General features: G+C 53.1%; 62 protein-coding genes and 2 tRNA genes (1 of these 64 cut by a window edge). 45 read left to right on the top strand and 19 right to left on the bottom strand.

Annotated elements, in window-relative coordinates; translation table 11 throughout:
* The 5 genes from cysD to B5G09_RS02600 form a co-directional block, all read left to right on the top strand.
* On the top strand, positions 1–694 hold the 3' portion of the coding sequence (cysD, locus tag B5G09_RS02620; RefSeq protein WP_087312170.1) for a sulfate adenylyltransferase subunit CysD. Its footprint begins 215 nt before the window's first position; the window shows 694 of its 909 coding nt (coding positions 216–909); its start codon lies off the left edge, out of view; the stop codon is at positions 692–694.
* 12 nt (positions 695–706) lie between these two features.
* Entirely contained in the window at positions 707–2,140 is a 1,434-nt protein-coding gene (cysN, locus tag B5G09_RS02615; RefSeq protein WP_087403934.1) for a sulfate adenylyltransferase subunit CysN, read from the top strand.
* Positions 2,141–2,147: 7 nt separating this feature from the next.
* Positions 2,148–3,257, top strand: coding sequence for a sulfotransferase (locus B5G09_RS02610; protein ID WP_087403933.1), 1,110 nt, complete (start codon positions 2,148–2,150; stop codon positions 3,255–3,257).
* Between the two features lie 203 nt (positions 3,258–3,460).
* Positions 3,461–4,996: a bifunctional GNAT family N-acetyltransferase/carbon-nitrogen hydrolase family protein gene (locus B5G09_RS02605; protein ID WP_087403932.1), complete on the top strand. Its 1,536-nt coding sequence runs from the start codon at positions 3,461–3,463 to the stop codon at positions 4,994–4,996.
* A gap of 275 nt (positions 4,997–5,271) precedes the next feature.
* A tRNA-Asp gene (locus B5G09_RS02600) sits at positions 5,272–5,348 on the top strand.
* A 345-nt stretch (positions 5,349–5,693) separates the two neighbouring features.
* Here B5G09_RS02600 and B5G09_RS02595 read toward each other — a convergent pair.
* Both B5G09_RS02595 and B5G09_RS02590 read right to left on the bottom strand, forming a co-directional pair.
* Entirely contained in the window at positions 5,694–7,007 is a 1,314-nt protein-coding gene (locus B5G09_RS02595) for an ATP-binding protein (protein ID WP_087403931.1), read from the bottom strand.
* On the bottom strand, positions 7,004–8,371 hold the full coding sequence (locus B5G09_RS02590) for a sigma-54 dependent transcriptional regulator (protein ID WP_087403930.1): 1,368 nt from the start codon (positions 8,369–8,371) through the stop codon (positions 7,004–7,006). The genes B5G09_RS02595 and B5G09_RS02590 overlap by 4 nt, the downstream gene beginning before the upstream one ends.
* 270 nt (positions 8,372–8,641) lie before the next feature.
* Here B5G09_RS02590 and B5G09_RS02585 point away from each other — a divergent pair, with 270 nt between their 5' ends.
* The 5 genes from B5G09_RS02585 to B5G09_RS02565 are packed head-to-tail and all read left to right on the top strand — an operon-like array spanning position 8,642 to position 16,917.
* Entirely contained in the window at positions 8,642–10,069 is a 1,428-nt protein-coding gene (locus B5G09_RS02585; RefSeq protein ID WP_241147541.1) for a TolC family protein, read from the top strand.
* Positions 10,070–10,091: 22 nt separating this feature from the next.
* On the top strand, positions 10,092–11,354 hold the full coding sequence (locus B5G09_RS02580) for an efflux RND transporter periplasmic adaptor subunit (RefSeq protein WP_087403929.1): 1,263 nt from the start codon (positions 10,092–10,094) through the stop codon (positions 11,352–11,354).
* 4 nt (positions 11,355–11,358) lie between these two features.
* The gene (locus B5G09_RS02575) at positions 11,359–13,761 is read left to right on the top strand and encodes an ABC transporter permease (RefSeq protein ID WP_087403928.1); all 2,403 of its coding nucleotides are present in this window, start codon (positions 11,359–11,361) and stop codon (positions 13,759–13,761) included.
* Between the two features lie 18 nt (positions 13,762–13,779).
* A complete protein-coding gene (locus B5G09_RS02570) occupies positions 13,780–16,185 on the top strand; it encodes an FtsX-like permease family protein (protein WP_087403927.1) in 2,406 nt (801 codons plus the stop codon).
* Between the two features lie 51 nt (positions 16,186–16,236).
* Entirely contained in the window at positions 16,237–16,917 is a 681-nt protein-coding gene (locus B5G09_RS02565) for an ABC transporter ATP-binding protein (RefSeq protein ID WP_087311808.1), read from the top strand.
* A 199-nt stretch (positions 16,918–17,116) separates the two neighbouring features.
* Here the strand turns inward: B5G09_RS02565 and B5G09_RS02560 are convergent, their stop codons facing one another.
* The gene (locus B5G09_RS02560) at positions 17,117–17,782 is read right to left on the bottom strand and encodes a DUF1349 domain-containing protein (RefSeq protein WP_087311806.1); all 666 of its coding nucleotides are present in this window, start codon (positions 17,780–17,782) and stop codon (positions 17,117–17,119) included.
* Positions 17,783–17,969: 187 nt separating this feature from the next.
* Between B5G09_RS02560 and B5G09_RS02555 the strand changes: the two genes are divergently transcribed.
* The 12 genes from B5G09_RS02555 (at position 17,970) to B5G09_RS02500 (ending at position 27,607) form a co-directional block, all read left to right on the top strand.
* Positions 17,970–18,725, top strand: coding sequence for a LuxR C-terminal-related transcriptional regulator (locus tag B5G09_RS02555; RefSeq protein WP_087403926.1), 756 nt, complete (start codon positions 17,970–17,972; stop codon positions 18,723–18,725).
* 290 nt (positions 18,726–19,015) lie between these two features.
* Complete coding sequence (locus tag B5G09_RS02550) at positions 19,016–20,008, top strand: acyl-CoA reductase (RefSeq protein ID WP_087403925.1); 993 nt, start codon at positions 19,016–19,018, stop codon at positions 20,006–20,008.
* Positions 20,009–20,048: 40 nt separating this feature from the next.
* Positions 20,049–20,558: a hypothetical protein gene (locus B5G09_RS02545; protein WP_087311802.1), complete on the top strand. Its 510-nt coding sequence runs from the start codon at positions 20,049–20,051 to the stop codon at positions 20,556–20,558.
* Positions 20,548–21,453, top strand: a complete 906-nt coding sequence (miaA, locus tag B5G09_RS02540; RefSeq protein ID WP_087403924.1) for a tRNA (adenosine(37)-N6)-dimethylallyltransferase MiaA — start codon at positions 20,548–20,550, stop codon at positions 21,451–21,453. The genes B5G09_RS02545 and miaA overlap by 11 nt, the downstream gene beginning before the upstream one ends.
* Before the next feature lie 69 nt (positions 21,454–21,522).
* Positions 21,523–21,608, top strand: a tRNA-Leu gene (locus B5G09_RS02535).
* A gap of 239 nt (positions 21,609–21,847) precedes the next feature.
* Positions 21,848–22,753 carry a hypothetical protein gene (locus tag B5G09_RS02530; protein ID WP_087404076.1) on the top strand — a complete coding sequence of 302 codons (906 nt, stop codon included), beginning with the start codon at positions 21,848–21,850 and terminating at the stop codon, positions 22,751–22,753.
* 232 nt (positions 22,754–22,985) lie between these two features.
* Positions 22,986–23,273, top strand: a complete 288-nt coding sequence (locus tag B5G09_RS02525) for a helix-turn-helix domain-containing protein (protein ID WP_087403923.1) — start codon at positions 22,986–22,988, stop codon at positions 23,271–23,273.
* A gap of 6 nt (positions 23,274–23,279) precedes the next feature.
* On the top strand, positions 23,280–24,353 hold the full coding sequence (locus tag B5G09_RS02520) for an AAA family ATPase (protein WP_087403922.1): 1,074 nt from the start codon (positions 23,280–23,282) through the stop codon (positions 24,351–24,353).
* A gap of 163 nt (positions 24,354–24,516) precedes the next feature.
* On the top strand, positions 24,517–25,446 hold the full coding sequence (locus B5G09_RS02515; RefSeq protein ID WP_087403921.1) for a toprim domain-containing protein: 930 nt from the start codon (positions 24,517–24,519) through the stop codon (positions 25,444–25,446).
* Between the two features lie 156 nt (positions 25,447–25,602).
* Positions 25,603–25,986 (top strand): MobC family plasmid mobilization relaxosome protein, encoded by a 384-nt coding sequence (locus B5G09_RS02510; RefSeq protein ID WP_087403920.1) that lies wholly within the window; start codon positions 25,603–25,605, stop codon positions 25,984–25,986.
* Positions 25,952–26,881, top strand: coding sequence for a relaxase/mobilization nuclease domain-containing protein (locus tag B5G09_RS02505; RefSeq protein ID WP_087403919.1), 930 nt, complete (start codon positions 25,952–25,954; stop codon positions 26,879–26,881). The genes B5G09_RS02510 and B5G09_RS02505 overlap by 35 nt, the downstream gene beginning before the upstream one ends.
* 6 nt (positions 26,882–26,887) lie before the next feature.
* Positions 26,888–27,607, top strand: a complete 720-nt coding sequence (locus tag B5G09_RS02500) for a hypothetical protein (RefSeq protein ID WP_087403918.1) — start codon at positions 26,888–26,890, stop codon at positions 27,605–27,607.
* A gap of 107 nt (positions 27,608–27,714) precedes the next feature.
* Here the strand turns inward: B5G09_RS02500 and B5G09_RS02495 are convergent, their stop codons facing one another.
* From B5G09_RS02495 to B5G09_RS02475, 5 genes are all read right to left on the bottom strand, one after another.
* Entirely contained in the window at positions 27,715–28,470 is a 756-nt protein-coding gene (locus B5G09_RS02495) for an IS5 family transposase (RefSeq protein ID WP_087403917.1), read from the bottom strand.
* Positions 28,471–28,550: 80 nt separating this feature from the next.
* Positions 28,551–29,498, bottom strand: a complete 948-nt coding sequence (locus B5G09_RS02490) for an alpha/beta hydrolase (RefSeq protein ID WP_087403916.1) — start codon at positions 29,496–29,498, stop codon at positions 28,551–28,553.
* Positions 29,499–29,510: 12 nt separating this feature from the next.
* Positions 29,511–29,840: a Dabb family protein gene (locus tag B5G09_RS02485; protein WP_162608231.1), complete on the bottom strand. Its 330-nt coding sequence runs from the start codon at positions 29,838–29,840 to the stop codon at positions 29,511–29,513.
* Positions 29,833–30,681, bottom strand: coding sequence for an aldo/keto reductase (locus B5G09_RS02480; protein WP_087403914.1), 849 nt, complete (start codon positions 30,679–30,681; stop codon positions 29,833–29,835). Before B5G09_RS02480 ends, B5G09_RS02485 begins: the two co-directional genes overlap by 8 nt.
* A gap of 13 nt (positions 30,682–30,694) precedes the next feature.
* The gene (locus B5G09_RS02475; RefSeq protein WP_087403913.1) at positions 30,695–31,708 is read right to left on the bottom strand and encodes an aldo/keto reductase; all 1,014 of its coding nucleotides are present in this window, start codon (positions 31,706–31,708) and stop codon (positions 30,695–30,697) included.
* A gap of 135 nt (positions 31,709–31,843) precedes the next feature.
* On the opposite strand from B5G09_RS02475, the gene B5G09_RS02470 reads away from it, so the two are divergent.
* On the top strand, positions 31,844–32,662 hold the full coding sequence (locus B5G09_RS02470; protein ID WP_087403912.1) for a helix-turn-helix domain-containing protein: 819 nt from the start codon (positions 31,844–31,846) through the stop codon (positions 32,660–32,662).
* Between the two features lie 170 nt (positions 32,663–32,832).
* Here B5G09_RS02470 and B5G09_RS02465 read toward each other — a convergent pair whose 3' ends face one another.
* Both B5G09_RS02465 and B5G09_RS02460 read right to left on the bottom strand, forming a co-directional pair.
* Positions 32,833–33,969, bottom strand: coding sequence for a PDDEXK nuclease domain-containing protein (locus B5G09_RS02465; RefSeq protein WP_087403911.1), 1,137 nt, complete (start codon positions 33,967–33,969; stop codon positions 32,833–32,835).
* A gap of 25 nt (positions 33,970–33,994) precedes the next feature.
* Positions 33,995–35,224, bottom strand: coding sequence for a site-specific integrase (locus tag B5G09_RS02460; protein WP_087403910.1), 1,230 nt, complete (start codon positions 35,222–35,224; stop codon positions 33,995–33,997).
* Positions 35,225–35,275: 51 nt separating this feature from the next.
* Here B5G09_RS02460 and B5G09_RS14170 point away from each other — a divergent pair, with 51 nt between their 5' ends.
* On the top strand, positions 35,276–35,506 hold the full coding sequence (locus B5G09_RS14170) for a hypothetical protein (RefSeq protein ID WP_162608230.1): 231 nt from the start codon (positions 35,276–35,278) through the stop codon (positions 35,504–35,506).
* Positions 35,507–35,617: 111 nt separating this feature from the next.
* Here B5G09_RS14170 and B5G09_RS02450 read toward each other — a convergent pair whose 3' ends face one another.
* From B5G09_RS02450 to B5G09_RS02410, 9 genes are all read right to left on the bottom strand, one after another.
* Complete coding sequence (locus tag B5G09_RS02450; protein ID WP_087403909.1) at positions 35,618–38,104, bottom strand: hypothetical protein; 2,487 nt, start codon at positions 38,102–38,104, stop codon at positions 35,618–35,620.
* Entirely contained in the window at positions 38,101–38,415 is a 315-nt protein-coding gene (locus B5G09_RS02445; protein WP_087403908.1) for a hypothetical protein, read from the bottom strand. Before B5G09_RS02445 ends, B5G09_RS02450 begins: the two co-directional genes overlap by 4 nt.
* 83 nt (positions 38,416–38,498) lie before the next feature.
* Entirely contained in the window at positions 38,499–39,059 is a 561-nt protein-coding gene (locus tag B5G09_RS02440) for a hypothetical protein (protein WP_087403907.1), read from the bottom strand.
* A 1-nt stretch (position 39,060) separates the two neighbouring features.
* Entirely contained in the window at positions 39,061–39,246 is a 186-nt protein-coding gene (locus B5G09_RS02435; RefSeq protein ID WP_087403906.1) for a hypothetical protein, read from the bottom strand.
* Positions 39,247–39,464: 218 nt separating this feature from the next.
* Entirely contained in the window at positions 39,465–40,742 is a 1,278-nt protein-coding gene (locus B5G09_RS02430) for a phage integrase SAM-like domain-containing protein (RefSeq protein ID WP_143256459.1), read from the bottom strand.
* A complete protein-coding gene (locus B5G09_RS02425; protein ID WP_143256458.1) occupies positions 40,742–41,032 on the bottom strand; it encodes a hypothetical protein in 291 nt (96 codons plus the stop codon). Before B5G09_RS02425 ends, B5G09_RS02430 begins: the two co-directional genes overlap by 1 nt.
* Entirely contained in the window at positions 41,029–41,658 is a 630-nt protein-coding gene (locus tag B5G09_RS02420; RefSeq protein ID WP_143256457.1) for a hypothetical protein, read from the bottom strand. The genes B5G09_RS02425 and B5G09_RS02420 overlap by 4 nt, the downstream gene beginning before the upstream one ends.
* Entirely contained in the window at positions 41,637–41,837 is a 201-nt protein-coding gene (locus tag B5G09_RS02415; RefSeq protein WP_087403903.1) for a hypothetical protein, read from the bottom strand. Before B5G09_RS02415 ends, B5G09_RS02420 begins: the two co-directional genes overlap by 22 nt.
* A 1-nt stretch (position 41,838) precedes the next feature.
* Positions 41,839–42,195, bottom strand: coding sequence for a transcriptional regulator (locus B5G09_RS02410; RefSeq protein ID WP_087403902.1), 357 nt, complete (start codon positions 42,193–42,195; stop codon positions 41,839–41,841).
* A 223-nt stretch (positions 42,196–42,418) separates the two neighbouring features.
* On the opposite strand from B5G09_RS02410, the gene B5G09_RS02405 reads away from it, so the two are divergent.
* The 21 genes from B5G09_RS02405 to B5G09_RS14165 form a co-directional block, all read left to right on the top strand.
* Positions 42,419–42,637 (top strand): hypothetical protein, encoded by a 219-nt coding sequence (locus tag B5G09_RS02405; protein WP_087403901.1) that lies wholly within the window; start codon positions 42,419–42,421, stop codon positions 42,635–42,637.
* 1 nt (position 42,638) lies between these two features.
* Positions 42,639–43,025, top strand: coding sequence for a helix-turn-helix transcriptional regulator (locus B5G09_RS02400; protein WP_087403900.1), 387 nt, complete (start codon positions 42,639–42,641; stop codon positions 43,023–43,025).
* A 24-nt stretch (positions 43,026–43,049) separates the two neighbouring features.
* A complete protein-coding gene (locus B5G09_RS02395; RefSeq protein ID WP_087403899.1) occupies positions 43,050–43,271 on the top strand; it encodes a hypothetical protein in 222 nt (73 codons plus the stop codon).
* On the top strand, positions 43,268–43,555 hold the full coding sequence (locus B5G09_RS02390; RefSeq protein ID WP_087403898.1) for a DUF3853 family protein: 288 nt from the start codon (positions 43,268–43,270) through the stop codon (positions 43,553–43,555). Before B5G09_RS02395 ends, B5G09_RS02390 begins: the two co-directional genes overlap by 4 nt.
* 9 nt (positions 43,556–43,564) lie before the next feature.
* Positions 43,565–45,526 (top strand): AAA family ATPase, encoded by a 1,962-nt coding sequence (locus B5G09_RS02385; RefSeq protein WP_087403897.1) that lies wholly within the window; start codon positions 43,565–43,567, stop codon positions 45,524–45,526.
* 11 nt (positions 45,527–45,537) lie between these two features.
* Positions 45,538–45,858: a hypothetical protein gene (locus B5G09_RS02380; RefSeq protein ID WP_087403896.1), complete on the top strand. Its 321-nt coding sequence runs from the start codon at positions 45,538–45,540 to the stop codon at positions 45,856–45,858.
* An 11-nt stretch (positions 45,859–45,869) separates the two neighbouring features.
* Complete coding sequence (locus B5G09_RS02375; protein ID WP_087403895.1) at positions 45,870–46,814, top strand: hypothetical protein; 945 nt, start codon at positions 45,870–45,872, stop codon at positions 46,812–46,814.
* Between the two features lie 20 nt (positions 46,815–46,834).
* The gene (locus B5G09_RS02370; protein WP_087403894.1) at positions 46,835–47,578 is read left to right on the top strand and encodes an MBL fold metallo-hydrolase; all 744 of its coding nucleotides are present in this window, start codon (positions 46,835–46,837) and stop codon (positions 47,576–47,578) included.
* A 10-nt stretch (positions 47,579–47,588) separates the two neighbouring features.
* The gene (locus B5G09_RS02365; RefSeq protein ID WP_087403893.1) at positions 47,589–48,209 is read left to right on the top strand and encodes a hypothetical protein; all 621 of its coding nucleotides are present in this window, start codon (positions 47,589–47,591) and stop codon (positions 48,207–48,209) included.
* Positions 48,210–48,238: 29 nt separating this feature from the next.
* Positions 48,239–48,682 (top strand): hypothetical protein, encoded by a 444-nt coding sequence (locus B5G09_RS02360; protein ID WP_087403892.1) that lies wholly within the window; start codon positions 48,239–48,241, stop codon positions 48,680–48,682.
* Between the two features lie 18 nt (positions 48,683–48,700).
* Complete coding sequence (locus B5G09_RS02355; protein ID WP_206384403.1) at positions 48,701–49,441, top strand: hypothetical protein; 741 nt, start codon at positions 48,701–48,703, stop codon at positions 49,439–49,441.
* A 52-nt stretch (positions 49,442–49,493) separates the two neighbouring features.
* Positions 49,494–50,273 (top strand): TIGR02757 family protein, encoded by a 780-nt coding sequence (locus B5G09_RS02350; protein WP_087404074.1) that lies wholly within the window; start codon positions 49,494–49,496, stop codon positions 50,271–50,273.
* Positions 50,270–50,968: a Lin1244/Lin1753 domain-containing protein gene (locus B5G09_RS02345; protein WP_087403890.1), complete on the top strand. Its 699-nt coding sequence runs from the start codon at positions 50,270–50,272 to the stop codon at positions 50,966–50,968. Before B5G09_RS02350 ends, B5G09_RS02345 begins: the two co-directional genes overlap by 4 nt.
* Entirely contained in the window at positions 50,959–51,735 is a 777-nt protein-coding gene (locus tag B5G09_RS02340; protein WP_087403889.1) for a hypothetical protein, read from the top strand. The genes B5G09_RS02345 and B5G09_RS02340 overlap by 10 nt, the downstream gene beginning before the upstream one ends.
* A 5-nt stretch (positions 51,736–51,740) precedes the next feature.
* A complete protein-coding gene (locus B5G09_RS02335) occupies positions 51,741–52,079 on the top strand; it encodes a hypothetical protein (protein ID WP_087403888.1) in 339 nt (112 codons plus the stop codon).
* Entirely contained in the window at positions 52,069–52,245 is a 177-nt protein-coding gene (locus B5G09_RS14150) for a hypothetical protein (protein ID WP_164496857.1), read from the top strand. Before B5G09_RS02335 ends, B5G09_RS14150 begins: the two co-directional genes overlap by 11 nt.
* 21 nt (positions 52,246–52,266) lie before the next feature.
* Positions 52,267–53,049 carry a phage antirepressor KilAC domain-containing protein gene (locus B5G09_RS02330; RefSeq protein WP_087403887.1) on the top strand — a complete coding sequence of 261 codons (783 nt, stop codon included), beginning with the start codon at positions 52,267–52,269 and terminating at the stop codon, positions 53,047–53,049.
* Positions 53,046–53,654, top strand: a complete 609-nt coding sequence (locus B5G09_RS02325) for a DUF4406 domain-containing protein (protein WP_087403886.1) — start codon at positions 53,046–53,048, stop codon at positions 53,652–53,654. The genes B5G09_RS02330 and B5G09_RS02325 overlap by 4 nt, the downstream gene beginning before the upstream one ends.
* Positions 53,655–53,717: 63 nt before the next feature.
* Positions 53,718–54,710: a DNA (cytosine-5-)-methyltransferase gene (gene dcm / locus B5G09_RS02320; RefSeq protein ID WP_087403885.1), complete on the top strand. Its 993-nt coding sequence runs from the start codon at positions 53,718–53,720 to the stop codon at positions 54,708–54,710.
* Between the two features lie 34 nt (positions 54,711–54,744).
* Positions 54,745–55,314: a 3'-5' exonuclease gene (locus B5G09_RS02315; RefSeq protein ID WP_087403884.1), complete on the top strand. Its 570-nt coding sequence runs from the start codon at positions 54,745–54,747 to the stop codon at positions 55,312–55,314.
* On the top strand, positions 55,311–55,519 hold a 209-nt coding region (locus B5G09_RS14165), incomplete at its 3' end, for a hypothetical protein (protein ID WP_206384402.1). The genes B5G09_RS02315 and B5G09_RS14165, both read left to right, overlap by 4 nt.

The following is a 55,519-nucleotide window of genomic DNA, read 5'->3' as shown; positions in this document are numbered from 1 at the left end:
GATCGAGTTCCGCGACGCCTATGCGAAGAAATACAACTGGAATCTGATTGTCGAGTACAACAGAAAGGCTTACGAGGCGGGTGTAGGGCCCTTTACGCACGGCAGCCGCGTACATACCGATCTGATGAAGACGCAGGCGCTGCTCATGGCGCTGAAGAAGTACGGCTTTGATGCGGCGTTCGGCGGAGCGCGGCGCGACGAGGAGAAGAGCCGGGCCAAGGAGCGGATCTTCTCGTTCCGCAACGAGTTCCAGCAGTGGGACCCGAAGAACCAGCGTCCCGAGTTGTGGGACATCTACAACACGCGGGTCCACGAGGGGGAGAGCATCCGGGTCTTTCCGCTGTCGAACTGGACGGAGCTCGACGTGTGGCAGTACATCCGCCAGGAGCGGATTCCGATCGTACCGCTCTACTTTGCCAAGGAGCGTCCGGTGGTCGAGGTGAACGGCAACCTGATCATGGTTGACGACGACCGCATGCCCGAGGAGTTGCGGCGCAGGGCCGAGATGCGCAAGGTTCGCTTCCGCACGCTGGGGTGCTACCCGCTGACGGGGGCCATCGAGAGCGAGGCCGACACGATCGAGAAGATCATCGAGGAGATGATGACCACGACCCGCTCCGAGCGCACGACGCGTGTGATCGACTTCGACCAGGAGGGAAGCATGGAGCAGAAGAAACGCGAAGGATACTTTTAAAGAGAGACGAACATGGCACTCAGCATAGAGGAATTTCTGGCACAGGACGAACGCAAGGACCTGTTGCGTTTTTTGACGGCCGGGTCGGTCGACGACGGCAAGTCGACGCTCATCGGGCGGCTGTTGTACGACAGCAAGCGGCTCTACGAGGACCAGCTCGACGCCCTTGAGCGGGACAGCAAGCGGTGCGGCAACGCCGGCGACCATATCGACTACGCCCTGCTGTGCGACGGACTGAAGGCCGAGCGCGAACAGGGCATCACCATCGACGTGGCCTACCGCTACTTCGCCACCAACCGCCGCAAGTTCATCATCGCCGACACGCCGGGTCACGAGCAGTATACGCGCAACATGATCACCGGCGGATCGACGGCCAATCTGGCCATCATTCTGGTCGATGCCCGCACGGGCGTCATTACCCAGACACGCCGTCACAGCTATCTGGTCTGGCTGCTCGGCATCCGGCATATTGTTTTGGCGGTCAACAAGATGGATCTGGTGGACTACTCTGAGGTGCGTTTCCGCGAGATTGTCGACGAATACAAGACGTGGCTTTCGTCGCAGGGACTCGACATTCCGGATCTGCAATGCATCCCGCTCTCGGCGCTCGAGGGCGACAACGTCGTCGACCCGAGTCCGCGCACGCCCTGGTACAAGGGTCCGTCGCTGCTGAACTTTCTGGAGACGGTCGAGATCGACCTGGACATCAACATGCACGATTTTCGTTTTCCGGTCCAGTATGTGCTGCGTCCCGACGCCGATTTCCGCGGCTACAGCGGTAAGATCGCCTCGGGCATCGTGCGGCGTGGCGACCGGGTCGTGGCGCTGCCGTCGGGCCATACGTCGCGTATTGCGCGCATCGTCACCTACGACGGTGATCTGGAGGAGGCCTTTGCCCCGCAGTCGGTGACGCTGACTCTGGAGAACGAGATCGACCTTTCGCGCGGCGAGATGCTCGTCCATCCGGATGATCTTCCCCACGTCGGCCACCGCTTCCGGGCCATGATGGTTTGGATGGACGAGGAGCCGCTGGACCGTTCGAAGGCCTTCTACCTGAAGCATACGACCCGCACGACGCGGGCTCATGTCGGGACGATCCACCACCGCGTGGAGATCAACGTCGGCGAGCAGGTCGAGGCCGACGGCATGAAACTCAACGAGATCGCGCTGGTGTCGCTCGTTACGGACTCGCCGCTGATCTACGACGGTTACCGCGAGAACCGCCAGACGGGGGCCTTCATCCTGATCGATCCGGTGACGAACTTCACCTCGGCCGTCGGCATGATCGTGGCGCCGGACGAGGAGACGTCGGCCGGGGATTCCGACCGCATCGTCATCGACCTTGCGGCGTGCGGCATTGCTCCGGAACACGACGAGGCGATTGCCGAATTCTGCCGGGCCTTGCGCCGCCAGACCGGCATCGAGGTGGAATGTACCCGAAAATAGTGTGACGATGAGCCTTTTCCGACTGAATTTCGATACGCTGCCGGTCAATACGCTGGTGGGCGCCGACCGGAGAACCTTCCGCGAGGTGACGCGCGGGGCGGAGATCGACCCGTCGTGCCGCGGCAAGTACCGGCTGACGCGTCTGGTGCGGGGCATGCTCGACCCCTTCTACCTGCTCAACGAACGCCGCTACGATCGGCTGCCCGAGCGGACGGATCTCGAACCGCCGGTCTTTATCATCGGCCATTGGCGCAGCGGCACGACCTATGCGCACAACCTGCTTTCGTGCGACGACCATTTCGGCTGCTGCACGACCTACCAGACGGTCTTTCCGCATCTGATGCTGTGGGGGCGCCCCTTCTTCGAGCGTTGCATGGCGGCGGTGATGCCCTCGTCGCGCCCGACCGATTCGATGCGTCTCGGGGTGGAGCTCCCGCAGGAGGAGGAGTTCGCGCTGAGCAACATGACCCCCTGCTCGCATTACCATTTCTGGATGTTTCCCCACCGCATGGCCGAATACCGCGAACGCTTTCTGACCTTTGAACGGGCGACCGACCGGGAGCGCGAGGAGTTCCTTGCGGCCGAGGACAAGGTGATGCGTATCGCACTGCAGGTCTCTGGCCGGCGGCAGTTCCTGAGCAAGAATCCGCCCCATACGGGTCGTGTGGCGATGCTGCTCGAACGCTATCCGCAGGCGCGGTTCATCTATCTGGTCCGCAACCCCTACGTGGTCTACGAATCGACGCACAACTTCTTCCGCCAGACGATCAATGCCGTGGGAATGCAGCGCATTACGGACGAGGCGCTCGACCGCGAAATCCTGCTCAACTACCGGGCGCTGTACGAGAGCTACGAGTCGGCGCGGGGGACGATCCCCGAAGGACAGCTCTTCGAGGTGCGCTTCGAGGATCTGCAGGAGTCGCCGCTTGAGATCGTCGAACTGATCTACGACCGGCTCTCGCTGGGTGATTTCCAACAGGTCCGGCCCGCCATGGAGCGTTATCTGGCCACCTTGCGCGGTTACCGCAAGAAGCGCTACGAATTCGACTCGCGGACGATCGAACGGGTCGAGAGTCACTGGGGCGATGCCCTTCGCGAGTGGGATTATCAGCTCTAACCTCTTCGGGTCGGCCCCATCCGCTGTTCCTGATCGGGACCCTTCCCTTGCTCTGATTGGGCCCCCGGCTTGATTCCACACAATCGGATCCGACCTTTGAGGACGGGTTCGATTTTTTATTCCTGCCGGAGCACCGCAGGGAACAATCTGTCGGGAAAATCGGTATCTTTGTGGCCGTAACAGAGCCCAAAAGAGCCAAAAAGATGGATATTTCGAAAATCAACAAGGTGGAGATCCGCAACCTTCAGCGGGAGGACTACGACCAGCTGGCCTCCTCTTTCACACGGGTCTATGCCGACGGGAGCGACGTATTCTGGACCCCGGCCCAGATCGACAAACTGATCCGCATCTTCCCCGAGGGGCAGATCGTGGTGGTGGTGGATGACAAGATCGTGGGTTGCGCCCTCTCGATCATCGTGAATTACGACCTGGTGAAGGGCGACCACACCTACGCCCAGGTAACCGGCAACGAGACCTTCGACACCCATACGCGCAAGGGCAACATCCTCTACGGCATCGAGGTCTTCATCCACCCCGACTACCGCGGACTGCGCCTCGGCCGCCGCATGTACGAATACCGCAAGGAGCTGTGCGAGAAGCTCAACCTGAAGGCGATCATGTTCGGCGGTCGCCTGCCCAACTACCACAAGTATGCCGACCGGATGCGTCCGAAGGAGTATATCGACAAGGTTCGCAAGCGCGAGATCTACGATCCGGTGCTGCTGTTCCAGTTGTCGAACGACTTCCACGTGCGCAAGGTGATGCGCAATTACCTGCCCAACGACGAGGAGTCGCGCCACTACGCCTGCCTGCTGCAGTGGGACAACATCTACTACCAGGCCCCCACCGAAGAGTACGTGCAGCCGAAGACCACGGTGCGTGTGGGGCTGGTCCAGTGGCAGATGCGTACCTATACGACCCTGGACGACCTGTTCGAACAGGTGGAGTTCTTCGTCGACTCGGTGAGCCGCTACCAGAGCGACTTCGTCCTCTTCCCCGAGTATTTCAACGCCCCGCTCATGGCTCGCTTCAACAACGACGGCGAGTCGCAGGCTATCCGCGGACTGGCCGGCTATACGGACGATATCCGCGAGCGGTTCGTGGGGCTGGCCATCAAGTACAACATCAACATCATTACGGGCAGCATGCCCTATATCCGCGAGGACGGACTGCTCTACAACGTCGGATTTCTCTGCCGGCGCGACGGTTCGTACGAGATGTACGAGAAGCTGCACGTGACGCCCGACGAGATGAAGTGCTGGGGTTTGAGCGGCGGCAAGGCGATCCGGACCTTCGAGACCGACTGTGCGCGGATCGGCGTGCTGATCTGCTACGACGTGGAGTTCCCGGAGCTGTCGCGCATCATGGCCGACGAGGGAATGCAGATTCTCTTCGTGCCGTTCCTCACCGATACGCAGAATGCCTATTCGCGGGTTCGGGTCTGCGCCCAGGCGCGCGCCATCGAAAACGAGTGCTTTGTGGCCATTGCGGGCAGTGTGGGCAACCTGCCGCGGGTCCACAACATGGACATCCAGTATGCGCAGTCGGGGGTCTTCACGCCGTGTGACTTTGCCTTTCCGACGGACGGCCGCCGGGCCGAGGCGACACCCAATACGGAGATGATCCTTATTTCGGATGTGGACCTCGATCTGCTGAACGAGCTGCACACCTACGGCAGTGTCCGCAATCTGAAGGACCGCCGTCACGATCTGTACGAATTGCGCGTGCGGAATCGGTAGCCGGGAGCGTGCTGCATCGATGGTTGAGCGCTGGAGCCGCTGTTCTACCCTACGACTGATGTAAGCCTCCGCGACGAAGAGCCGCGGGGGCTTGTTTTTTTGCGGAAGCCGCTCTGGAGATGTGAAAGCACTGGTTGGTAGAATGTTATCCACCATGCAGCTTTCGGGGGCAGGATCTCCTCGTCGGACGAATCTGAAAAAAGGCGGAAAAATATGGGGAAAAAGTTTGTGGAATCGGAAAATAGCGTTATCTTTGCACTCGCAATACCGAAAGGGGTGCGTTAGTTCAGCTGGTTAGAATACGTGCCTGTCACGCACGGGGTCAGGGGTTCGAGTCCCCTACGCACCGCCAAAAAGGGTGTAAATCAAGTAGTTACGAGATTTACACCTTTTTTTTACACCCAAAAATCAAGCAACTATATTATTTTTCTTGATGTAATCTCGAGTCCGGCTATGTAGATCTCTACAATCTGGAGATGATTGCCGCCTTGTCATTCCGTGTGGGCAGTATGGAATCCGAAGCCTTCCGAAAATGGCTGCTTTACCGACCACAGCAGAAAATGATCGTCATGCAAGTCGACGCAGACGATCGACAAAAGGTAAGTTAACTCCTCACGCTACCGTTAAAAAAGAGCAATTCCATGATGGAATTGCTCTTTTGTTTGAGGCCGGGAAACAGGAATCTATCGGCTCTCTCCTATCCGATCTGCAGGGTGAAGGTCACCCTGTGATCGGTATTGCTTGTCAGGCGCAGCGAACCGCCGTGGAGCTGCATGATCCGCCGCGAGAGGCTCAGCCCGATACCCGAACCGTCGGGTTTGGTCGTGTAGAAGGGGGTGAAGATATTCTCGGCAACCTCCGCCGGGATGGCTCCGCCGTTGTTGCTGAACTCGATGATGACGTGTTCGGCCGCGTCGATGCGCGAGCGGATCCGGATCTCACCGGCAGGCCGTCCGGCCGTCGCCTCTCGGGCGTTCTTGAGCAGATTGACGGCCACCTGTCCCAGCTGGGCCTTGTCGGCGTAGATCATCGTGTCGGCCGGTTCGATGTCGACATGGATCTGCGGGGCGTCGCCTGCGGCCGCCGTCAGCGCCACGGCCTGCCGGATGAGTTCGCGCACCTCGAAGGGTTCGCGCTGTGGTGCCGGGATCCGCGTAAAGCGCCGGTAGCTGTCGACAAAGGAGACCAGGCGGCGGCTCGTTGCCGAGATGGTCTCCAGACCGCGTCGAACATCGGGATCCAGCGGGCGGTCGATATGAAGCAGCGTGTCGCTGAGCGAGGTGACCGGCGCCAGCGAATTCATGATCTCGTGGGTCAGGATGCGCGAGAGTTTGCTCCACGACTCGATCTGGATCTCGCTCACCTCGCTGTTGATATCGCTCACGGAGATCACCCGCCGGTGACGGTCTTCGAGCGTGATCTCCGAACATCCCAGCGTCAGGGCCATCTCGCCCGTCTCGGTCGAGCACGTGACGCGGAGCTTCTCTCCGGGGCGGATGGCCGCCAAGGCCCGTGCCGCTTCGGGTACAGTCCCCTCCAGCTGTCGGATGTGGGTCAGCTGCTGCAGACCGAAGATGCGCAGCGCCTCGCTGTTGGCCTGGTAGACGCTTCCCGTGTCGTTGACGGTAATCAGCCCCGTCTGTGCACTCTCCATGATGAGCTGGTAGTAGCGCTCGCGCTCTTCGGCCCGCAGTTTGGTCCGCGTGAGGATCTCCTTGATGCGGTTGAGCGCGGCGTTGAGCATGGTGTTATCGACCTTTGAGGGGTCTTCGTTGAAGCGGAACGAGAGGTCGTCGCTGTCAATGGCGTTGAACATGAAGGTGATGCGCCGCACGGAATCGCCGTATTGGTGCAAAATCCGGTAGAACTCCAGCACCATGAGCGGGATGGTGATCAGCAGCAGCGGATAGAGCTGTCGGGCCACCAGCCATCCGCTGGCAAGAGCCGCGACGGCCAGCACCACAGCATGGGCGATCATGGGCCGGTATGCAATGCCTGTGGGGAGTTTCATAGTCCGTAGCGTTTGATCTTGTTGTAGAGGGTCTGGCGCGTGATGCCCAGCTGGCGGGCCACCTCGGTCATGTTGCCGCCGCAGCGCTCCATGGCCCGGGCGATCATCGAACGCTCCATCTCGTCGAGGGTTGTGACGTCGGAGTCGGCTGCGGGGGCCGGAGCAGCTGCCGGGCGCAGCAGCAGCGTCGCGGGGGTGATCACGGGGCCGTCGCAGAGGATGACGGCCTTTTCCACGGTATGCTGCAACTCGCGGATGTTGCCCGCCCAGGGATAGGTCTCCATCTCACGGAGAGCCTCCGCGTCGAAACCTTCGATCGCCTTGCCGTATTTCGCGGCATAGCGGCGCAGAAAACCCTCGGCCAGCGGGTGAATGTCCTCGCGGCGCTGGCGCAGGGGCGGCAGGTCGATATGAATGGTGTTGATACGGTACAGGAGGTCTTCGCGGAACGCACCCTGCTCGACCATCTTGTAGAGGTCGCGGTTCGTGGCCGAGATCAGGCGGATGTCGACCGTGACGGGGGTGTTGCACCCCACGCGGACGATGCGGCCGCTCTGGAGCGCCGTGAGCAGTTTCGACTGGAGGTGCGGCGGCAGGTTGCCGATTTCGTCGAGGAAGAGCGTGCCGTGGTTGGCCACCTCGAACTTGCCGGCGCGATCCGCCCGGGCATCGGTGAAGGCCCCCTTGACGTGGCCGAAGAGCTCGCTCTCGAAGAGCGTCTCGGGCAGGGCTCCCATGTCGACGGGGACCATCAGCTCGTTGTGGCGGGCCGAGCGGCGGTGGATCTCGCGGGCGAGCATCTCCTTGCCCGTTCCGTTCTCGCCCGTGATAAGGATGTTGGCGTCCGTTGCGGCCACCTTTTCGACCAGTTCGCGGATACGTGCCATCGCCGGGCTCGAGCCCCAGAACATCGGCTCTTCGTTGGTCAGCTCGCGCTTGATCTCCTTCAGCTGCTTCACCTCGCGCTGCGAACGCGAGAGGTTATAGGCCCCCTGCAGGGCGGCGACCAGCCGTTCGTTGTCCCACGGCTTGACGACGAAGTCGACCGCTCCGTCGCGCATGGCCCTCACCGCAAGGTCGATGTCGGCATAGGCCGTGAAGAGCACCACCTGGATGTCCGGATAGTTACGGTGAATCTCCTGCAGCCAGTAGAAGCCCTCGTTGCCGGTGTTGATGCCGGCCGAGAAGTTCATGTCGAGCAGGATGACGTCGACCGGCTCGCGGCGCAGCGTCGTCATCAGCTGGTTGGGCGTCGGGAGCGTCAGCACGCGGGCGAAGTAGTTACCCATGAGCAGCTGGACGGCTGCCAGAATGCTGCGGTTGTCGTCGACGACAAGCAGCGTACCCTCCTTTTCTTTGGCCATGTTGCGGATCTTTGCGGGAGCCGGCAGGAAGCGGATCGCTCGACGGCTCCCGCATCTCCGGCGAAACGGCTCCGGGGTTTCGGTGGGATAAAAGTAGTGTTTTCAAGGGAAAAACGGGGCCTGCCGTCCAGATTTTTTACGCGGGTGTAAAAATATTTTACGATTTTCACACAACGCCTGAATCGCTATTTTCTGTATATCAATCGTTTAATCATTTTGGCACACGGATGGCAGCATTTCGGGTGAAAATCAAGAAAGTCTGAAATCCGTATGAAAAGAGCGGTTTTGATTGCATGGATGTCCATTTTTTGGACACTCTTCCAGATAGATGCACTGGTTGCGGCCCCCGGGCTGACGGGCGTGGCAACCGATTCGACGGCCGTGGCTGCGGCAAATCCGGATTCCGAAGGAGAAGATTCCCTCGCCGAAGAGCCCGCTCCGATGTCGCTCGAGGCGTGCATGCGCTATGCCGTCGAGCACAGCCCCGCCGTACGGCGTCAGGCCTACACCAATCGCAACTATCGTCAGGATTATATCGAATCCGTCGCCGCGTTGGTCCCCTCGGTGAGCGGCGCGGTCGGCGCCTCGACCAGCTTCGGCCGTTCGGTCGACCCCGAGACGAACACCTATACCGATGTCTCGAACTTCGACAACTCCTACTCCCTGTCGGGGCAGCTGCCTCTGTTTGCGGGGCTGACCGGCATCAACACCGTACGTGCCGCCCGCGTCATGCGCCTGCAGGGGGTCGAGGAGTTGCAGCTGGCCCGCGACGAGATCGCCCTGAAGACCATGCAGGCCTATTTCGACGTGGTCTACTACACCGAGAGCGTGCGGCTGGCACGCGAGCAGCTCAAGACCAGCACGGCCGAACTCGAGAAGAGCCGCAAACTCTTCGAACTGGGGTTGAAGAGTGCTGCCGACGTGGCGGAGGTCGAGTCGCAGCAGGCTTCGGACGACTACCTCCTGACGCAGCAGGAGAACAACCTCGCGCTGGCCGAAATCACCCTCTCCGAGGCGATGAACTACCCGGCCGACCGGCCGCTGCGCATCGACACGGCGGTGGAGATTGAGACCCCGGCCGGCGTCGCCCCCTTCGACGAGGTGCTCGGCAATGCGCTGGAGACCAATCCCAAGGCCGTGGCGGCACGGCACGACGTGCGCCATTCGAAGCTGCAGTTCTCCATCGCCAAGGGCAATCTCTATCCGTCGGTCTACGTCGGGGGCGGCTACTCGACCAACTTCTTCATGAGCCTCGACAACCGTTCGCTCTACGCCTCGTTCCCCAACCAGTTCCGCGACAACCGCGGCTTCTACGTCTCGGCGCAGCTGTCGGTCCCGATCTTCGGGGGGCTTGCGCGCCGCACCTCGATGAACCGCGCCCGCAACAACTGGCGCATCGCCGAGCAGACCCGCACGGAGACCCTCCGCACGCTCCAGAGCGAGGTGGCGCAGGCCTATCAGCAGATGCTGGGCTACGGCAAGGAGTTCGTCCAGGCCTCGAAGAAGAGCGACGCCGCGCGGCTGGCCTACGAGGCCGTCTCGGGCAAGTACGAGCGCGGCATGGTCTCGGCCATCGACTTGCAGACGGCGGCCGACAAGCTGCTCCAGGCCCGCTCCGAGCGGCTGCGCGCCCGGCTGCAATATATCATCAAGGTGCGGCTGGTGGCCTACTACAACGGCGAACCGCTGATTCGTTAAACCCGGACAAAACAACACAACCATGGATATTCGCATCGAAAAGAAAAAGGGGCTGCGCGCCCTCTTCACCCGGCGGGGCATTCCCTATCTCGCAGGAGCCGTGCTCCTCGTCTTCATTGTGTGGCTGCTCGTGCGCGGCAACTCCTCGACGCTGCGTGTCGATGCCCGCACGATCTCCGTCGGGACAGTCGCCCGCGGCGAGTTCAACGACTACATCCGCGTCACGGGGCAGGTGCAGCCCATCACGACCGTGCAGCTGAGTCCGTTGGAGGCGGGCATCGTCGAGCGGCTCGTGGTCGAGGAGGGTGCCTCGGTCCACAAGGGCGACGTGCTCGTGGAGCTGAGCAACACGTCGCTGACGCTCGAGATTCTGAACAGCGAGGCCGAGCTGGCCGAGAAGCAGAACATCCTGCGCAACACGCTCATTTCGATGGAGCAGCAGAAGCTCGACCTGCGGCTCGACAAGGTGCAGCTGGACCTCGACGTCGAGCGCAAGCACCGCACCTGGCAGCAGAACGAGGAGCTCTACCGCAGCAATCTCATAGCGCGCGAGGATTGGCTCCAGTCGAAGGAGGATTACGAACTGGCTGCCAAGAAGCGCGAGCTGAACATCGAGCGGCAGATGCAGGATTCGCTCTACCGCACGGTGCAGATCGAGCAGATGGAGGAGAACCTCGCCAACATGAAGCGCAACATGGAGCTCATCCGCCAGCGCATCGGCAACCTGCAGGTCAAGTCGCCGATCGACGGCGAGGTGGGGCTGCTGGACGTCGTGCTGGGACAGTCGGTCTCGTCGGGACAGAAGATCGGCCAGGTGAACGACCTGTCGGACTACAAGGTCGAGGCCCAGATCGACGAGAGCTATATCGACCGTGTGCGGGCGGGGCTCGACGCCACCTTCGAGCGGCAGGACACCGCCTTCACGATGCGTCTGCGGAAGGTCTACCCCGAGGTGCGCAACGGGCAGTTCCGCGCCGACTTCACCTTCGTGGGGGCCCATCCGCGCAACATCCGCAGCGGCCAGACCTACTACCTCCATCTCGAACTGGGGCAGCCGACCGATGCGGTGATCATCCCCCGCGGCTCGTTCTACCAGTCGACGGGCGGCGCCTGGATCTATGTCCTCGCGCCCGAGGGCGACCGCGCCTACAGGCGCCAGATCCGCATCGGACGCCAGAACCCGCAGTACTACGAGGTGCTCGAGGGGCTGGAGCCGGGCGAGCGCGTCATCGTCTCGGGATACGAGAACTACGGCGCCAACGACGTGCTGATTCTCAACAAATAGAGCCATGAAGATTGCCTTCCATAACTTTCTCACCACGCTGCGGCGCTACAAGACCTCGTCGCTGCTCAACATCGTCGGGCTGACGATGGCCTTCACGGCCTTCTACGTCATTCTGGTGCAGGTGCGCTGGGAGATGACCTTCAACCGCGCCATCCCCGATGCCGGCCGCATCTACCTCGTCGCTCCCCTCTCGCCGTTCGACGAGACGGAGTACTCGATCAATTCGCCGCGCCCCGAAGGGGAACAGCTTATCGCTCAATCGCCCGAAATCGTGGCCGGCGGCTGCATCCGCCCCTGGCACTGGGAGCAACCCGTATGGGTGCGTCGGGGCGGCGACCTGCTCCGTCTTCAGGGGTCGTTCAACGAGGTATCGGCCGGGTTTGTCGAAACCATGGGGCTGCAGGCCCTCGAAGGAGAGCTGAAGGCTCTCAAACAACCCAACAGCGTTGCCCTTGCGCGTTCGCAGGCCGAGCGGCTCGGCCTGCGTGTCGGCGACGTCCTCTGGTTCGGCGACGAGGAGAACCGTCGTCCCGAAGTGCAGAAGGAGGTCGTAGCCGTCTATGAGGATTTCCCGGCGAACAGCACCTTTGCCGACGTCGTCGGACTGCAGGATGTCGGAGATCAGGATCTTGACGCTCCGAACAACTGGAACGACTGCTATTTCGTCCGTCTGCGCGCCGGGGCCGACCCCGAGGTGCTGGCCCGGCGCTGGGAGCAGATTCACGCGGAGAACTACCGCGCCTACATGGAGCGAATGGCCCCCATCTGGGGCGAGGAGCTGACCGAGGAGGAGATGAACGATCCGCGCGCCTGTACGCTGATCCCGCTTGACGAGCTCTATTTCGATCGTCGGGTTGCCGACAGCATGGGCGCCTTCTCCAGCGGCTCCACGACGTTGACCTATTCGCTGCTGAGTGTGGCGGTGCTTGTCATCCTCATTGCCCTGATCAACTTTGTCAACTTCTTCTTTGCGCTGGTGCCCGTGCGGCTGAGGTCGGTCAACATCCTCAAGGTATTCGGCGCGCCGAACGCCTCGCTGCGGTTCAGCTTCCTGTTCGAGGCCTTCGGATTCATGCTCCTGGCACAACTTTGTGCCTGGTATGTGGCCATCGCGCTGAAGGGCACCGAATTCGCCTCGTATGTCAGCAGTTCGCTCGCGCTGGGCGACAACCTCCCCGTGCTGGGTATCTCGCTCGGCGTTTCGCTCGTCGCGGCGCTCGTCGCCGGAAGCTTCCCGGCATGGTACATCACCTCGTTCAACCCGGCGATGGCCGCCAAGGGGTCGTTTGTCGGTTCGGCGGCCGGACGCCGCTTCCGCGTGGCGTTGCTCGGCGTGCAGTTCGTCATCTCGATTGGACTGATCATCTTCTCGATCAGCTCGCTGCTGCAACAGCGCTACGTCCGTCGCTACGACCTGGGGTTCAATCACGAACGGGTGTTGACCTTCCGGACCGCTTCGCAGCGGATCTCCAGTGCCGACCGGTTCGCAGCGTTCGCCTCGGCCCTCGAGCAGGATCCGCAGATCGTCGGCGTCACCGCGGGGCAGGGGCCGCTCGTCGCCGGAAACTTCTCGATCTGGGGACGGAAGGTCGCCGACGAGGAGGTGATGATCCACGTGCGTCCGGTGCGCAGCAACTTCCTCGACGTGCTGGGTATTCCGGTCCTTGCCGGCGAAGACTTCAAGCCCGGATACGACCGTGACACGACGCTGCACTACATCGTCAACGACCTGCTCGCCCGCAAGGGGGCCGGGCTTGGCTGCCGGCTCGACGACGGCAATGTGGTCGGCATCTGTCCCGACTTCCACTTCCGACCGTTGCAGTATCCCGTCGCACCGTTTGCCTTCGTGACCATCCCGGGCGACATGGAGTATTTCTTCGTGCGCATGGCCGCCGGGGCCGATTCCGACGCCGTCTGTGACCATATCCGGAGAACAGTCGAACGCCTCGACCCCGACTGCGAACCGGTCGAGATCCGTTTCATGGACGAGGAGATCAACGCCCAGTATGCCCGCGAGCGGCGCATCACGACCATCGTCGGGCTCTTCACGGTGCTGGCCGTCGTCATCGCCCTGATGGGGGTCTTCGGCATTGTCCTCTTCGAGACGCAGCACCGCCGCCGCGAGGTGGCCATCCGCAAGGTCATGGGCGCCACCTCACAGGAGGTGCTCCGCCTCTTCAACCGCCGCTATGTCCTGCTCGTTACGGTCTGCTTCCTCCTCGCCGCGCCGGTGGGCTACTGGGTCGTTGACCGCTGGCTGGGCGCGTTTGCCTACCGCGTGCCGATCCGCTGGTGGATCTTTGCGGCGGCCTTCGCCGTGGTGCTCCTCGTCACGGTCGCTACGGTCACCTTCTGCTCGTGGCGCACGGCCAACGAGAACCCCGCCGACTGCGTGAAATCCGAATAATCGAAACAAATTCCGCATATGAAAATCGCACTGCGAAACTTCCTCACCACGCTGCGGCGCTACAAGGCCTCGTCGCTGCTCAATATCGTGGGGCTGACGCTCGCCTTTACGGCCTGCTACATCATCCTGGTGCAGGTGCGCTGGGAGATGACCTACAACCGCACGCTCCGCGATTCGGAGCGCATCTATCTGGTCGAGTCCACCGACTGGTACACGCCCGGCGCCTGGCAGTCGTGGCTCTGCCGGCCCATGGTCGAGCGGTTCATCTCATCGACCTCGGCCGTCGAAGCCGGCGGCTGCACCTGGGGCGGCTTCGGCCCCACGGTCGTACTGCGCGAGAATGCCACGAAAATGGGGTACGACCGCTTCAACAACATCTATGCAGGCTCCATTTCGCTACCGCTGCTCGACGTCTTCGAGTTCCGGAGTGTGGCAGGGGATGTCCATGACCTCAAACGCGCGCAGAGCGTCATTGTCTCGTGCTCGACGGCCGAACGGCTCGGCGTCGGTGTCGGCGACATGATCTGGAGCGACACCGACCAGCCCTCGGCCGAGAATGCCCGCGAGGTGGTGGCCGTCTTCGAGGATTTTCCCGCAAACTCGCTCATGGCCAGGTGCCAGATGGCCGTGGATCTGGGCGACCGGAGCATCGACGACCCCTCGGAATGGAGCTACAATTACTACGTACGGTTCCAGCCCGGGACCGATCTCCGGACGGTCATCGAGGCGTGGAAGCGGCTCTTCGCGGAGATGTACCCCGGCGAGGCCAACGAAGAGGGGCAGCTCGAAACGGAACCCTTCCGCCTGTCGTGTATCCGCGATCTCTACTTCGAGAGCGACAGCCGCGTGCCGTGCGCCCAAGGGTCGCTCGTGACGACCTACACGCTGCTGGGCATCGCGCTGTTGGTCATTGCGCTGGCATTCATCAACTTCGTCAACTTCTTCTTCGCGCTGGTGCCCGTGCGCATCCGCACGGTCAACACCTTCAAGGTCTTCGGCGCACCGAATGCCTCGCTGCGCTTCGGCTTCGTCTTCGAGGCCGTGGGACTGGTCCTCATCGCCCTGCTGCTGGCCTGGTACCTCTCCTTCGCCATCCAGGGCACCGAGCTGGCCAGCTACATCTCCGCACCGCTCAACGTCATGCAGAATCTCCCGGTCATCGGCATCCTGCTCGCCGTGGCGGTGGTCATGGCCCTCGTGGCCAGTCTCTATCCGGCGTGGTACATCACCTCGTTTCCGCCCGCCCTGGTGGTCAAGGGGGCGTTCTCCGGGACGGCCGGCGGCCGGCTGCTGCGCACGCTGCTGCTCGGCTTCCAGTTCACCATCTCGATGGGACTCATTATCGCCACGGGATTCATCCTCCGCCAGCACGACTTCATGCTGCGGCAGGAGATGGGCTTCGACCGCCGCAATCTGATGGCTGCCCCACTCTCCGGAAAGGCCGCACTGGGCTACGACGCCCTGCGCGACCGGCTGCTGGCCGACCCGCGCGTGGTTGACGTCACGGGGGCCGAGGGACAACTGGTGAACGTAAGCCGCATGAGCTGGGCTCGCGACTACAAGGGACGGCGGGTCAGCATGCAGGCCTACATCGTGCGGTGGAACTTCCTCCGGATGATGGGTATTCCCGTTACGGACGGCCGTGACTTCCTCGAATCGGACGAACATAAGGAGACCGGCATGCTGATCTGCAACGAGGCGGCCCGCCGCGAATACGGCTTCGAGCCGGGCGACGAGATCGGCGGATTCTGCGGCGCCGATCCGCTCGTGGGCGTCTGCGCCGACTTCAACTTCCGTCCGATGCAGTACGGTGTCACCCCTTTCGTCTTCTATGTCATTCCCGAGGAGATGTCGCAACGTTCGGGCGGCCGCGCCTCGCAGCTGCTCTACCTGCGCTACCGACCCGAGGCCGACGTCAACGAAGTGGCCGACTACCTGCGGCAATGCATCGCCGAGGCGGACCCGCACCTGACGCCGGGCGAGATCCAGATCCGTACCTTCGAGGAGGAGCTGGGCTTCGAGTATACGAAGGAGCGGCGGCTGGCCACGGTCGTCGGGCTCTTTACGGTGCTGGCCGTCGTCATTGCCCTGATGGGGGTCTTCGGCATCGTCCTCTTCGAGACGCAGTACCGCCGCCGCGAGGTGGCCGTGCGCAAGGTCCTGGGCGCCACGACTCCGGAGGTGCTCCGCCTCTTCAACCGCCGCTACCTGTGGATGGTGGTCGTCTGCTTCGTCATTGCCGCGCCGCTGAGCCTCTGGATCGTCCACCGCTGGATGGCCTCGTTCGCCTACCGCGCTCCCTTCACGGTGTGGATCCCTCTGGCGGCGCTCGCCGCAGTGCTCCTCGTCACGGCCGCCACGGTGACCTTCTGCTCGTGGCGCACGGCCAACGAAAACCCGGCCGACTCGGTCAAGTCCGAATAAGTCGACCCGAAAAACGAAATTGTCAAATTCTAAAAGATACCTGTTATGGCTATGTTGAAAGTAGAAAACCTCCGCAAGGTTTTCCGAACAGAAGAGATCGAAACCATCGCCCTGAATGGCGTATCGTTCGACGTGAACGAGGGCGAATTTGTCGCCATCATGGGCCCCTCGGGCTGCGGCAAATCGACGCTGCTCAACATTCTGGGACTGCTGGACAATCCCACCTCGGGAAACTACCAGTTGCTCGACCGCGAGGTGGCCACATTGCGCGAAAAGGAGCGCACGCGCTTCCGCAAGGGAAACATCGGATTCGTCTTCCAGTCATTCAACCTGATCGACGAGCTGAATGTCTTCGAGAATGTCGAGCTGCCGCTGATCTATCTGGGCGTGAAGGCCTCGGAGCGCAAGCGCCGCGTGAACGAGCTCCTTGCCCGCATGAACATCTCCCACCGCGCGGAACACTTCCCGCAGCAGCTCTCCGGAGGTCAGCAGCAGCGTGTGGCCATTGCCCGCGCCGTGGTGTCCAACCCGAAACTGATTCTGGCCGACGAGCCCACCGGCAACCTCGATTCGAAAAACGGCCGCGAGGTGATGGATCTCCTTTCGGAGTTGAACCGCGAGGGAACGACCGTCATCATGGTGACCCACTCGCAGTACGACTCGACCTTTGCCCACCGCGTGCTGCACCTCTTCGACGGTGAGCTGGTCAAGGATCTCACCAACCGGATGTAGACGTCAATATCTTTGTCTGCTGACCGACAGGAGCACTGAGAGACAAGACCTGAACACGTTTCGGCAGCTATGCGTCTCCCCGCAGATACTTACCGATCGAATTGAAATTTTTTCCCATAAGACGGCTACAGAAACGGAAAGGGCGCACCGGCCATTCAGGGGATCGGTGCGCCTTTTGAGGTTTAGCGCGTGCGCGGAATCAGCTGTTCTGCGGGGCCTGATTTTTCTCGAGCCACTGCAGACGCCGCTGATCGGGCAGGTGCTTGATCGAGAACTGCTCGAAACGGGCCGTGAAGCCGTCTCCATCGGGGCATGCACCCATGATTCCGACCATGACGGGATGGTTGTCCTGCAACCAGGCGTTGCGCATGAGCGTATACTCCTGGTCGTCGAACGAGTAGAAGATCTCGACGGCATCCAGCCGGCGTACGGCCTTGATCCAGACGTGTTCCACGGGTTTGTCGAGCGAGATGATGCTCCAGTCGCTGGTGTGGTGCGTGACTACGCAGCTGAGATTATACTTTCCGTCGACGAATTCGATACCGGCCTTGATGTAGTTTTCGTGGTCGAGACGCAGCATGAGTCCCGACTGGTCGAATCGCGTGCGGTAATCGCCCGAGATGCAGACCTTGACTTCGAATTCGCCGCCGCGGAGCGTGTAGAGGAACGGGGCGTCATCGACGGTGAATCCGTAGTGCGAGATTCGCCAGTAGTCGGTCTGGGGGGTTACCTCCATGATGAGGGCATTTTTTTCGATTTTCCAGATTTCGGGTTCGTTGAACCATTGCATTTTTTCGAGGGATTGAGCCATACCGGGGAGTGACGCGGCGAGCAGGAGCCCGCAGGTGAGGAGTAATTTTTTCATTCTGTTCTGGGTTTGTCCGTTGATTGTTTTTGTTGGGGCGGCGGCGACGTTGTTTTCGGCCTTTTTGGAGGACAAAAGTGCCGGACGATCCCCAAATCATCATCGTTTTTCGTACCTTTGCAAAGGTAGGGCTCTGTGCCCTGTCGGACAATGCTTATAAATAACCATTTTGAGACACGGGGAAGAGATGAATACCGTCACGCAACTGGTCCGGGAGTTTTCGGCGCAGGAGTTTTCGCAGGAGCCGTCCGCGGACCGGCTGTTGGCGGCCAGCCGCGCGATGGCGGATCATTACGCGCGGATGGAGCATGCCATCGTGGTTTTGAGTGATCTGCGGGCCAATACAAGCCGTATCTGGTACGGTGGATTTTCGCGTACGCTGGGTTTGGCGAGCCCGGGGGAGCCGCGGGAGGTTTCGTCGATCTGGGAGGAGGAGATCTTCCGGCTGATCCACCCCGACGATCTGGCGCGCAAGCATCTGCAGGAGCTTTGTTTCTTTCATTTTATCAAGAACCAGCCTCGCCGGCGGCGCGGCGACTATTGCCTGATGAGCCGGCTGCGGATGAAGACGGCCACGCACGGTTACATGCCCGTCCTGCACCGGATGTTCTATATCGCGGATCCGGCGCATGCTGCGCAGCGGTTGGCCATGTGTCTTTACGGGCCTCTTTTTTTCGAGATGCCTTCGGCGTGCCTGGTCGTCGATTGGATCGACGGCCATACGGAGGAGCTGGAGGTGCCGCGTACGTCGAAGATTCTCTCGCCCCGTGAGACGCAGATTCTGCGACTGATCGACCGTGGGCTGACGAGCAAGGAGATCGCTTCGATGCTCAGCATCAGCATCCATACGGTCAGCCGGCACCGGCAGGAGATCCTCGGCAAACTGCAGGTGAAAAACTCCATCGAGGCGTGCCGCCTGGCCAAGGATCTGCGGCTTCTTTGACCTCTCCCCGTGAGGTGCAGTCCGGTGTAACGATGGCCGCATGTCCCCGTTTGGATGCGGGAGCCCTCTCCCCTCTCCCCTCTTTCCGTAGCAGTCCGGATCTTTTCCGCCCGACGGACGACCAGCGGAGACGATATCCCGCCGGGGCCGAAGTCTGGGCGTGATGCCGCCGGCGGAGGTCGGCCTTGCGGCATATTCGCTGTGTTCCGGGAGGGGCGTTGGAGTCGCCGCCTTTTGAAATCCTGCGAAATTTCGGGAAAATCTTCGCCGGAAATCGTATCTTTGCGGCGATGAAAGATGTCATGGAACTTTTTGCAGAATTGGGCTCGCGCCTGCAGCGTTTCGGTACGGATGCCGCGACCCGGCAGGTCGTCGAGGCGGCCCACGCCGCCAACGGATGGTTTCTTCCGGAGGAGATCGTGCGGGCCGCGCGCACGATCGGCGAGGAGATGCTGCGCCGCGATCGTCTCGAGGCGTGGCTGGCCGCCTATCCGGCTCTCCGTCGGCCGCATGAGGTGCGGAACGTTCTGGTCATCATGGCCGGAAACATCCCGCTGGTGGGTTTCTTCGATCTGCTGTGCGTGGTCATTGCGGGGCACCGCTGTCTGGTCAAACCCTCGACCAAGGACCGTACCCTGATGGAGTACGTCGTTGCCGTGCTTCGGGAAATCGACCCCGAGGCGGCCGTCTCGCTCTACGACGGTAGCCAGCCCGTCGAGGCGGTGATCGCCACGGGCAGCGACAATGCCAACCGCTACTTCCGGGCCCGTTATGCCGGCATCCCCTCGCTGCTGCGGGGCAGCCGCCAGTCGGTGGCCGTTCTGTCGGGTCGCGAAACCGACGCTCAGTGGCGCGGTCTGGCCGACGATATCTGGGCCTATTCCGGACTGGGCTGTCGCAGCGTCTCGCTGCTGTTCCTGCCTCACGGAGTGGAGCCAAGGCTTCAAATGCCGCCCGTAAATGCCAAATACAAAAATAATTATATCCAACAGAAGGCGCTGCTCGAAATGCAGCGGGCGCCGTTCGTCGATCTGGGAGCTTCGCTGCTGGTCGAGGAGCCGTCGTTCCCCAACGCCCTGAGCCGGATTCATTGCGCGCGTTACGATTCGCTCGACGAGGTGCGCGATTGGCTGGCTGCACACGACGACCAGTTGCAATGCGTCGTCAGCGAATGCCTCGACCACAGCCGCCGGGTTGATTTCGGCCGTGCACAGTCCCCTTCGTTGACCGACTATCCCGACGACCGCGACGTATTGGCCTGGCTGGCGTCGCTGAATGGATAAAAATGCTATCTTTGTCTTCGATTACTAAAAAGATTCTGTCATGTCGATGGTTTTCCGATTCCGGATGTTGAGCGACGAGAACGACAATTTCGTGCGCGACTACGAAGTGATGTATGATACGACGCTGCTGGATTTTCATCGTTTCATCCTGCAGTCGCTTGAATACGAGGACTGCATGGCCTCGTTCTTTACGGCCGACGAGCGTTGGGAGCGTCAGCGCGAATTCACGTTGATGGATATGGGCGCCGGTTCGGAGGATGCTCCCGAAACGATGGATCGCGTGACACTCGGTCAGTTGATCCACCACCATCGCGACCGTCTGATCTACCTTTTCGACCTGTTCGGCGACCGGGCCTATTACCTGGAGTTGACGGGTGTCTACGAAGCCGATGACGATTCGACCTATCCGCGCGAGATCTTTGCGCTGGCCGAGGCGCCGGATCAGTACGACCCCTCGAAGACCCATGCCGAGGAGGGTTCGGCCTTCGACGAGATCATGGACGAATTCAAGGATTTCGAAGGAGACGACTCCTACGACGATGAGTACTAAACGGTTGCTGGTGATCGTCGGGCCGACGGGCTCGGGCAAGACGGATCTGAGCATCCGTCTGGCGTTGCATTACGGCGCCCCGATTCTCTCGACCGACTCCCGGCAATTCTATCGCGGCATGCCGATCGGTACGGCCCAGCCCGATCCGGAGCAACTGCAAACCGTTGAGCATCATTTCATTGCTTCGCATGATATCACGGAGGAGTTGAGCTGTGGACAATACGCCGAACAGGCCCTTGCGTGCCTCGAACGGCTCTTTGGTGACCACGACTGGGTGGTGGCGGTCGGCGGTTCGGGACTCTACGTGAAGGCGTTGTGCGAAGGGATGGATGACCTGCCGCAGGCGGATCCCGCCCTGCGGGATGAACTGGGGCGACGCCTTGCAACGGAGGGGATTGATGCGTTGGCCGAGGAGCTCCGCCGACTCGACCCGACCTATTACGAGGTGGTCGATCGCAAGAATCCCGCCCGGGTTGTCCGGGCGTTGGAGGTGTGTCTGCAGACCGGCCGCCCCTACTCCGAGCAGCGGACCGGCAGTCGGCAGACGCGCCCCTTCGAGATCATCAAGATCGGGATTGATCTGCCGCGTGAGGAGCTCTATGATCGGATCAACCGGCGAGTTGATCGCATGTTGGCCGACGGCCTGGAGTCCGAGGCGCGGAGGCTCTACCCCTATCGGGCGCTGAATGCCCTGCAGACGGTGGGTTATCGGGAATTTTTTGACTGTTTCGAGGGGCGGACGAGTTACGACGAGGCGGTCGAACTGATCAAGCGCAACTCGCGGCGCTATGCCAAGCGGCAGTTAACCTGGTTTCGGCGCGATCCGGAGATTCGATGGTTTGGCCCGACGGAGGATGCGGCGATGATCGAATATGTAGATGCACGGACACGTTAATACGCGTCCGGATTTGGCGAATCGGGAATCTTTTCGTAATTTTGCCGTCGCCTTTCATAAGAAAAGAGGGCCCGGATGGTGGAATCGGTAGACACGCCGGACTTAAAATCCTGTGGCCAGCAGTGGCCGTGCCGGTTCGACCCCGGCTCCGGGTACTAATAATCCCTGATAATCGGCTGATTATTAGGGATTTTTCTTTTTACCGGGCGTACTAAAAGTGTACTTCCTGACGAAAAGAAGAAGAACGTGTACTTACGTGTTTTCAGCATCCTATATTTATATTTTATTAACGCAGATGCTGCATATTTCTTCCTTTCTCCTGCTTTTGTTTGCTCTGAAAACGGTATCCATCCCTTATCTTTGTAGCCCCAACCGATTTTAATGCACAATGTATATGGAAGATTTCAGAGAAACCAACTTCAAAAAGATACAGCAGTTACTTGATAAATGTGTTGCCCATGAATACGGGATGAGAATCAATGCGCTTGCCTTAAAACGTGAATACTTGACGGAAGCGCAAATGAAAGACTACATCCGGCAAGAAATTTTCAATGTGACCGAGAACCTTGTATTCCTATGCCAAAAGAACCGTGCCTTGCACAATATGCGTTTTGACATACTGATGCCGGACTTCCTTTGGGAAAGCGGTTTCTTCGAGAATCTCTCTCTTGACGAGCGGAAAAAATACATTTCGTTCCAATGCTCTTCTTTTGATATGGACAAATACCTGCAATCTTCCACTTGCTATGATGAGCAACTTCCGTTCTTTTCTTCCATTGTGCGCCTTGTCATGCAGACCCAATATCTGAAATACCTCCAACAACTGGAGGACGCCAGTCCTGTCCCTGTTCCTTTGGATGAGAAATCGGAAGAACAGCTAAAAGAAGAAAAGGCACAGCCCGAGCCGACCAAGATAGTCGGGAAATCCAATCCATTCAAATCAGTCCTTACAACGCAACAAATCAAACTGTTGGTCGAATGTATCAACGAAGCGCACATATTCACCACGACAATCACCCCGAAAATCCTTTCGGAGTTCTTCGCCTGCAAACTGAACGGGGTATTGAAGTCCAACAACAACCGCTTGCTGGCTTATCTGATGATGCAGCTTAGCTGCTACAACTATATCGCTTATGAGTGGCAGTCCGTCATAGCCAACAACAAGCTGATACTTGCCAAGATAAAAGACAAATATCTCACACGCAGCGACTTGTCGAGCGCGACAGACAACGTGAAGTGCATCTACCCGAAAGGATACGAAATCATAGACAAATACATCAAGCAACTGCAAAAAGGTTGAGCATAGTCTGAGCGGTCAAACAAAGCTCAATTAGACTTCATTTCCAAGCCTTTAACTTTGCCCCCGTTAACAAAACGATGCGGCATGTCGGCATAGGTCAAAACAAAAATATTTCACGTGAGTTACCCGTAACTTATGTGTTGATGTTTTGGAGGATGCCGATTTTTGCTCCATCAAAAATAAAACGAGGGTGCGCACCTTCATATTGTTTCACCAAAAAGTTTCAAGCAATATGGAAAAAACTTTGGAAATGCGAGTGGAAAAACTCGAAAGAATGTTGTTCCTAACCAAGAACGTGCTTAGCTTTGATGAAGCGAGCACATTCCTCAACCTGTCCAAAAGTTACCTTTACAAGCTGACTTCGGGCAATCTGATTCCCCATTACAAGCCGCAGGGGAAGATGCTTTATTTTGAGAAGTCCGAACTGGAAGCATGGCTCCGCCAGAATCCGGTGAAGACCAAGATGCAGATAAAGCAGGAAGCGCAGAAGTATATCCTCAACCGTCCCTTAAAGAAGTAAAAGCCTATGGAATGCAAGAAGAACACAGAGGCTAAAAGGGACGCCATCATGAAGAAAGAGGATTTTGCAGCCCTTTGGAAAAGCATCCGGCTGAAAGTGACGGACACTTACGACGTGCCGCCCGAAATCCTTTGGGTAAACGGCTCCACCATCGGGACGCTGGGCAACTTCAGCGCCTCCACAGGCAAGGCGAAAAGCAAGAAGACGTTCAACATCTCCGCCATCGTTGCAGCGGCACTGACCAATGACGAGGTGCTGCACTATTCGGCGTGCCTGCCTCCGGACAAACGGAAAATCCTTTATGTGGACACCGAACAGAGCAGGTACCATTGCCACAAGGTGATGGAACGCATCCTGCGGCTTGCCGGACTGCCGACCGACCAGGACAGGGACGACTTTGTTTTCATCGTGCTCAGGGAACAGACCCCTGACATGCGGAAGCGGATTATCGAGTATATGCTGGGGAACATGCCCGATGTGGGACTGCTCATCATTGACGGAATCCGCGACCTGATGTACGACATCAACAGCCCCGGCGAATCAACCGACCTGATAAACCTGCTCATGCGCTGGTCAAGCGGGTACAACCTGCACATTCATACCGTGCTGCACCTGAACAAGGGGGATGACAATACGAGAGGGCATATCGGCACTGAACTGAACAATAAGGCGGAAACCGTCCTGCAAATCACCAAGAGCACGCAGGACGGGAACATCAGCGAGGTAAAGGCGACGCACATACGCGACCGGGACTTCGAGCCTTTCGCCTTCCGCATCAACGACAGCGCATTGCCCGAAGTCGTGGACGGCTATGTATTCCAGCAGCCCAAGCAGGAAAAAAGTTTTCCGCTTACGGAACTGACCGAACAGCAGCACCGCACGGCGTTGGAAAACGGTTTCGGCAAGCGCACCGTGCAGGGCTATTCCAACGTCATACAGGCGTTGAAGCAGGGCTATGCGAGCATCGGCTACGAGCGTGGGCGCAATGTCCTTGTGGCGCTGAATAAGTTCCTCGTGAACAAGCGCATGATTGTGAAGGAGGGCAAGGGCTACCGTTACAATCCCGATTTTCACTACTAAAAATAGGTTTGGTTTAGTTCGGACATATATATAAGGGGAACAGACTTCCCGTTTCCCGTCACTTCCGGCAATCAAGTCCGTTACAGTACGGGCGTATATATGAAGGTCTAAACCGGACTGATGCACTTCCCAATTATTCATCACCCACTAAAATGACAGCATCATGAACATTGAAGAAGCAAAGAGAATACCCATCGCCGATTACCTGCACAGTCTGGGATATTCACCCGTTAAGCAGCAGGGAACGAATCTATGGTACAAATCGCCACTGAGGGAGGAACACGAAGCGTCCTTCAAGGTGAATACCAATCGCAACCTATGGTATGACTATGGCGCAGGCAAAGGCGGCAACATCATCGCACTGGCACAGGAACTTTACTGTTCCGACCATCTGCCGTACCTCTTAAACCGGATAGCAGAACAGGCACCGCATGTCCGCTCGGTCAGTTTTTCTTTTCGGCAGCAAAGGTCGGCACCGAGTTTCCAACATCTGGAAATCCGTGACCTCACCCATCCGGCATTGCTCTATTACTTGCAGGGACGTGGCATTGACCTCACACTGGCAAAAAGAGAATGCAGGGAACTGCGTTTCACCCATGACGGCAAGCCCTACTTTGCCATCGGTTTCCCGAATGTGGCTGGCGGCTACGAGGTGCGCAACTCCTTTTTCAAAGGCTGCATCGCACCGAAAGACATCACCCATATCCGGCAACAAGGCGAACCGAGGGAGAAATGCCTGGTGTTCGAGGGCTTTATGGACTATCTTTCATTCCTCACGCTAAGGACAAAGAACTGCCCTGCCATGCCCAACCTTGACAGGCAGGATTACGTCATACTCAACTCCACCGCCAATGTACAGAAAGCCATTGACGCATTGGGGCAGTATGAACGCATCCACTGCCTGCTCGACAATGACGGGGCAGGCTTCCGGGCAACGCAAGCCATCACAGCGGAATACTCCTATCGGGTACGGGATTTCTCGCACAATTACCGGGGATATTCCGACCTGAACGATTACCTGTGCTGCAGGAAGCAGGAACAGAAAAACGGACAGAATCCGGTGTTAAGGCAGAAGAAAGGCAGGGGAATCTAACCTTGCGGAGACAGACACCGTGACCAACGGGCAGATGTTTCTTAGGGGAAGCAAGGTTATGTTTCGGTAGACCGAAACCACCTTGCTTTGCCCCCTGCAAAGGAAACCGCTCCCGTCGGTCGCAATTTTCAAGACAACTCCCAAAGACAAAAATGTATGACAGATACAAGAAACAAATCAGGCGGTCGTCCGGCAAAGAACCGGATAGACAAGCAAAGACGGGTGGTCAGCACGAAGCTGACCGAGTTGCAGTATTACGCCATCAGGAAGCGGGCATCAGAAGCCGGGCTGCGTGTCAGCGAGTATGTGCGGCAGGCAGTCGTGTCGGCAGAGATAACGCCCCGGCTGAACAGGCAGGATGCGGATATCCTCCGCAAACTGGCGGGCGAAGCCAACAACATCAACCAGCTGGCGCACCGGGCAAATGCCGGAGGCTTTGCGAAGGTGGCGGTCGAACTGGTGAAGCTCAAGAACAGGATAGTGGAAATCATAAGCCATTTGTCGGATGATTGGAAAAATAAGGAAAGGAAGCGGCTTTAAGGGCTGTGTGGACTACGTGCTGGGCAAGCAGCAGGCAGTCTTGCTCCATGCGGACGGGGTACTGGCGGAAAGCAGGCAGGACATCATCCGCAGCTTCTGCACGCAAGCCTCCATGAATCCCCGTCTGGGCAAACCCGTCGGACATATCGCGCTGAGCTATTCGGTAAACGATGCGCCCAAGCTGACGGACGAGAAAATGATACAGCTTGCGCAAGAGTATATGCGCGAGATGAAAATCACCGGTACGCAGTACATCATCGTGCGCCATCAGGACAGGGAGCACCCCCATGTGCATATCGTGTTCAACCGCATTGACAACGACGGAAAGACGATTTCGGACAGGAACGACCAGTACCGCAACGGACAGGCGTGCAAGAAGCTGAAAGCCAAGCACGGGCTATACTTTGCCAAAGGCAAGGAGCAGGTTAAGCGGCATCGCCTGAAAGAGCCGGACAAGTCGAAATACGAGATTTACACGGCTGTGAGGAATGAAATCGGCAAATCCCGTGACTGGCGGCAGTTGGAAAGGCGGCTGGCAGAAAAGGGCATCGGCATCCGCTTCAAGTATAAAGGGCGTACAGACGAGGTACAAGGCACCTCCTTCACCAAAGGCATCTATACGTTCAAAGGTTCGGAAATAGACCGTAGCTTCAGCTTTTCCAAGCTGGATAAGCATTTCGGGAACGCAGGAATGGATACCGCAGAAAATAGCCGGCAGCAGATAGTTTCCGCACCCATTTTGGAGCATGAGCAGACACCGCAAAGGAACGACAGCCCTTCAATGGGCGGCTTGTTCAGCCTGTTCGACGTTTCGCCGTCTGCTCCATCGGACGAAGAAATCGACTGGAACCTGAGAAAAAAGAAGAAGAAAAAGAAAAGACAACTTAAACTGTAAACGGATATGGAAGAAAATTTGATTTTAGAGGGGCTTCTTTCCATGGTCACGGAACTGAAGGAGAAGCAGGAAGCGCAGGTAACGCCAGCCAGTCGGGAAGAAACGCTCGAAAGGCTGGATGCCATCGAACGGACATTGTCGGAACTGTACGGTAGTCCGGCTGTTCCTAAAAAAGAATTACAGGCAGTCCAAAGCCGACTTGACAGCATAAGGGACGGGATGCAAGGTCAGCAGAAGCACATCGAGGACACCAAGAGAATAGCGTTGGAAACCTACCGTTGCTTCAATGTAATGGTCAAGACCCTGAATGCTTACGGGACGGAGAGAGAGGAAGCCGCTCCTTTACCGTTTTACCGACAGATTTACAACAGGGTCGCTTCGTGGGTACGTCCGAGACTGTTCCTCTTTTCGGCAGGTCTGATTGTCTGCGCCACGTCCCTGTTCCTAAATGTCCGTCTGACTGAACGGATGGGGCAGTTGCAGGACAACGACATGAAATACCGTTATCTGCTGATGCAGGGACAGGCAAACGGAAATACCCTTGAAAGGCTGGAGAACATGTTCAAGTGGCAGCGTGACGAGCGTTTCATCCGCAGCCTGACGGATTCGGTGTTGGACTTTGAGGAACGTTGTCGCAGGCAAGCGGAAGCTTTGGAACGGGCAAGGCTGCTTAATGAGCAAGCTGAACAGCTGAAGAAGGAAGCTGACAAGTTAAGAAAGCCATAAACTATTCCAAATGCTAAAAAACAATTCCGGCAGTAAGAGCTTGAAGTTGTCTGCTTCATCATCTCCTACTGTCGGAATAATTATGGAAGATTATTTTAAGAGCCTGTTTAAATTTTATTCAGCAACATTCTTATCGCCGCAAGTTTCACCATCTCCTCTGCCGAATCGAACGTAAATTCGTAGTTTCGGCAGAGCCTCCTATAATTATCAAACCATGAAAAAGTCCTTTCCACAATCCATCTCTTGCCTATTGGTTTAAAGCCGTTTGACTTGTCTCCGCTTACTATGACTTCAAGCGCATATCCGAAAGCCTTTTTGATTTTAGCAGCCACTTCGCCCCTATATCCGGCATCCGCCAAGATAACTTTGATATTGCAACAAAGCTCCTTCAAACATCTGGCCAACAGGTAAGCGGCCTTTCCATCATGTACGCAAGCTATTGTTACCATGACAGCTATCAGGAAACCGTTCTTATCCACGACGACATGACGCTTAATGCCCTTCACCTTCTTATTGCCGTCAATGCCATTGAGAGAACGGTTGTCACCCCAGCGGACACTTTGACTGTCCATAATACCCACACCCGCTTCGGCTTTTTGACCTTTCTTGACACGGACTTTCTCACGTAAGTTGTTCTGCAACAAGTCAAATTCACCCAGAGAAGACCATTTGCGGTAATAGTAATAAACCAGTTCCCAAGGGGCAAAATGGGAGGGGAGCATACGCCATTGGCAACCCGTTTTCACGAGATAGAAAATGGCATTCCATATCTCACGCAAATCATATTTTCGCTTCCTTTCTTGCAGGTTCAAGATTTTCTTGATAACTTGCCACTGTGTTTCTTCCAAATCCGTCGAATACATAATTATTTCAAGTGTGGTAACTTAAAAATAATCATTTTCGCGGAAAGAAGAAACACTCTTTCAATATCAAACTTTAAAATTTAAACAGGCTCTAAATAGTTCTTGAAGAAAACTTCAATTTTGTTGAAAGGTATGATATCCATCCTGTCGTAGAGGTCAGTGTGGCTGGCTCCGGGTATAATCATCAATTCCTTGTTGTCGCCTTTCATGCGTTTGAAAGCTTCTTGGCTTGCACCTAAAGAATATGCTTTCTCCCCGTGAATAAGCAGCACCGCACTCTTTATCTCATCGGCATACGCCATCAGCGGGAAAGTCAGGAACGGCAGGCTCGTTATTGTCTGCCAGCCTCCATTGGAGTTGAGTGAACGCGGATGGTAACCACGTGAAGTCTTGTAATAGTCACGGTAGTCTTTCATAAATTGCGGGGCATCGTCAGGAAGTTCAGCCGGAACCCCTCCCGCCAGTTCGTGATATCCCTTCTTTACATCTGCCGTACGTTGCTCGTTGAGTTGCCGACGAGCCTCGTAGCGTTCTTCGGAAGTATAGGTATCAAAAGCGCCCATGGTGGACGATACGGTGGCTTTGATACGTGTGTCCATCACGGCTGCGCTGATAGCAAGTCCGCCCCAGCCGCAGATACCGATGATGCCGATGCGGTTTTCGTCCACATCTTCGCGTAACATAAGGTAATCGATAGCCGCACTATAATCTTCCGTATTGATATCGGGCGACGAAACATAGCGCGGTTCGCCTCCGCTCTCCCCGCAATAAGAAGGGTCGAAGGCCATCGTCATGAATCCGCGTTCTGCCATGGTCTGCGCATACAGCCCGGAGCATTGTTCCTTTACCGCTCCATAAGGGCCGCATACCACGATAGCTGCCAGTTTCTCCTTGGCGTTTTGGGGAATGTAAAGGTCAGCGGCAAGCGTGATACCGTAGCGGTTCTCGAAAGTCACTTTACTATGATTCACTTTCTCGCTTTTGGGGAAAGTCTTGTCCCACTCTTGTGTTAATGCTAATGTTTTCATTGTCTTTACTGTTTAATATTCAAACTGTGCCGCGACGAAGCTGGAAGTGTCGAAGTAATCAATTCCTGTCTGGTTGATGTATTCGGCGTGATAGGGATGCTTCATGTAAGCATCGAAATCGGCTTTGGATTGGAAGTCCACCGTCATCACGATTTGGTTCTGCAGACCTACCCATCCGGTACTGAAGCCTACCTCCTGATTGACGATGCCGGGAATGCGGTCTTTCATTGCCTTCATGTCGGCAAGCTCTTTTTGCTTGATTTCATCGGATATGTCTTCCTTGAAGGTCCCGATAAAGATATGTCTAATCATTTTTCTGTCCTCCTGATTGGTATTATTCATGAATCTTATGCGTCCCGATAAATTTGGTCGTTGCCAAGTCCATGTCATCGTAGATGGGGCTTTTGCCCATATCTAAGCCGGCGATGGCTTGCATCTCTTCGCTCGTCAGCGTGAAATCATAGATGGAAAGATTTTCCAGCATCCGTTCCTTGCGCGTTGTCTTCGGAATGACCACCACGTTCCGTTGGTTATGCCAGCGGAGGATGACTTGGCCTACGGTCTTCCCATGTTTCTCCGCAATGGATTTCAGCACAGAATTGTGCCAGATGTCATTTTGCCCCTCGGCAAACGGCGCCCAAGCTTCGTGTTGGATGCCTTCGCATTGCAGGAATTGGTTGGCCTCCTTCTGCTGGAAGAACGGATGGGTTTCCAACTGATTCACGGCAGGCTTCACCTCGTTGTGCAAGAAAAGGTCTTGCAGGCGCTCGTTTGAAAAGCTGGTCACGCCAATGGCACGGATGCGCCCTTCTTTATACAGCTTTTCGCAGGCACGCCAAGCTGCATAATAATTGCCATAGGGTTTGTGCAGGAGGTACAGGTCGAGATAATCCAGTCCGAGCAGCTTCATTGACTTGTCGAAGGCCCGCAAAGCATCTTCGCACTCATAATCTTGCACCCATAACTTCGTCGTTACAAACACTTCTTCCCGTTTCAATCCGCTGTGACGGATGGCGTTGCCCACTTGTTCTTCGTTGAAATAAGATGCCGCCGTGTCAATCAGGCGGTAGCCCGTTTCGAGGGCATCGCTCACCACTCTTTCCGTATCATTTACCGGAATCTGATAGACACCGAAACCTATGGCGGGCATCATCACACCGTTGTTCAATCTCACTTCTTTCATTGCGATTGTTCCTTTAAGAGTTCTTTTTCCAATTCTGTCTAAAATCAGTCTGTTCCGTTTCCACACTTCCGCGGTGTCCATAAATCGTGCAGGCATCAAGCGCGCTTTCCAAGGCAGCGAATTCTTCGTCGGTCAACTCTACATCTGTGGCACCTAAGTTTTCGAGAATGCGCTCCTGATTCTTCGAGCCGGGGATGGGAACCACGTTGGGATATTTGTGGAGCATCCATGCCAGCGATATCTGGGCATGGGTAGCATGCTTCTTCTCGGCATATTCAGTCACGATGTCCAGGATGGGTTGATTGGCAATGATGTTCTCCCGCTTCAGTTGCGGCACGAACTTACGAACATCGTCCACCGCCTCAAATTGTGTGTCGGCATTGATTTTGCCGGAAAGGAAACCACTGGCTATCGGTGAGAATGCCACTACGCCAATGTTGTGTTGCTGGCAGTAGGGGAAAATCTCTTTCTCGCAATCGCGCTCCAGCATGGAATAGAGGCTTTGTACGGCAGCCACGGGTGTAATGGCATGCGCCTTTGCCAAGGTGTCGGCATCTACCTGCGACAAGCCCCAAGCCCGGATGATACCTTTCTTGATAAACAGTCCCATGACTTTCGCTATCTCCTCGAACGACACTTGTTCGTTGATGCGGTGCAGGTAATAAAGGTCGATGTAGTCCGTGTTCAGATTCTTCATCGATTTCTCCAAATGGCGACAGATGGCATCATACATGCTTGTGCCGTTCGCCAATTCTTCGGGGTGCAGATGGAACTTTGTGGCCAGTACGATGTCCTTGCGGAAATCTGCCACAGCCTTGCCCACCAATTGTTCGTTGTGGCCGGGATAGTAGAGCACATCACCGTAAACCTCCGCCGTGTCGAAGAAGGTGCATCCGGCTTCGTATGCCTTATGTATCGCTTCGATGCTGTAAGATTCTTCGGGAATCTTGCCATAACCGTGAGAGAAACCCATGCAACCCGTTCCTATTTCGGAAACTTCCAAGTTGCCAATCATTCTTTTCTTCATTGTGCAGTCTGTTATTTATTACATTGCAAAGTTACAACCTGCATAGGGAAAGTCCGATGCAAAAAACGGGGAGATGCATTCACTTTTCGTGGTATTTTCTTATATTTGCAAAATCAATTATCCTAATAAAAGCGTATGGATACTGCTGGATGGAACAAGTTGTTTTTCATGGATTCAGTGGCTGATTATGATGCCATGAGGAATACAGACCATGTCGTGCATATCTTATGCATCAAAGGAAGTGTGAGTTTTTATTTCCAGCATGTACATTACAATATCGCTCCCGGAGACTATGTTATCCTGACCAATGTGGCATTGGCTTCCGGTTTTTCAGCATCGGATGATTACCGGGCTATCGCCATGGCATTGTCCGAATCGTTTGTTACCTCCATGACGATACGGAGCAATTACGGCATCATCGGTCATTTTGCCTTGATGCAGAATCCGGTGATGAAGTTATCCGATAGTGATTTTAAGAAATGCCTTGCCGACATGGAGCGGCTTAAGGAACGCGTATGCGATACCTCCCATCTGTTTTACGAAGAAATGATAGGGCACTTGCTCACTGCTCATATCCTTGACTTGTATGACATCCATGCGCGTAGTCATGCTTGGCAGCAAGTTTCGGAACATACCGCCCGCCTCCTGTGGCAGTTTGTAGAGTTGCTTTACCAAGAAGAATATGTCCGCCACAGAGATGTCCCCTATTATGCGTCACGACTTTGCGTCACACCCCATTACCTTTCCGAACTGTGTAAGAAAGTGAGCGGGAAACCTGTCACGTATTGGATAGACCGCTTCACGCTCCATAAGATAACAAGGTTGCTGTGCCAAAAGGAGTTGACGCTTAGTGAAATTTCTGAACAGATGAACTTCTCTTCGGTTTCTTATTTCAGCCGTTATGTAAAAAAGCAGATAGGCGTTTGGCCTACGGAATACAGAAATAGCTTGTAAACGTACTTAGTCCATGACGTGGCTGTATGCTTAATAGAACAGTTTAGTTCATTCCTTTGTTTATATATCCAAACCAACCTAAACCTATTCTTGTTGGCAGTAATAAACGTGCTGGCGAAAAGAGAAAAGGATGGATACTTCTTCTCTTTTCGCCAGTAGTGCTTTTATTGCTAATAGTTTGCAGTTGAGATAAACTTTTTGATTTCTTCTTCGGAGGGAAGTTCTATCATATACTTCTGCACGAAGATGTTCGGGTCTAATCCGGCAGTGGCGTATTTTACCAACGTGTCGCCCTTCTCGGTGCAAAGCAGGATGCCGACAGGCGGATTATCGTCGGGCTGCATCACTTCCGCCTTGAAGTAGTTAAGATATAGGTTCAGTTGCGAAGCGTACTCGTGGCGGAACTTGTCTATCTTCAATTCCACGATGACATGGCATTTTAAAATGCGGTGGTAGAATACGAGGTCGGCAAAGAAATAATCCCCGTCTATTAGGATGCGCTTTTGCCGGGCTTCGAAGCAGAAGCCATGCCCCATTTCCAGCAGGAAGTGTTGCAGGTTGTCGAGGATAGACTGCTCCAAGTCGCTTTCAGTCACTAAGGCTCGGTCGTTCAACCCCAAGAACTCCAACGTAACAGGCGTGTTGATAACATCTTTGGGCTGCAACTGCGCGGCTTGCCGCTGCACCAAAGCAGACAAGGCTTCTTTGTTTTTCGACAATCCGCTGCGTTCGTAATAAAGGGAATTGATTTGTCGCTCCAATTCCTTATATGACCAACACCCACGAATCGTTTCCATTTCATAGAACGCTCTTTTTACAGGGTTGTCAATAGTGGATATAAGCATCAGGTTGGAATATGTGAGCTTGTTAAAGAGCTTATCTGCCGGAAGCATCCATTCTTTTGCCTTATCCAATTCGGCGGACGGCATCCGCCGAATGTTTATTGCAGATTTGGCGGACGGCATCCGCCGAATTGGTTCTATGAATTCGGCGGTCAGCGAGTGCCGAATTTGCGATGTCAGATACAATGCGATAGGCTCTTTCAGTTGCGGATAAACAAGGTACAACCGCCGGAACTCACGAAACCTGCGCTCATTCAGTCCCTTGATGTTCAACCGTTGTTCCAGCTTCTTCAACAGTCGCTCACCGTATGCGGCACGGTCTTCACCATTCTGTTCAAACTCTACGATATAGCAGCCCATGAGCCAGTTGCGAGCGGTCAGGGCAAGATTTACAGCGTGTGCGGCTTGTGCCTGCAACGTGTTTTGTATCGTGCTGATATGTTTTACTAATGCTTCAAAATCCATAGTTGCAAAGGTAAGTCTTTTATAGTTAAAACTTTAATTCCGGCAAGCTGTTTATCGCATCTTCTTTCAATTTATCCACCGCACGGGTATATTTCTCCGTATGTTTCAATCCGCTATGCCCGAGCAAGCTTGCCACAGTTTTTATATTTGCCCCGTTGTTGAGGATATTCACAGCGAACGAGTGGCGGGCGCAATGCCAGCTTATGTGCTTGTCTATCCCAGCTTTTTTCACCCAACGCTTGACTGATTTACAGCAACTTTCATACGAAGGCAGGTTGAAGATAAGAGCGTCTTTGTTCCCGTCTGTCGGTGGTTCTCCCACAAGCGAAAGAAGTCCGTCATTAAGCGGAATGACCACACCGCTACTGGCAGAATGACCTTTGGTCTTGTTCTGCTCAAATTTTAGCAACTTGTTAGCGTAATCGATATTCTTATAGGTAAGGTCTTTTACGTCACAGAAGCGCAAACCGCAATACAGGCAAAAGATAAACGCACGCCTTACATTGGGGTTCTCGTTGTCATAATGGCACGCAATCAACCGCTGGATTTCTTCTGGCGAAAGCACGTCCTTGCGCAATATTTGGCTATCCACTTTGCAGGTGACACCTTTGCACGGGTCTTTCAGCATCACGTCATGGTCAATCGCATAATGGATTACCTTCTTGAAACGCTGGAAGATGCTTTTGGCTCCTTCGCCCACACTTCGCGATTGCAAATAAGCCACAAACTGCTCCATCATGTCCTTTGTAATAAGTTCGGGCTTGATACTGAACTCATACATCGGATAATGTTCCTTCAAAAAATCCTTGAATCGGCTGAGCGCGATTTGCACCATCCGAATGTCCTTCTTAGTGTAGTCATTGATATAGGCTTGAAAATAATCCAAGAAATTCACATTTCGGTCTTTTTTCAGGCGATACCCCAACATACTTTCCTTGAATTCCTGTTCACGTTCCGCACGTATCCTTACGGCAAGCTCCAACGTTTCCTTGTTCTGCTGACGTTCCGCAGGGGTACGGGGCTTATCTATCAGATACAGGCTGAGATTCTCTTTTCGCCTGTGATGCTTGATAGAGAATTTCGGCTTTCCCTGCATCTTGCCACTGTCATAATACACCTGATTACCGTTTTCATCCAATACAGGCTTTTCCTCCCTACCCAAATAATACTCCAGATACAGGCTGATTCTGCCGTCAGACAGCTTGTTTTGCTCCAATTTGGGGTTTTCTTTCGTTTTATTTTCTAACTTTGCCATTGTTTAGAGGTTTTATCCCGATTTAGGTACCGTAACCGGGGATTACACTAAATGATTGATTTTCTTTTGTTTTCCGATGTTGCAAAGGTACAAAAGAAAATGGAATTTCAAAGTGTACTAAAAGTGTACTTAATGACGAAAAATGGGCAAAATATGGCAAAAACGAAGAAAATAGGAAATATGCAAATAGCTGATAATAAGGAAGATAAATTCTTTTGTTTTCCTGTGATTTCTATGCCTTGTACCGGCTCTGGGTACCAGGAAAATCGCTTAATTTGTTGATACAGACGAATTAAGCGATTTTATTTTTCCGGATTTTCCCCGCATTTTCCCCACACGTGCTGTGAATGATGTTTTAATCCACCTCTTTTACCCAATCATGCACATGTTTTGTTATGATCTTTCGGGCAGTGTCAGCGGAATATCTGGATAGAGTGTTTCGTAGGGTTGCATCGGCTCCAGCGTTTGCGGACGGCTGGCCGTGCGGAGAAAATTCCAGAAATCCGCGGGAAAGTGCACGACTTGTCCCACATGGGAGCGAAGTGTGGTCAACACCACACGGCCATCGCTCAGCCTTCCGATGTGTTCGAGTTTTTCGCTGCCGAACATCCCGGGACGGATGCGCAGCACTTCGCCGGTCGTGCGGTTCCAGAGCCGGGCGAAATCCAGTCGCATCGAATCGCAAGCTCCTTTGATCAGCACCCAGTCGTCTTCAAACGGGAGGAGGTTCGACCAGGGATCTACGTTCTGCATCCGGGTAGTCCGGCAGCGGCGCGTATCGACGTCGAGTTCCAATAGTCGGGCGACCAGTTCCCGGTCCGAGAAGCCGCACATCACCAGTCGGCCGGTTCCGGGGACAGGAATGGAGCCGTTGAACCCGTCGCCGCTCGCTATGCGGAAACCCAGCGGTGAGAGCGAGCCGTTTTCGAAACGATAGGTCTCTTCGCCGTGTGCAAGGAGGATGCGTCCGAGTCCGTCGCAGGCAAACCTGCAAGGGTGCTGCGCCTTGGGCAGGGGAAAACGCTGGACGCGCTCCACTCCCTGCGGATTCATCGTGAGGATCGTGGCGCTCTGCCGGTCGCCGAAGCAGAGGTAGCGGCCGAACCATCGAGGGCGTTGGTCGAGGAAAAGAAAGGGCGACTCCTGTTTCGGCAGGTCGCACAGCCGCTTCCAGCTGTTCGCTTCCAGGGGATTCTTGCCCCCGAGAAGCATCCAGCACTGCATGGGCGGAATGTAGTAAAACGCCGCATAGAAATCCATCTCCGGGGAGTAGGTCAGGCAGCAAAACCGGTTCCAGCGCACCTTGACCGGTTGCAGCGGCCGCTGGCGGAGGTCGGCGACGAAATTCCCCTGCCACTCCTCCGCATCGCGGCTTTTCCACCGTCCGCTGCAGAAGTCGCCGGCCAGCGCGTCGAGCATGTAGTCGGCATCATCGGGCCACGGCACCTCTTCGCAGGGCATTGTGCGTTCGGGGGCGAGCGTTCGGGCCGGAGAGCCAGGTGCGCGCCCCGACTGCTTCAATTGCCGACAATATTGGCCCGCCTTCCGGCAGCTCTTTTCGAAATCCGTAGCGTGAGCCTCCGGCTGCAACGTGAGGAGGTAGATATCGTCGCCGTCGAGATCATAGAGCCGGTATCCGTGGCCGGTCAGCTCCTGTCCGAGAGCGGTCATACCCTCCTCATGCGAGCGGCAGGCATATTGAACCCCGATCTCGTCGAATCGGGCGTCGTGCAGCACTGAAATCTCTTCGCCCCACTTTTTCCGCATCTCGGCCAGCGAGTCGTTCACATCCCCGTCGTATTTGAGCAGGTCCAGCGCCTCCTCCACGGCCCGCTCGACCTCCGGGAATTGGCCTTTCCCTGCTTTTCCTGCCGACATGCCGCCCGTATCGTCCTCTGCCTTCGTCTGAGCCTCTTCTTCGGCCTGTCCGAACGCCGAAGACTTGCGTCCGAGCTGATCCTCCAGCATCTGAAACACCTTCACATGGGCATTCCGGATTCCCTGGCTCGTGTAGACCATCACGGGTTTGCGTACCAGGCGGATGCCGAGCCCTTCGAGCGCGTCGAACAACTCCGGGAGCTGCAACGGTGTAAACATCCGGTGCTGCATCACGGGACGATCTTCGATGAAGAGATCGCCGTGGCCCTCGTTCCATAGGCCGCGTGTCGTGTTGTCGTCGTTGCGGAGCGAGATCTCGTAGCTGTTGTGCTGGCGGCAACTGCCGTAGAGGCTGCGGGGACTGTTCAGCCGGAGTGTCAGCACCACGCGCCTGCGCCGCTCCTTCTTCGGTGCTGCCGGATCGGCATAGGGCTCGCCGTCGGAGGAGAATTGCGTGATGACCTCCCATTCGTATGACTCGGGCCACGGGATTCCGGCGGCCTCCAGCCATCGGAAGGCCTCCAGCCGGTGCGTAACGGAGTCGTAGAAGCCTTCAATCCGGCTTCTGAGTTCCTGCCGGTGGGGAAATGGAAATCCCTCCAGCAGGCGGACAATGCGCCGCAGCAGGAACAGCTCCGCGGGATCCTCGACCATCAGCATGCGCGCCAGCACGAGCAGATAACGCACGGCCTCCGGCTCTGCCGAAAGGGCGAGAAGCGCCACGCAGTACCAGAACCCCACGATATCGTAGTCCTTCGGCAGACCCGTCGTGCGTTGGCGTTCGCACTCCTCTGTCGAGGTCGGGAGGATGGCGTAGTTGTCGAGCGAGACCGCAACGGCCCGCACCACCTCCGCGTCGGCGGCGAACGGCTCCATGCGCAGTATCTCCTTGAGATTGAGCGGTGCGTGGATGAACGATCCGAGTTTGCGGTTGAGTGCGTCGATCTTTTCGGCCGTCCCGGGAGTGCATCCGGGCAGCGGGGTGATTTTCAGTGGTGTCATGGTATCGGGCTTACATCGGTGAATGAATGGGTATCTTTTTCCTGTGCTGTGATTGCCTCCGTCACCCGGCGGATATTCCGACGGGTATATCCGAACGAGACGATCGAACTGCGCTTGCCGAGGTCATTGATGCTGTTGATCCAGATGCCGCCGCGGTCGTGCGCGACGAAGATCTGTTCACCCCACGTGGCATTCCACCATGCGGGATGGGTGTGTGCGACGAAAAAATCCCGGTCCATGTGGTCAATCGTCCAGTCGTACTGCTCGGCCAGCTCCCGAAGCAATGCGTCGATCCGCTCCGGCGGCAGCACCGTTTTTCTCCAGCGGAAGAAAAGCCTGCGGTGTCGCCGTATGAAGTCGGCCGTATCGACTCAGGCTTCGTTGCGGCATCCAATCATCCAATCCGAATGAATGCTTCAACGAGGAGCAGACAACCGATTCCCGCCACCCATAAAAGGAAGGTAGGAACGGCATTTAGCTCCGGTGCTCCGACCTGGATCGTCAATACGCCGTCGTAGGCCACCCCGTCGAACGAGAGGTCCCGGCAACGAAGCCGGTACTCACCCTTTTTGGCGGGAGAGAAGCGATAGAAGTGCCGGCAGACACGTGTGGTCATGCCGTTGCTCCAGGATTCGGAAGAGGAACTGCGGAGCCATGTCAGCGATGTCCCCTCCTCCGTGACGATGGTCGGGGTTCGGTCGGTATATTGGTTGCTGGAGAGCAGAATCTCGTAGTCGCCCCGAGCCCGCGGCTGCCCGGCATTGATCGAGAGAGAGCAGCGCACAGTGTCGCATTCCGGGGTGGCGGTGTGGAGCAGGACCGCCCGGGCGGCGTTTTCCGGTACGACATCGAAGTTGGGAAGATCGCCCGCCGGAGCCTGTTCGCCTTGTACACTCCAGATCGGAAGTGTCAGTGCGAGCAGCAGTCCGAATCCGCACCGAATAACTTTTTCCATATCACTCGACGGCAGTTTCGAAGGGCGACCGATCGAGCAGGGCCTCCTCGGGAATCCCGGCCGACCGGGGCCAGTAAAATTCATCCTCCGTATCATCTATCCAGAAGAGCGGCAGCATCAGGGGCAGATACTCGAACAGGTGGCTGCCGTCGGTCAGACTGGCAAAGACCACGATGAAGGTATTCATCCGCATACGCTCGTCCCAGGCAAAGCGCCACGAGAGATAGAGGCACTAATAACTTGTATATCATAGAATATCATACAATGCCAAAATCCTTGTCGCTTAAATGAATTTTCTTGTTCGCCCAAAATGGTGATATTCTACAATACCACACAATCCCATGAAAATGCCCAAAAATCGTGTACAAAATCGTGTACGCGGCAAAGCCGGGCAATTCGTGTACATTACAGACCGTCAAACCTTGACATTGCCTTTGCTTTCAATTCATCTACTATCTTGACGTAAGGTTTCATTGCCGAAAAGTCATTGTGACCCGTCCATTTCATAATCACTTCACTTGGAATGCCAAGTTGCAAGGCGGTGACAACAAACGTGCGCCGTCCGCAATGTGTGGTCAGTAAAGCCCATTTGGGGAACACTTCTTCATGTCGGACACCGCCTTGAAAATAGACAATGCGTGTCGGTTCATCAATGCCGCACACTTGCCCAAGAATCTTCAAGCGGGCATTCATCTTCACATTCGATATGATGGGCAACGCCAAATCCTTTGGAAATTTCATGTCCTTGTATTTGTCAAGAATGGCTTGCGAATGCTTGTTCAGTTCAATGCGCAATCCGTCCACCGTCTTTTTGGTCACAACGACAATGAAGCCGTCTTTGATGTCCGACCGCTTCAATTTCGCAACATCCGAATACCGCAATCCCGTGAAGCAGCAAAACAAGAACACATCCCGGACACGTTCAAGCGCGGCTTGCATGGGCAAGAACTGGTGGTTTTCCAAGATTTTGATTTCGTCTTGGGTCAAGTATATTATTTCCTTTGAATTGCCATCCGTGCCTTTCAACTTCGGTTTGAACGTGTCTTGCATATCACCATTGTAATACCCTTTTTTGTGCGCCCAACGCAAAAACCAACGGACAAAGGCAAGGTTCTTGGCAATGGTCGTGTTCCGCAATCCTTTCTTTTCTAAATAAGAAAGGTATGCTTGCATCTTCGATTCATTTATGCCCGGAAATGATAAGTTCGGGTCGAAATCGTGAAGATGGCTTTTGATTGCCGCGAATTTCTCAAATGTCGATTTAGTCCATTGGTTTTGCATCCCCATTGTTTCGGTGAACAAGTCGAACACTTGAAACAAATCCAAGTTCGGGTCTGCAAGGCTTTCATTTGTCTTGGTCTTGCGTCCGACCATATCATTGAACAAATCCTTGATTTCGCCCAATGTCGGAACACGCTTTTCAAGCAATTCATATCTTGCGAACACTTCATTCATTATCGCTTTCCATTCGTCAATGGTGCGGTTGATGTCAGCCGCCCCGATTGCCGATTTCAAGGCACATTGGTTGTCCGCATCCCAATCTTTCAAGTCTATGTTATGCCCGGTTGGGAAATCAAGCGGTCTTTGCCCCCGCAATGTCACACGCATTCGGATGGATAGATTTTGCGTGTCACCCGCCTTGCGCTTGTGAAGCAAGAACTTTATACCTTTCTGAATGTGCATTATTTGTCCGATTTAAGCATTTTACCCCGACCAAGCAACAACCATTCAGGCGAAACGCCAAAGTCCGTGCAAATCGCCGAAAGTGCGTCCAAATCAATCATTTTATAAGTCGTTTCATCCAAAGGCTTGTCAAGGGTGTTCTTTATGCGTGAATACTTGGTTCGGTTCAAGTTGTGGTCAGCGCAAAAGCCTTTCAACCCGGTTATCTTGCCTAATGAGATAGCCAAGTCCAATGCTTCAAAGAAACGGCGTTGAATTGCCATTGCTTGTGGGTTGATGCTCTTTTTCATTGTTGCTTGATTTGTGTAAATGAAAGACTATCAATCACCAATGTTCCCATGTCAATGAAAGGTTTGTCGCCAAAGGCAGAAACACCCACACTTGGATAATCGACAAGGCATTTGCCGCTTGGCAACTTGAAACCCGTTTCCGCTGAATTGTTCGCAAAATCCCGGAACGTGCCTTTGATATGATACAAAGCACCATCAACGAGTGTCGCGACCGTTTCTTTGTCCAATATCGCAAAGACTTGAAAGGTCGTTTCGTATTTGTCGGACAATTCGCATTTTGATGTCACGTCACCAAACCCGAATTTCACAACGTATTTTTCAATGTCGGTTTCAAGTGTTTGTGGGTACTTCAAGCACATTTCATATTGAAACGGCAAATCTTCAATGTAGGGCAATGAATGCCCCCGGAAGCATTGAAACTTTGATTTCAATGTGTCCGCAAGAATAGACCTTGTTACATCATTGTTGTTTGCATTCGGTTGGGCTTGCAAGCAAGAATCCAACATTTCACGCAAGGCATACTTTTCTTGTTGTTCGTGTTGTGGAACTTGCTTGCTTGCGTTATTCATACATCCGGCAAGCAGCAAGCAACACACGATGAATGTTATACTTTTGATTGTTCCCATTGCTTCATCTTTTTATCATATTCAATAATCATTGTGTCGAACTGGTCTTTGTTCACGGTCGTATATTCTTCACCTTTCAGGCTTGCCAATTCGAGTTCATCAAAAATTTCTTGCGGCATGACCGAATAATAAGACGGGTTGCCGTAATAGTCATTGACCTTGATTTTTATTGTTCCCATATCATTGCCCTTTCGTTAAGTTCCCTATTATTTCCAACAACTTGTCAATGTGTTCTTGCGCCTTTGCCAAAGATTGTTCTTTGCTTGCAAGGATTTCCAACAGTTTGTCGGTGTCGGTCTTGTGAACCGTTACGTTGTTGCCATTGATGTTGTCGCCGTGAACATTTTGTTGTTCACCCCCGGCGTAATTTTGCGGCTTCAACACAAGGTCACGCAAAATTGCGTGTTTTGACCTTGGTATTTTCGTGCCCGATTCCCAATTTTGAATGGTTCGAGGGTGTACGCCGACCATTTCCGCAAGGGTTTCTTGCGATACACCTAATTTTTCACGAATTTCTTTTATATTCAAATCATTCATAATCAACGACTTACAAAATAAACTAAATTTTAACACGCAATTTTGTGTGAAAAAGTTTGGTTTTACACGCAATATGCCGTATCTTTGCAAACGTAAAGTTCCACAATGCAAAGGTAAAGCATTAAGGAGCGTTTGCAAATAGCAAAATTACGCCATTTTTTGCGGAATGCCAAAAGCAAACCCGAAAAGTTGCGGATTTGAACACATTTAATTTCAAACATATATGAGTAAAGAACAATTTTCATTCAACAAAGGATGGTCGCAAGTCAAGAACGGCGACATTTCCGAATGCCGGGCAAAGCTGATGGCGGCTTTGGGTATCAATACCCGAATGGCATTCTTAAACAGATTGAAAGGTGAGGTCGAACCCAAGGTTTCGGAAGCAAAGGCGATTGAAGCCGTCTTTGCCGATTACGGGATTAAGGACGTTTGGGGAATGTGATATGGAAGCAAAAAGCCTGACCAAGCGTGAAGCCGAAATTGCGGAATTGTTCGCATGGGGCGCAAGCAAGAAAGACATTGCGGAACGCCTTTTCATTTCGGAACGGACGGTGGAGAATCACGCCCGGAACATATATGAGAAAACCGGGTGTTCCAAAGTCAATGAATTATCCGCATGGTGGTTTTGCACGAAATTCCACATTTCCTTTGACTTGTCGCCCCTGAAACGCAAGTTCATTGCAACAACACTTGTCGCCTTGCTGATACCGCAAATCTTCAATTTCGACAATGTGGCAATCAGAGTACGCACAAGGAACACTTGCCGGACGGTTCGGGTGGCAAGGTCAAGACGGAAGTTTGAAGATGACTTTGCAACGGTCGAATTTTAACTAACAACTAAAAATTTCGCAACAATGAAAGAAGAAACAAAGAAACAAGTCAGAATCGCCATTGTCGGTTTGTTCGGTGTGCTTGCGTTGATATGCGCAACATCCGAACCAATAAACCAAGAAACATGGTTTAAGGACTTCTTTATCAGCAAGACGATTGCCGCCCTTTTCGGGTATGTCGCATACAGGCTTGCGAAGTATTGGGAATCAAAGGGGCTTTTGCCTGAAATGGATGATGAAGTATGATAAAAATTGACCCAAATACAAGGATTATCGACTTGACGGTTGGCGAATTGATGGAGTTGATAGAATCCGCGCAAGCGGACAAGGCAGCACCGCAAGCACCGACCGCGCCCGAAAAACGGTATGTCTATGGTATCGCCGGGATTGCCCAAGTGTTCAATTGCAGTATGACAACGGCAAACAGAATCAAGGCAAGCGGACGGATTGACCGGGCAATCAAGCAAAACGGGCGAATTATCATTGTCGATGCCGACCTTGCTTTGGAACTATACAATAACAATAAATAATACGCAACAATGAAACAGGTAACATTAAAATCTTTGACCCTTTGCAACTTCAAGGGTGAAAAGGAACGGACAACGAATTTCAACCCGGATGTCACCACAATATCAGGTGGCAACGGTTTGGGTAAGTCAAGGCATTTCGATGCTTTCATTTGGCTTCTTTTCGGCAAGGATTCCAAAGACCGAAAGGATTACGAAATCAAGACACGCATTGACGGCAAGGAATTGCACAACGTTGAATGCAGCGTTTCGGGTGTCATTGTCGTTGATGGTGAGGAAATCAGCTTGAAACGTGCCTATATTGAAGATTGGGTAAAACCCCGTGGGCAAGTCGAAAGGGTGTTCAAGGGCAACCACACCGAATGTTGGTGGAATGAAACCCCGGTCAATGTCGGCGAATACGCCAAAAGGATTGAAGCAATCATTGATTCATCCGTGTTCAAGATGATAACCAACCCGGCATTCTTTGTCAATATGCCGTGGAAGCTGCAACGGGAACAACTTTTTCAGCTTGCCGGAACAATCACAGATGCCGAAATTGCTTCAATGAAGCCCGAATTTGCCCTTTTGCTTGACAAGATAAGCGGTAAGTCACTTTCGGACTTCAAAGCCGAAATTTCGGCACGGAAGAAGCGTTTGAAAGATGATTTGGCACAAGTCCAACCAAGGATTGACCAAACTTATAAGATGATGCCCGAAAATGAAGATTTCAACGCCCTTGAAGTGCAAATCCAAGTCATTGACGATGAAATCAAGGACATTGACAAGGCAATCAGTGATGCAACCGCCGCAATCCGCAAGGAATATGAAGCGGAACAGGAAAAGCAAAAGGCGGTGAATACCTTGAAATCAGAGTGCCAACAAATCATTTTCAAGGCAAAGCAGGAAGCACAGGAAGCCGCATTTGAAGCCAATGCCCGCCGCCGTGAATTGGAAAGCAATATCAAGGCAAAGGAAAGGGAATTGGCGACCACCAAGCGTGAATTATCTTCTTCACAAAAGGAGCAAGAACGGCTTGAAAAAGAGATTGAAAAATTGAGGTCGGAGCAAGACACCTTGCGCAAGCGTTGGTTTGAGGAAAACGGCAAAGTCTATGAGGGTGAAACCACTTGCCCCCATTGCAAGCAGGAATTGCCCGCCGCAATGATTGAACAGGCAAGGGATGTTTTCACAAAAGCACAAGCCGACAAATGCAATGAGATAACCGCCAAGGGAAAGGGAATTGGCGAAAGAATCAAGGAACTTGAAAAGGAAATCGAGGATGTGAAAAAGGACATTGAAACATCCAACGCAAGTGTTGTTTCCATCCAAGCAGCCATTGACGCATTGAAAGCCGAATTTGTGTCTTTGCCGCTTGTTGATGCCGCCGCCGTTGTTCCTGAATCAATCCCGGAATGGGTCGAAAAGCAAGCGGAAATCAAGGAAATTGAAGCCACCATCAAAACGGAACAAGCAAGTTCCGCCGACACGAGCAAGGCGCAAGAAAGAAAGTCAGAGTTGAACAAGACCCGTGATGAACTGAAAAAGCGTCTTGCCAATCGTGACACAATCAGGCGTTACGAAGATGAAATCAAAGACCTTGAAAAGAAAGGCAAAGACCTTGCCCAACAAATCGCCGATGCTGAAAAAGAAGAATACACGGTTGAGCAATTCACCAAGACCAAGATTGACGAATGTGAAAGTCGCATTAACGGGATGTTCAAGCACGTGTCTTTCCGCTTATTCGATTACACCCTTGAAAACAATGCCGTTGAAACGTGCATTCCATTGATTGATGGTGTTCCTTATCCAAGTGCGAACACCGCCGGGCAAATGAATGCCGGGCTTGACATAATCAACACGTTGTGCAAGTTCTATGGCGTTTGCGCCCCGATATTCATTGATAACCGGGAATCGGTCAATGATATTATCGAAACAGAAAGTCAGATTATCAACCTTGTTGTCAATAAGGACAACTTTTTAACAATCAAATAAATAACGCAACAATGGAAAAGAAAATTGAGAAAGGCGAATTTATTTCACAGGTGGAAACATTCGCACGTATGATGTCAGAAATGACAAGTGAAAAGGATGGTGTAAAGCGCGGTCTTATAATCCTTGCGTCCGAATCCGTGGAAAGTGAGGATGGCACAAAACAGATTGTGGCGGTCATGGGGCATGGCGGAAAGGTCGTTGAATCAATCGCCGCATTAGCGTTGCAGGAAAAAGGCAAGGAACTTATTACGGCAGGAGTAAAAGAAGCCGCCTTGAAAGAACTTATTGAAAAATTCGGGGGGGGGTATCTAACACTATTCATCAACAAGTAAATTGAACAGATATGAACGAAATTCAGAAAACAGAAAAGCAGGGGCAAGCATTGACGGTTGCCGCCCCCGTGCAAGTCGGGTTCAACTTCTTTGACCCGGTGCAATTTGAAACAATGCAACGTGTGTGCAGGATGTTTGCCAATTCGGAACTTGTGCCGGATATGTACAAGGTGACGGACAAAAACCCAATCGAAAAGGCGATGGCAAATTGCATGATTGCCATTGAGATTGCCCAACGTATCGGCGCAAGCCCCTTGATGGTCATGCAAAACATGGTGCCGATATACGGCAAGCCGTCTTGGTCTTCAAAATTCCTTGTCGCCACCGTGAACACTTGCGGACGCTTCAAGCCCTTGAAATACCGCTTCACCGAAAAAGGGATGCTTGGCATGGTTGATTATGTCGAATACACGAAAGTATGGGTGAACGGTCAGAACGGACGGGGCTATTACAAGAATGAAGCCGCGACCAAGCAGTTTGACGGGCGCAAGATGATGGACATTGAGTGTGTCGCCTATACGAGCGCAAAGGGTTCGGAAGAAGTCTTGGAAAGTTCGCCCGTGTCAATTCGCCTTGCAATCCAAGAGGGTTGGTTTACAAAGAACGGTTCAAAATGGCAGACCATGACCAAACAGATGCTAATGTATCGTGCGGCTTCATTCTGGACAAGTGCTTATGCCCCCGAATTGTCAATGGGTATGCGTACCGTTGAGGAATACCAAGATATTGTCGATGTCGATTATCAGGAAGTCGGGGCGGAAGTTGAAGCCGAAAAGCACGACAACGCCAACAAGGTGCAAATCGGGGTTGATTTGGCGCAAGGAAGCGACAAGACCACGGCGACAATAATTGACCCGGAAACGGGCGAAATCAAGGCGGTGGATGATGCAAAACCCGCGCCCGCGAATGATGAAGCGGCACAATCGCCGACACCACAACCCCAACCCGGTTTCTAACAATCAAAATCCGAAAGGCTATGGAATTGAAAATTTTGGGTTCAAGTTCAAAGGGCAATTGTTACTTGCTTGACAATGGCGATGATTGCTTGATGATAGAATGCGGCATTCCGTTCAAGGACGTGCAAAAGGCGGTCAATTTCGGCATTTCCCGCATTGCTGGTGTAATCATATCGCACGAGCATGGCGACCACGCCAAACACGCCGGAAAGTGCCTTGAAGCGCAAATTCCGTGCTATATGTCACAAGGTACGAAAGACGCATTGCATTTGCCGCAAACCCGGCTTGTCCGGGTGATGGATGAATTGAAAATGTACAAAATCGGCAATTTCAAGGTTCAGCCATTCGCAACCCAACATGATGCCAAAGAGCCTTTCGGATTCTTGATTTACCACAATGAATGCGGCTTGGTCTTGTTCGCGACTGATACATATTACTTGCATTACACCTTTCAGGGATTGAACAACATCTTGATTGAATGCAATTACCGTCAAGACATATTGGATGCCAATGTTGAAGCGGGCAAATTGCCGATGGCATTACGGGCAAGGACTATGAAAAGCCATTGCAGCTTTGACACTTGCCGGGAAACATTGCTTGCAAACGACTTGTCAGGCGTGAACAACATTGTCTTGATACACCTTTCGGATGGCAATGCGAATGCAAAGGAGTTCAAGCAAGGAATTGAAGAAGCAACGGGCAAGACCATCCACATTGCGGAAAGTGGAATGACAATTTCAAATTTCAATAAATCACCATTTTAATTTTCAGAGTATGAAGAAGTTTCTTTTAAGACAAAAAGGCATTGAAAAAGCCATTGGAAAGTTTGATTCAAAGGTTGAAGCCGTTGATGTGATGGACGGTTACATTGAGGACAACAACGAAGATTTGGATTCGGACGATGAGGGGTATTTGACCCCGTTTGATTTCACCCTTGATGAAATCGAGGATAAGGAAATCAACGAGCTTGTGACCAACTATGAGGAAGCCCGGAAGTATCTTGGCGGCAAGCCGAATGCGGATTTTAACGTAACAAAGAAGCTGCAATCGAACAATTGCTTGGATTTGTCCGGCGTTGCCCACTTGGTTGATGAAATGAACCCGCGACACCTCAAAGCACTTGCCGCATTGAACAAGTTGTTCACCATTGCGGAAGCATGGAACAAGGCGGATGATTTCGTGCCGGATTTCAGCAACACCAACCAATACAAGTATTACCCTTGGTTTGTATATGACCGGGATGCTGCGGGGTTCGTGTATGCGTATACGGCTTTTACGGCTACGTATACGAGTGCGAGTCTCGGTTCTCGGCTTTGCTTCAAGACCGTAAATCGCGCCCGCCAATTCGGTGAAATGTTCGCCGACTTGTACAACGAAGTGTTCCTTTTCAAATGACAGGTGTTTCATAGTAAAACGGATAAGATATGGATAAAGAACTTGGGCAAGAATACAAGAACCCGATTCAACGTGAAGCATTCTTGAAAGACAATTGCGATGGTTGCGAACAAAAGGGCTACATGAAGCCATACAGCCCGGAAGAATTGCAAGGGCATAAAGAAAAACTTGCCAACGTGTCGATTGAGATTGAAGAACTTGAAAACGAGAAGAAAGAAGCGATGGAGATTTTCAAGGGCAAGTTGAAGCCCTTGCAGGAACAGCGCAAACAGATGGTTTCCAATATCAAGGCAAAGGCGGAATATGTGACCGAAATATGTTACAGGTTCACCGACCAAGAAACAAAGGAAACCGGGTACTACAACAAGGACGGCAAATTGGTTGAGAGCCGCCCGGCGACCGCCGATGAACTGCAACCGACCATCTTTGGCGTGGTTCGCAACCTCAATCAACCAACAGGAACGGACAATTAACATCTAAATTTTTGAATTATGGACAACGAAAAATTGCAAATCAACCTTGCGCCCGGAATGAGCAAAGCGGAACTTGTCATTCGTGAGGGTGCAGCACCCAAAGAACTTGAACCCAAAGCCCCCGTCAAAACCAACTTGAAAGGCGTAATCGGGGCGGTCGTTGAATACCTCAAAAAGAGAATCAACGCCGGGCAATTTGAACAAAAGGATTGCCACGTTCTTGTGAACCGTGACACAATCGAAATCACCTTGATTACGAATGAAGCGGACGAATACAGGCGTGGCGAAATCACGGGCAAATTGAGTTACAACCCCAAGTTCATTGAATTTGGCATTAACGCCAACAAGGTGTGGACACCAACGGAACTTGGCTTGTTTATCAAGATGAACCGGGCATTCTTTGCCGACCGCAACGAAAACATGAAGTTGGTGTCAAGCCTGATGAACTTCACCGCCGATGTGAACAACAAGATTGAAAGGGCGGTCAAGGAAAACGGCAACCGCACGGACAATTTCGCCCAAATGGTAAGTTCCAACTTGCCCGATTCGTTCACCATCCAAATGCCCATCTTCAAGGGTATGCCGCCCGAAACAATAGAGGTGGAAACATTCGCACAGGTGAACGGGCGTGAAGTCGCCTTTGTCTTGTTGTCGCCGGGCGTACAAGCAACGCTTGAAGATTTGCGTGACAAGGTGATTGATGAACAATTGGAGCAAATAAGGGAGATTGCGCCGGAAATCGCAATCATTGAAGTTTAACCGAATGCCCCCGGCTTGCTTTGTCGGGTCGGGGGCTTTAATTGTCGCAACAATGAATAAGGATTTGAAAATAACATTGGAATCCCTTGTGGCAAGGTACAACACAACGGCATTCATGGATAATGACCCGGTGTTGTTTCCGCGTTGCTTCTTGGGCAAGACCAAACAAGATATTGAAATCGCCGCATTCCTTGCTTCAACAATCGCTTGGGGTAATAGGAAACAGATAATGAACGGTTGCCGGAAGATGCTTTTTGACATTATGGATGGTAAGCCTTATGATTTCGTGATGCAACACAAATGGGAACAAATAGACCCCGAATGCAGCATTCACCGCACGTTCTTTGGACGTGATTTGGCGTATATGTGCAAGGGGTTGCATTCCATATTCATTGAAAGTTATTCGTTTGAATATGTGTTCATCCAAAGCGGTTGCAATGTTTGGAAAGGTTTTGAAACATTGCGTGAAATGTTTGCAAAAGCCAATGGCGGTAAATACTCAAAGCACCTTTCCAACCCGACACCCAACAGACACAAGGGCGGTTCGGCTTGCAAACGCTTGAATCTGATGTTGCGTTGGTTATGCCGACAAGATGGCATTGTTGATTTGGGCATTTGGCACGAATTGACCCCCGACAAGCTGATGATGCCCCTTGATGTTCATGTCGCCCGTGTGGGGCGTGAATTGGGCTTGATTACACGGCAAGGCAACGACCGCAAGACCGTTGAGGAATTGACCCGCAATTTGGCGGTTTTCGACCCCAAAGACCCTTGCAGGTATGATTTTGCGTTGTTCGGTATCGGTGAATCACAAAAACACGTCAAGCGATGAAAGAAGTGTATTATTTCCAACATGATTACAATGCCCGGAATGACCCAAAATTGCAAGACGTGTTGATTGAACACGGTGCGGCGGGTATCGGTGTATTTTGGTGCATTGTCGAGCAACTATATGAACAAGACGGGTTCTTGCCCTTGAAGTCGTGCAAAAGCATTGCATTTGCATTGCACGTGGAAAGCAAGGTTGTTGAAAGTGTAGTGCAAGACTTCGATTTGTTCCAAAATGATGGCGAAAAGTTTTGGTCAAAGTCAGTAAATGCACGTCTTGAAAAGCGCAAAACCATTTCGGAATCAAGAAAACTTGCCGCCATAAAGCGTTGGCAATCAATGCAAAATCAGCAAACGCAATGCAAAACGGATGCAAATGCAATGCAAGATATATCCAAAGAAAAGAAAAGTAAAGAAAAGGAAAGTAAAGAATCTAATAATATAGAGAGGGAAAAAGCAAAAACCGTCAAACGGTTTTGCCCCCCTACTATTGAAGAAGTACAATCCTACATTCAAGAAAAGGGATATTCGGTTGATGCGGAAGCATTCATTGCGTTCTATCAAAGCAAAGATTGGATGATTGGCAAAAATAAGATGAAAGATTGGCGGATGGCGGTTGTCACATGGTCAAAGCGTGACAATATGCGCCCGGCAAGAAAAGCAAGTGTAACCAAAAAGTGCAATGACGAATGGACGTAAAAGAAACCATAACAGACAAGGACGGCAAGCAAAAGACCGTGAAAGTGCAGATGCCAAGTGTCGGTCGCATTTTGGAAGCCGTGAAGCAACGTGGGTTGTTTGTCGGCATTACCCGTTACCAATACTTGCAATATGATGTCGAAGAAGCATTGAAGATTGTTGAAGCAATCGGCAAAAGCCGGAATCCAAAGTTCGTGATTGACGATGAAAACCGCTTCACTTACGAAAACTTCATCAAATGGTGTCATTGCGACACGTCAATGCAATGTCTTGACCCTGACACAAGGCAAGTTGTTCCGGGGCATTTGAAACGCGGTATCTACATTGCCGGAAACACGGGTTCGGGCAAGTCATGGTGTCTTGAAATCATGCTTGCATATAGTGCCGCATGGGGTTTCCGGGTGTCAATGGAGAAAGACAACAACACGACACGCCCTTTGTGGTGGGTGACGTTCCGGGCTGATGAGATATGCGACAAGTTCATTGAGGATGGGAACATTCAAAGGTACAAATCGCAAGGCATTCTTGGCATTCAGGATTTAGGCAGCGAGCCGCAAGAATCAATGTACATGGGCAACCGTCTTGACGTGTTGCGGAACGTGCTTGAATACCGGGGCGACAAGACCGACGAATTAACCCTTATCACCTCAAATCTTAAAATCAACGGTGAAGCACTTTCAAACAGGTATGGCGACCGTGTGGCAAGCCGACTTCGTGAAATGTGCAATTATTTTGAAATCAAAGGAAAAGACAGACGTAAAATTTAACAGCTATGATTACGAAAGAAACAGCAAGGCAAATTTACAATTGCCACCAACAGATTGAAGAAATCGGAAAAATCAAGTCCGATATGTGCGAGGAAGTCGAAAAAGCGCGTGAACGTGCGGCGAAAGACCCGCGCCCCATTGCTGAAAATGAAACAAGTTTCGGCAAATATGGAAAGGGAATGCAATTGGGTGTTCCTGACGGTATATGTTCATCAATGCGCATTTTCAACATTTCGCCCGAAATTGCCATTCAGGTGATGGATGAACAAGTTGAAGTCTTGAAAAAGCGACTTCAAGAACTTAAAGCGATTGCAAAAATAGAACTTGAAGCAGATGGCAAATGAAGAATTGAAACAGGCATTGGGTGATGATTTATGTGATTATTGCCCGTGGAAAAGCGGCGAAATCGACCACCGTTGCGATAGTCTTTGCGAGGGCTTATATTGTGATGATGCGTTGGACGCTTTCTTGGATGAAAACCAAGGTTTCTTTGATGATGATGCGGAATAATTAACTAATAACTTTATAAAAATGGACGGTATTATCATTCAACAAGATGCGGTCTATAAGACCGAAAAAGGAACACCCGTGACCGATTCTTTGAAGGTGTCACAAGTGTTTGACAAGCAACACAAGAATGTGTTGAAAGCCATTAGGAATTTGGCGGCTCAAAATTTAGCCGCGAAAAATTGGTTCTTTGAAACAACGTATGTTGATATGCGGGGGCAAACACAACCGATGTTCATAATGACCCGTGACGGCTTTTCCTTGCTTGCAATGGGTTTGACAGGTGCAAAAGCAATGCAATTCAAGGTTGCATTCATTGAGCAATTCAACGCGATGGAAAAGGTTGTCAGGCAAGCAATGCAACCGACCACCACCCCGGCGATACCTCAATCATTCGCGGAAGCATTACGCCTTGCAGCGGCACAGGCGGAACAAATCGAGCGGCAGCAAAAGCAGATTGAAGCTGATGCACCCCGTGTCTTATTCTCACAAGCGGTTGAAACCGCGAAACAATCCGTGCTTATCGGCGAACTTGCCAAGATAATATGCCAAAACGGGGTTCAGACGGGCGAAAAGCGGCTTTTTCAATGGATGCGCGATAACGGCTATTTGTGCCAACACGGTGAAAGATACAATCAACCGACCCAAAAGGCAATGGAAATGGGCTTGTTTGAAATCAAGAAAACGACCATTCAGAAGCCTAACGGCGACACCCTTATTTCCAACACGACCAAAGTAACGGGCAAGGGTCAAGTGTATTTCGTGAATAAGTTTTTGCATAACAACCAAAAGAACTTGCAGCCATGAGGATATACATATCAGGAAAGATAAGTGGCTTGCCATATAAGGAAGCCGAACAAAGGTTTGAAGATGCGGAAGCCTTATTGACGGAACTTGGCTTTGAAGTGATTAACCCCTTGAAGAATGGTCTTGCAGCCCATGAAGAATGGATAAAACACTTGTGCAAGGACATTGAAATGTTGCATTTGTGCGATGCAATCTACATGATGGATAATTGGACTACTTCAACCGGGGCTTCAATAGAATTTGATTTCGCCAACCGCACGGGCAAGGACGTATTGTTTGAATCAAACATAATCATTCTAAATGATGAATACAAAGCAGTCATGCGCATTCAAAACGCAATCCACGAAGTGACCGGGTTACGCTTCAATCAGTATATCACCAAGTCGCGCAAGCGTGAGGGGGTATTTGCCCGAATGATATTCGTGTATCATTGTCGCAAGCGCAAAATGAAGTTGATACAGATTGCGAAATACGTTCACCGTGACCATTCTTCGATGCTTCACTTGTTGAAGAAATACGAAGATGATTTCAAGTATAACCCACAATTCCGTGAATTGGCAACAAGAGTAAACAATATATTGAATAGAACTAATGAAAGCGCATAAATTCGATTACCGTTGGACTTTGAAAGATGCCCGTTTTACCAAGGATAAAGGGGTGGTCTTTTCATGTTTCGCTTGTGGGGGGGCAGTTCGATGGGTTACAAACTTGCCGGGTTTGATGTAATCGGGTGTAATGAAATAGACCACCGTATGATGTACGCATATTGTCAGAATCACAACCCCAAGTTTCCTTTCCTTGAACCGATACAGACATTCAAGGATAGACAGGACTTGCCGCCCGAATTGTACAACCTTGACGTGCTGGACGGGTCGCCGCCTTGTTCCACGTTTTCGGTCGCCGGAAGCCGTGAAGAAGCATGGGGCAAGATGAAGCACTTTCGAGAGGGTCAGGCGGCGCAAGTGCTTGACACCTTATTTTTCGACTTCATAGACCTTGCAAAGAAGCTGCAACCAAAGGTCGTTGTTGCCGAAAATGTCAAGGGGTTGTTGCTTGGTGAAGCCAAGGAGTATGTAAGGCGGATATATGAGGGCTTCGAGGATGCCGGGTATTATTGCCAACATTGGTTGCTTGACGCTCAAAAGATGGGTGTTCCGCAAAGGCGTGAACGTGTGTTCTTTGTCTGTTTGCGGAAAGACCTTGCCGCCCCGTTCTTGGTGATGCAAGACCTTTTCAACGAAGTGCCGAAATTAGACCTTGATTTCAACGAGCCGCCAATAATGTTTGGTGAAGTCGCCGACTATTCAGGGCGCGAAATCAATTCAAGGGTGATGCGCCTTTTGTGGGATAACCGCAAGGATGGTGACAGCAACCAAGGTGATGCGAATGAAAGGTTGTTCGGCAAAGGGTCGAACTTCAATCAGGCTTATGTGTATCCGGACAAGATATGCCCGACACTTGCAAGCAAGGAATCATGCTTGATTCACTTTGTGCAACCCAAGTTCCTTGCCAAAAGTGAAGTGTGTTGCATTTCATCCTTTCCGCAAGACTACAATTTCGGCGGTCAGTCACCCCATTATGTGTGCGGAATGTCCGTGCCACCCGTGATGATGGCACAAGTCGCAAGCCGCATTTGGGAACAATGGTTATCGAAGATTTAGCAAATAATGTTTCACTATAAAACAAAAGCAGAAAATGAAACTTCTATTTTTTGACCTTGAAACGACCGGGGTAAATCCCGGCAAGAACGGAATCCATCAAATATCGGGTGAAATCGTGATTGATGGGGTTTCCAAAGAACAATTTGATTTTCACGTTCAGCCCAACCCCAAGGCGATAATCGAAGAAGAAGCCTTGAAAGTCGCCGGGGTGACACGTGAACAAGTGTTGGCATACCCGCCAATGCGACAGGTGTATTCGGAATTTGTCGCGATGCTTGGCAAGTACGTTGATAAGTACAATAAGAAAGACAAGTTCTTTTTGGTCGGCTACAACAACGCGGCTTTTGACAATCAGTTTTTGCGCGGTTTCTTCTTACAGAACAGCGACAATTACTTTGGGTCTTGGTTCTGGTCGAATACCATTGATGTGATGGTGCTTGCGTCCGCATATCTTGCGACACGCCGCCCCGACATGGAGAATTTCAAGTTGTCCACGGTCGCCAAAACGCTTGGCGTTGATGTCGAAAGTGAATCATTGCACAATGCCTTGTATGACATTAACTTGACAAAGGTGGTGTTTGACATAGTGACGGGTCGAATATGAATGTTGAAACATACGGGAAAATCCGGCTTGTGAATGCCGATTGCATGGAAGTGATGCGGGGATTGCCTGACAATGCCTTTGACCTTGCAATATGTGACCCGCCTTATGGGTTGGGTATTGATGGGCAAAAGGAATGTATCTGCAAGAACCCAAAGCACAACCGCAAGCAGCATGACAAAAAGGATTGGGATAAATTACCCCCCCC

The organism is Alistipes sp. An54, from assembly GCF_002159375.1.
GTDB classification, from domain to species: domain Bacteria; phylum Bacteroidota; class Bacteroidia; order Bacteroidales; family Rikenellaceae; genus Alistipes; species Alistipes megaguti.
The sequence above is the reverse complement of the archived record's forward strand: the minus strand, read 5'-3'. Positions and strand labels throughout refer to the sequence as shown.

What these genes read in the sequence shown, in the direction of transcription:
- cysN (WP_087403934.1), top strand. Translation starts at nt 707, where the DNA reads ATGGCACTCAGCATAGAGGAATTTCTGGCACAGGACGAACGCAAGGAC.
- B5G09_RS02610 (WP_087403933.1), top strand. Translation starts at nt 2,148, where the DNA reads ATGAGCCTTTTCCGACTGAATTTCGATACGCTGCCGGTCAATACGCTG.
- B5G09_RS02605 (WP_087403932.1), top strand. Translation starts at nt 3,461, where the DNA reads ATGGATATTTCGAAAATCAACAAGGTGGAGATCCGCAACCTTCAGCGG.
- B5G09_RS02595 (WP_087403931.1), bottom strand. Translation starts at nt 7,007, where the DNA reads ATGAAACTCCCCACAGGCATTGCATACCGGCCCATGATCGCCCATGCT.
- B5G09_RS02590 (WP_087403930.1), bottom strand. Translation starts at nt 8,371, where the DNA reads ATGGCCAAAGAAAAGGAGGGTACGCTGCTTGTCGTCGACGACAACCGC.
- B5G09_RS02585 (WP_241147541.1), top strand. Translation starts at nt 8,642, where the DNA reads ATGAAAAGAGCGGTTTTGATTGCATGGATGTCCATTTTTTGGACACTC.
- B5G09_RS02580 (WP_087403929.1), top strand. Translation starts at nt 10,092, where the DNA reads ATGGATATTCGCATCGAAAAGAAAAAGGGGCTGCGCGCCCTCTTCACC.
- B5G09_RS02575 (WP_087403928.1), top strand. Translation starts at nt 11,359, where the DNA reads ATGAAGATTGCCTTCCATAACTTTCTCACCACGCTGCGGCGCTACAAG.
- B5G09_RS02570 (WP_087403927.1), top strand. Translation starts at nt 13,780, where the DNA reads ATGAAAATCGCACTGCGAAACTTCCTCACCACGCTGCGGCGCTACAAG.
- B5G09_RS02565 (WP_087311808.1), top strand. Translation starts at nt 16,237, where the DNA reads ATGTTGAAAGTAGAAAACCTCCGCAAGGTTTTCCGAACAGAAGAGATC.
- B5G09_RS02560 (WP_087311806.1), bottom strand. Translation starts at nt 17,782, where the DNA reads ATGAAAAAATTACTCCTCACCTGCGGGCTCCTGCTCGCCGCGTCACTC.
- B5G09_RS02555 (WP_087403926.1), top strand. Translation starts at nt 17,970, where the DNA reads ATGAATACCGTCACGCAACTGGTCCGGGAGTTTTCGGCGCAGGAGTTT.
- B5G09_RS02550 (WP_087403925.1), top strand. Translation starts at nt 19,016, where the DNA reads ATGAAAGATGTCATGGAACTTTTTGCAGAATTGGGCTCGCGCCTGCAG.
- B5G09_RS02545 (WP_087311802.1), top strand. Translation starts at nt 20,049, where the DNA reads ATGTCGATGGTTTTCCGATTCCGGATGTTGAGCGACGAGAACGACAAT.
- miaA (WP_087403924.1), top strand. Translation starts at nt 20,548, where the DNA reads ATGAGTACTAAACGGTTGCTGGTGATCGTCGGGCCGACGGGCTCGGGC.
- B5G09_RS02530 (WP_087404076.1), top strand. Translation starts at nt 21,848, where the DNA reads ATGGAAGATTTCAGAGAAACCAACTTCAAAAAGATACAGCAGTTACTT.
- B5G09_RS02525 (WP_087403923.1), top strand. Translation starts at nt 22,986, where the DNA reads ATGGAAAAAACTTTGGAAATGCGAGTGGAAAAACTCGAAAGAATGTTG.
- B5G09_RS02520 (WP_087403922.1), top strand. Translation starts at nt 23,280, where the DNA reads ATGGAATGCAAGAAGAACACAGAGGCTAAAAGGGACGCCATCATGAAG.
- B5G09_RS02515 (WP_087403921.1), top strand. Translation starts at nt 24,517, where the DNA reads ATGAACATTGAAGAAGCAAAGAGAATACCCATCGCCGATTACCTGCAC.
- B5G09_RS02510 (WP_087403920.1), top strand. Translation starts at nt 25,603, where the DNA reads ATGACAGATACAAGAAACAAATCAGGCGGTCGTCCGGCAAAGAACCGG.
- B5G09_RS02505 (WP_087403919.1), top strand. Translation starts at nt 25,952, where the DNA reads ATGATTGGAAAAATAAGGAAAGGAAGCGGCTTTAAGGGCTGTGTGGAC.
- B5G09_RS02500 (WP_087403918.1), top strand. Translation starts at nt 26,888, where the DNA reads ATGGAAGAAAATTTGATTTTAGAGGGGCTTCTTTCCATGGTCACGGAA.
- B5G09_RS02495 (WP_087403917.1), bottom strand. Translation starts at nt 28,470, where the DNA reads ATGTATTCGACGGATTTGGAAGAAACACAGTGGCAAGTTATCAAGAAA.
- B5G09_RS02490 (WP_087403916.1), bottom strand. Translation starts at nt 29,498, where the DNA reads ATGAAAACATTAGCATTAACACAAGAGTGGGACAAGACTTTCCCCAAA.
- B5G09_RS02485 (WP_162608231.1), bottom strand. Translation starts at nt 29,840, where the DNA reads ATGAATAATACCAATCAGGAGGACAGAAAAATGATTAGACATATCTTT.
- B5G09_RS02480 (WP_087403914.1), bottom strand. Translation starts at nt 30,681, where the DNA reads ATGAAAGAAGTGAGATTGAACAACGGTGTGATGATGCCCGCCATAGGT.
- B5G09_RS02475 (WP_087403913.1), bottom strand. Translation starts at nt 31,708, where the DNA reads ATGAAGAAAAGAATGATTGGCAACTTGGAAGTTTCCGAAATAGGAACG.
- B5G09_RS02470 (WP_087403912.1), top strand. Translation starts at nt 31,844, where the DNA reads ATGGATACTGCTGGATGGAACAAGTTGTTTTTCATGGATTCAGTGGCT.
- B5G09_RS02465 (WP_087403911.1), bottom strand. Translation starts at nt 33,969, where the DNA reads ATGGATTTTGAAGCATTAGTAAAACATATCAGCACGATACAAAACACG.
- B5G09_RS02460 (WP_087403910.1), bottom strand. Translation starts at nt 35,224, where the DNA reads ATGGCAAAGTTAGAAAATAAAACGAAAGAAAACCCCAAATTGGAGCAA.
- B5G09_RS14170 (WP_162608230.1), top strand. Translation starts at nt 35,276, where the DNA reads ATGATTGATTTTCTTTTGTTTTCCGATGTTGCAAAGGTACAAAAGAAA.
- B5G09_RS02450 (WP_087403909.1), bottom strand. Translation starts at nt 38,104, where the DNA reads ATGACACCACTGAAAATCACCCCGCTGCCCGGATGCACTCCCGGGACG.
- B5G09_RS02440 (WP_087403907.1), bottom strand. Translation starts at nt 39,059, where the DNA reads ATGGAAAAAGTTATTCGGTGCGGATTCGGACTGCTGCTCGCACTGACA.
- B5G09_RS02435 (WP_087403906.1), bottom strand. Translation starts at nt 39,246, where the DNA reads ATGAATACCTTCATCGTGGTCTTTGCCAGTCTGACCGACGGCAGCCAC.
- B5G09_RS02430 (WP_143256459.1), bottom strand. Translation starts at nt 40,742, where the DNA reads ATGCACATTCAGAAAGGTATAAAGTTCTTGCTTCACAAGCGCAAGGCG.
- B5G09_RS02425 (WP_143256458.1), bottom strand. Translation starts at nt 41,032, where the DNA reads ATGAAAAAGAGCATCAACCCACAAGCAATGGCAATTCAACGCCGTTTC.
- B5G09_RS02420 (WP_143256457.1), bottom strand. Translation starts at nt 41,658, where the DNA reads ATGGGAACAATCAAAAGTATAACATTCATCGTGTGTTGCTTGCTGCTT.
- B5G09_RS02415 (WP_087403903.1), bottom strand. Translation starts at nt 41,837, where the DNA reads ATGGGAACAATAAAAATCAAGGTCAATGACTATTACGGCAACCCGTCT.
- B5G09_RS02410 (WP_087403902.1), bottom strand. Translation starts at nt 42,195, where the DNA reads ATGAATGATTTGAATATAAAAGAAATTCGTGAAAAATTAGGTGTATCG.
- B5G09_RS02405 (WP_087403901.1), top strand. Translation starts at nt 42,419, where the DNA reads ATGAGTAAAGAACAATTTTCATTCAACAAAGGATGGTCGCAAGTCAAG.
- B5G09_RS02400 (WP_087403900.1), top strand. Translation starts at nt 42,639, where the DNA reads ATGGAAGCAAAAAGCCTGACCAAGCGTGAAGCCGAAATTGCGGAATTG.
- B5G09_RS02395 (WP_087403899.1), top strand. Translation starts at nt 43,050, where the DNA reads ATGAAAGAAGAAACAAAGAAACAAGTCAGAATCGCCATTGTCGGTTTG.
- B5G09_RS02390 (WP_087403898.1), top strand. Translation starts at nt 43,268, where the DNA reads ATGATAAAAATTGACCCAAATACAAGGATTATCGACTTGACGGTTGGC.
- B5G09_RS02385 (WP_087403897.1), top strand. Translation starts at nt 43,565, where the DNA reads ATGAAACAGGTAACATTAAAATCTTTGACCCTTTGCAACTTCAAGGGT.
- B5G09_RS02380 (WP_087403896.1), top strand. Translation starts at nt 45,538, where the DNA reads ATGGAAAAGAAAATTGAGAAAGGCGAATTTATTTCACAGGTGGAAACA.
- B5G09_RS02375 (WP_087403895.1), top strand. Translation starts at nt 45,870, where the DNA reads ATGAACGAAATTCAGAAAACAGAAAAGCAGGGGCAAGCATTGACGGTT.
- B5G09_RS02370 (WP_087403894.1), top strand. Translation starts at nt 46,835, where the DNA reads ATGGAATTGAAAATTTTGGGTTCAAGTTCAAAGGGCAATTGTTACTTG.
- B5G09_RS02365 (WP_087403893.1), top strand. Translation starts at nt 47,589, where the DNA reads ATGAAGAAGTTTCTTTTAAGACAAAAAGGCATTGAAAAAGCCATTGGA.
- B5G09_RS02360 (WP_087403892.1), top strand. Translation starts at nt 48,239, where the DNA reads ATGGATAAAGAACTTGGGCAAGAATACAAGAACCCGATTCAACGTGAA.
- B5G09_RS02355 (WP_206384403.1), top strand. Translation starts at nt 48,701, where the DNA reads ATGGACAACGAAAAATTGCAAATCAACCTTGCGCCCGGAATGAGCAAA.
- B5G09_RS02350 (WP_087404074.1), top strand. Translation starts at nt 49,494, where the DNA reads ATGAATAAGGATTTGAAAATAACATTGGAATCCCTTGTGGCAAGGTAC.
- B5G09_RS02345 (WP_087403890.1), top strand. Translation starts at nt 50,270, where the DNA reads ATGAAAGAAGTGTATTATTTCCAACATGATTACAATGCCCGGAATGAC.
- B5G09_RS02340 (WP_087403889.1), top strand. Translation starts at nt 50,959, where the DNA reads ATGGACGTAAAAGAAACCATAACAGACAAGGACGGCAAGCAAAAGACC.
- B5G09_RS02335 (WP_087403888.1), top strand. Translation starts at nt 51,741, where the DNA reads ATGATTACGAAAGAAACAGCAAGGCAAATTTACAATTGCCACCAACAG.
- B5G09_RS14150 (WP_164496857.1), top strand. Translation starts at nt 52,069, where the DNA reads ATGGCAAATGAAGAATTGAAACAGGCATTGGGTGATGATTTATGTGAT.
- B5G09_RS02330 (WP_087403887.1), top strand. Translation starts at nt 52,267, where the DNA reads ATGGACGGTATTATCATTCAACAAGATGCGGTCTATAAGACCGAAAAA.
- B5G09_RS02325 (WP_087403886.1), top strand. Translation starts at nt 53,046, where the DNA reads ATGAGGATATACATATCAGGAAAGATAAGTGGCTTGCCATATAAGGAA.
- dcm (WP_087403885.1), top strand. Translation starts at nt 53,718, where the DNA reads ATGTTTCGCTTGTGGGGGGGCAGTTCGATGGGTTACAAACTTGCCGGG.
- B5G09_RS02315 (WP_087403884.1), top strand. Translation starts at nt 54,745, where the DNA reads ATGAAACTTCTATTTTTTGACCTTGAAACGACCGGGGTAAATCCCGGC.